52 protein-coding genes and 6 pseudogenes are annotated in these 56826 nt (G+C 43.0%); 27 read left to right on the top strand and 31 right to left on the bottom strand.

Going from position 1 to position 56826, the window contains the following annotated elements; all coding sequences use genetic code 11:
* The 3 genes and pseudogenes from AC2VE5_RS10150 to AC2VE5_RS10160 all read left to right on the top strand — a co-directional run.
* Positions 1–199 (top strand): annotated as a pseudogene (locus AC2VE5_RS10150) (hypothetical protein); the annotation flags it as partial.
* A 1-nt stretch (position 200) separates the two neighbouring features.
* A pseudogene (locus AC2VE5_RS10155) lies at positions 201–611 on the top strand (Uma2 family endonuclease); the annotation flags it as partial.
* Positions 612–631: 20 nt separating this feature from the next.
* On the top strand, positions 632–922 hold the full coding sequence (locus tag AC2VE5_RS10160; RefSeq protein ID WP_486887636.1) for a hypothetical protein: 291 nt from the start codon (positions 632–634) through the stop codon (positions 920–922).
* Here the strand turns inward: AC2VE5_RS10160 and AC2VE5_RS10165 are convergent.
* Entirely contained in the window at positions 914–1348 is a 435-nt protein-coding gene (locus tag AC2VE5_RS10165) for a DUF4079 domain-containing protein (protein ID WP_486887637.1), read from the bottom strand. The genes AC2VE5_RS10160 and AC2VE5_RS10165 overlap by 9 nt on opposite strands.
* Positions 1349–1519: 171 nt before the next feature.
* A complete protein-coding gene (locus AC2VE5_RS10170; RefSeq protein ID WP_486887638.1) occupies positions 1520–1882 on the bottom strand; it encodes a DUF1830 domain-containing protein in 363 nt (120 codons plus the stop codon).
* A 470-nt stretch (positions 1883–2352) separates the two neighbouring features.
* On the opposite strand from AC2VE5_RS10170, the gene AC2VE5_RS10175 reads away from it, so the two are divergent.
* From AC2VE5_RS10175 to AC2VE5_RS10190, 4 genes are read left to right on the top strand one after another with little or no spacing between them, the layout of a single operon-like run.
* Positions 2353–3924, top strand: a complete 1572-nt coding sequence (locus AC2VE5_RS10175) for a photosystem II high light acclimation radical SAM protein (protein WP_486887639.1) — start codon at positions 2353–2355, stop codon at positions 3922–3924.
* Between the two features lie 49 nt (positions 3925–3973).
* Positions 3974–5329, top strand: a complete 1356-nt coding sequence (locus AC2VE5_RS10180; RefSeq protein WP_486887640.1) for a DICT sensory domain-containing protein — start codon at positions 3974–3976, stop codon at positions 5327–5329.
* The gene (locus AC2VE5_RS10185) at positions 5319–5948 is read left to right on the top strand and encodes a pentapeptide repeat-containing protein (protein ID WP_486887641.1); all 630 of its coding nucleotides are present in this window, start codon (positions 5319–5321) and stop codon (positions 5946–5948) included. The genes AC2VE5_RS10180 and AC2VE5_RS10185 overlap by 11 nt, the downstream gene beginning before the upstream one ends.
* Before the next feature lie 11 nt (positions 5949–5959).
* Positions 5960–6325, top strand: a complete 366-nt coding sequence (locus AC2VE5_RS10190; RefSeq protein ID WP_486887642.1) for an element excision factor XisI family protein — start codon at positions 5960–5962, stop codon at positions 6323–6325.
* Between the two features lie 46 nt (positions 6326–6371).
* Here AC2VE5_RS10190 and AC2VE5_RS10195 read toward each other — a convergent pair whose 3' ends face one another.
* On the bottom strand, positions 6372–7175 hold the full coding sequence (locus AC2VE5_RS10195; RefSeq protein WP_486887643.1) for a CPBP family intramembrane glutamic endopeptidase: 804 nt from the start codon (positions 7173–7175) through the stop codon (positions 6372–6374).
* A 2-nt stretch (positions 7176–7177) separates the two neighbouring features.
* Complete coding sequence (gene clpS, locus AC2VE5_RS10200) at positions 7178–7459, bottom strand: ATP-dependent Clp protease adapter ClpS (RefSeq protein ID WP_486887644.1); 282 nt, start codon at positions 7457–7459, stop codon at positions 7178–7180.
* Positions 7460–7639: 180 nt separating this feature from the next.
* Between clpS and AC2VE5_RS10205 the strand changes: the two genes are divergently transcribed.
* The gene (locus tag AC2VE5_RS10205) at positions 7640–7984 is read left to right on the top strand and encodes a hypothetical protein (protein WP_486887645.1); all 345 of its coding nucleotides are present in this window, start codon (positions 7640–7642) and stop codon (positions 7982–7984) included.
* 1 nt (position 7985) lies between these two features.
* Here AC2VE5_RS10205 and AC2VE5_RS10210 read toward each other — a convergent pair whose 3' ends face one another.
* Positions 7986–9158 carry an LL-diaminopimelate aminotransferase gene (locus AC2VE5_RS10210; protein ID WP_486887646.1) on the bottom strand — a complete coding sequence of 391 codons (1173 nt, stop codon included), beginning with the start codon at positions 9156–9158 and terminating at the stop codon, positions 7986–7988.
* Positions 9159–10064: 906 nt separating this feature from the next.
* On the opposite strand from AC2VE5_RS10210, the gene AC2VE5_RS10215 reads away from it, so the two are divergent.
* The 4 genes from AC2VE5_RS10215 to AC2VE5_RS10230 all read left to right on the top strand — a co-directional run bounded on the left by AC2VE5_RS10215 (position 10065) and on the right by AC2VE5_RS10230 (position 16486).
* Positions 10065–10406, top strand: a complete 342-nt coding sequence (locus tag AC2VE5_RS10215; RefSeq protein ID WP_486887647.1) for an STAS domain-containing protein — start codon at positions 10065–10067, stop codon at positions 10404–10406.
* 62 nt (positions 10407–10468) lie between these two features.
* Positions 10469–13078 (top strand): TIGR03960 family B12-binding radical SAM protein, encoded by a 2610-nt coding sequence (locus AC2VE5_RS10220; protein ID WP_486887648.1) that lies wholly within the window; start codon positions 10469–10471, stop codon positions 13076–13078.
* Positions 13079–13618: 540 nt separating this feature from the next.
* Positions 13619–15784 carry a ribonuclease E gene (gene rne / locus AC2VE5_RS10225; protein ID WP_486887649.1) on the top strand — a complete coding sequence of 722 codons (2166 nt, stop codon included), beginning with the start codon at positions 13619–13621 and terminating at the stop codon, positions 15782–15784.
* A gap of 51 nt (positions 15785–15835) precedes the next feature.
* Positions 15836–16486 (top strand): ribonuclease HII, encoded by a 651-nt coding sequence (locus AC2VE5_RS10230; protein ID WP_486887650.1) that lies wholly within the window; start codon positions 15836–15838, stop codon positions 16484–16486.
* On the opposite strand, the gene AC2VE5_RS10235 is transcribed toward AC2VE5_RS10230, so the two are convergent.
* Positions 16444–17040 (bottom strand): DUF1997 domain-containing protein, encoded by a 597-nt coding sequence (locus AC2VE5_RS10235; RefSeq protein WP_486887651.1) that lies wholly within the window; start codon positions 17038–17040, stop codon positions 16444–16446. The two genes, AC2VE5_RS10230 and AC2VE5_RS10235, sit on opposite strands and share 43 nt — an antisense overlap.
* A gap of 190 nt (positions 17041–17230) precedes the next feature.
* Here AC2VE5_RS10235 and AC2VE5_RS10240 point away from each other — a divergent pair, with 190 nt between their 5' ends.
* The 4 genes and pseudogenes from AC2VE5_RS10240 to pheA all read left to right on the top strand — a co-directional run bounded on the left by AC2VE5_RS10240 (position 17231) and on the right by pheA (position 19998).
* The gene (locus AC2VE5_RS10240; RefSeq protein ID WP_486887652.1) at positions 17231–17566 is read left to right on the top strand and encodes a family 10 glycosylhydrolase; all 336 of its coding nucleotides are present in this window, start codon (positions 17231–17233) and stop codon (positions 17564–17566) included.
* Between the two features lie 5 nt (positions 17567–17571).
* Positions 17572–18477, top strand: a pseudogene (locus AC2VE5_RS10245) (glycoside hydrolase family 10-like protein).
* 23 nt (positions 18478–18500) lie between these two features.
* The gene (locus AC2VE5_RS10250; RefSeq protein ID WP_486887653.1) at positions 18501–19121 is read left to right on the top strand and encodes a hypothetical protein; all 621 of its coding nucleotides are present in this window, start codon (positions 18501–18503) and stop codon (positions 19119–19121) included.
* A gap of 34 nt (positions 19122–19155) precedes the next feature.
* Complete coding sequence (pheA, locus tag AC2VE5_RS10255; RefSeq protein ID WP_486887654.1) at positions 19156–19998, top strand: prephenate dehydratase; 843 nt, start codon at positions 19156–19158, stop codon at positions 19996–19998.
* Here the strand turns inward: pheA and AC2VE5_RS10260 are convergent.
* The 9 genes from AC2VE5_RS10260 to AC2VE5_RS10300 form a co-directional block, all read right to left on the bottom strand.
* Positions 19995–20636, bottom strand: a complete 642-nt coding sequence (locus AC2VE5_RS10260) for an LON peptidase substrate-binding domain-containing protein (protein ID WP_486887655.1) — start codon at positions 20634–20636, stop codon at positions 19995–19997. The genes pheA and AC2VE5_RS10260 overlap by 4 nt on opposite strands.
* Positions 20637–20739: 103 nt before the next feature.
* Entirely contained in the window at positions 20740–21057 is a 318-nt protein-coding gene (gene rpsJ, locus AC2VE5_RS10265) for a 30S ribosomal protein S10 (protein ID WP_486887656.1), read from the bottom strand.
* 106 nt (positions 21058–21163) lie between these two features.
* Complete coding sequence (tuf, locus tag AC2VE5_RS10270; protein WP_486887657.1) at positions 21164–22393, bottom strand: elongation factor Tu; 1230 nt, start codon at positions 22391–22393, stop codon at positions 21164–21166.
* 118 nt (positions 22394–22511) lie between these two features.
* Positions 22512–24587: an elongation factor G gene (gene fusA, locus AC2VE5_RS10275; RefSeq protein ID WP_486887658.1), complete on the bottom strand. Its 2076-nt coding sequence runs from the start codon at positions 24585–24587 to the stop codon at positions 22512–22514.
* 92 nt (positions 24588–24679) lie between these two features.
* Positions 24680–25150, bottom strand: coding sequence for a 30S ribosomal protein S7 (rpsG, locus tag AC2VE5_RS10280; protein ID WP_486887659.1), 471 nt, complete (start codon positions 25148–25150; stop codon positions 24680–24682).
* Between the two features lie 247 nt (positions 25151–25397).
* Positions 25398–25781: a 30S ribosomal protein S12 gene (gene rpsL / locus AC2VE5_RS10285; protein WP_486887660.1), complete on the bottom strand. Its 384-nt coding sequence runs from the start codon at positions 25779–25781 to the stop codon at positions 25398–25400.
* 98 nt (positions 25782–25879) lie between these two features.
* A complete protein-coding gene (locus AC2VE5_RS10290) occupies positions 25880–26215 on the bottom strand; it encodes a HesB/IscA family protein (RefSeq protein ID WP_486887661.1) in 336 nt (111 codons plus the stop codon).
* Positions 26216–26320: 105 nt separating this feature from the next.
* Positions 26321–26737 carry a cupin domain-containing protein gene (locus tag AC2VE5_RS10295; protein ID WP_486887662.1) on the bottom strand — a complete coding sequence of 139 codons (417 nt, stop codon included), beginning with the start codon at positions 26735–26737 and terminating at the stop codon, positions 26321–26323.
* Positions 26738–26941: 204 nt separating this feature from the next.
* Positions 26942–28789, bottom strand: coding sequence for a phosphodiester glycosidase family protein (locus AC2VE5_RS10300; RefSeq protein WP_486887663.1), 1848 nt, complete (start codon positions 28787–28789; stop codon positions 26942–26944).
* Positions 28790–29322: 533 nt separating this feature from the next.
* Between AC2VE5_RS10300 and gltB the strand changes: the two genes are divergently transcribed.
* Together gltB and AC2VE5_RS10310 are read left to right on the top strand one after the other, a co-directional pair.
* Positions 29323–34014, top strand: a complete 4692-nt coding sequence (gene gltB, locus AC2VE5_RS10305; RefSeq protein ID WP_486887664.1) for a glutamate synthase large subunit — start codon at positions 29323–29325, stop codon at positions 34012–34014.
* A 473-nt stretch (positions 34015–34487) separates the two neighbouring features.
* Positions 34488–34799, top strand: coding sequence for a WGxxGxxG family protein (locus AC2VE5_RS10310; RefSeq protein ID WP_486887665.1), 312 nt, complete (start codon positions 34488–34490; stop codon positions 34797–34799).
* A 542-nt stretch (positions 34800–35341) separates the two neighbouring features.
* Here AC2VE5_RS10310 and AC2VE5_RS10315 read toward each other — a convergent pair.
* Entirely contained in the window at positions 35342–35797 is a 456-nt protein-coding gene (locus tag AC2VE5_RS10315; protein ID WP_486887666.1) for a cupin domain-containing protein, read from the bottom strand.
* A gap of 392 nt (positions 35798–36189) precedes the next feature.
* On the opposite strand from AC2VE5_RS10315, the gene AC2VE5_RS10320 reads away from it, so the two are divergent.
* Entirely contained in the window at positions 36190–37281 is a 1092-nt protein-coding gene (locus AC2VE5_RS10320) for a tocopherol cyclase family protein (RefSeq protein WP_486887667.1), read from the top strand.
* A 410-nt stretch (positions 37282–37691) separates the two neighbouring features.
* Entirely contained in the window at positions 37692–38294 is a 603-nt protein-coding gene (locus AC2VE5_RS10325) for a YdcF family protein (RefSeq protein WP_486887668.1), read from the top strand.
* A gap of 6 nt (positions 38295–38300) precedes the next feature.
* Here AC2VE5_RS10325 and AC2VE5_RS10330 read toward each other — a convergent pair whose 3' ends face one another.
* The 6 genes from AC2VE5_RS10330 to plsX form a co-directional block, all read right to left on the bottom strand.
* Positions 38301–38588 (bottom strand): DUF2288 domain-containing protein, encoded by a 288-nt coding sequence (locus tag AC2VE5_RS10330; RefSeq protein WP_486887669.1) that lies wholly within the window; start codon positions 38586–38588, stop codon positions 38301–38303.
* 51 nt (positions 38589–38639) lie between these two features.
* Positions 38640–39677: an AI-2E family transporter gene (locus tag AC2VE5_RS10335; RefSeq protein WP_486887670.1), complete on the bottom strand. Its 1038-nt coding sequence runs from the start codon at positions 39675–39677 to the stop codon at positions 38640–38642.
* Between the two features lie 121 nt (positions 39678–39798).
* A complete protein-coding gene (locus AC2VE5_RS10340) occupies positions 39799–40437 on the bottom strand; it encodes a lysophospholipid acyltransferase family protein (protein ID WP_486887671.1) in 639 nt (212 codons plus the stop codon).
* A gap of 21 nt (positions 40438–40458) precedes the next feature.
* Entirely contained in the window at positions 40459–41346 is an 888-nt protein-coding gene (fabD, locus tag AC2VE5_RS10345; RefSeq protein ID WP_486887672.1) for an ACP S-malonyltransferase, read from the bottom strand.
* 35 nt (positions 41347–41381) lie between these two features.
* Positions 41382–42371, bottom strand: a complete 990-nt coding sequence (locus tag AC2VE5_RS10350) for a beta-ketoacyl-ACP synthase III (RefSeq protein ID WP_486887673.1) — start codon at positions 42369–42371, stop codon at positions 41382–41384.
* A gap of 59 nt (positions 42372–42430) precedes the next feature.
* Positions 42431–43480 carry a phosphate acyltransferase PlsX gene (gene plsX / locus AC2VE5_RS10355; RefSeq protein WP_486887674.1) on the bottom strand — a complete coding sequence of 350 codons (1050 nt, stop codon included), beginning with the start codon at positions 43478–43480 and terminating at the stop codon, positions 42431–42433.
* Between the two features lie 183 nt (positions 43481–43663).
* Between plsX and AC2VE5_RS10360 the strand changes: the two genes are divergently transcribed.
* Positions 43664–44971 (top strand): D-alanyl-D-alanine carboxypeptidase/D-alanyl-D-alanine-endopeptidase, encoded by a 1308-nt coding sequence (locus tag AC2VE5_RS10360; protein WP_486887675.1) that lies wholly within the window; start codon positions 43664–43666, stop codon positions 44969–44971.
* Here AC2VE5_RS10360 and lptC read toward each other — a convergent pair.
* The 3 genes from lptC to metG form a co-directional block, all read right to left on the bottom strand.
* Positions 44968–46116 carry an LPS export ABC transporter periplasmic protein LptC gene (gene lptC, locus AC2VE5_RS10365; RefSeq protein WP_486887676.1) on the bottom strand — a complete coding sequence of 383 codons (1149 nt, stop codon included), beginning with the start codon at positions 46114–46116 and terminating at the stop codon, positions 44968–44970. The genes AC2VE5_RS10360 and lptC overlap by 4 nt on opposite strands.
* Positions 46117–46149: 33 nt before the next feature.
* Complete coding sequence (locus AC2VE5_RS10370; RefSeq protein WP_486887677.1) at positions 46150–46785, bottom strand: LabA-like NYN domain-containing protein; 636 nt, start codon at positions 46783–46785, stop codon at positions 46150–46152.
* Positions 46786–46924: 139 nt separating this feature from the next.
* A complete protein-coding gene (gene metG / locus AC2VE5_RS10375; RefSeq protein ID WP_486887678.1) occupies positions 46925–48517 on the bottom strand; it encodes a methionine--tRNA ligase in 1593 nt (530 codons plus the stop codon).
* A gap of 317 nt (positions 48518–48834) precedes the next feature.
* Here metG and AC2VE5_RS10380 point away from each other — a divergent pair, with 317 nt between their 5' ends.
* A complete protein-coding gene (locus tag AC2VE5_RS10380; RefSeq protein ID WP_486887679.1) occupies positions 48835–49587 on the top strand; it encodes a lysophospholipid acyltransferase family protein in 753 nt (250 codons plus the stop codon).
* 103 nt (positions 49588–49690) lie between these two features.
* Positions 49691–50536, top strand: coding sequence for an alpha/beta fold hydrolase (locus AC2VE5_RS10385; protein ID WP_486887680.1), 846 nt, complete (start codon positions 49691–49693; stop codon positions 50534–50536).
* Positions 50537–50543: 7 nt separating this feature from the next.
* Here AC2VE5_RS10385 and AC2VE5_RS10390 read toward each other — a convergent pair whose 3' ends face one another.
* On the bottom strand, positions 50544–51830 hold the full coding sequence (locus tag AC2VE5_RS10390; RefSeq protein WP_486887681.1) for a Glu/Leu/Phe/Val family dehydrogenase: 1287 nt from the start codon (positions 51828–51830) through the stop codon (positions 50544–50546).
* A gap of 283 nt (positions 51831–52113) precedes the next feature.
* Between AC2VE5_RS10390 and AC2VE5_RS10395 the strand changes: the two are divergent.
* A pseudogene (locus tag AC2VE5_RS10395) lies at positions 52114–52287 on the top strand (EamA/RhaT family transporter); the annotation flags it as partial.
* An 8-nt stretch (positions 52288–52295) separates the two neighbouring features.
* Here AC2VE5_RS10395 and AC2VE5_RS10400 read toward each other — a convergent pair.
* The 3 genes and pseudogenes from AC2VE5_RS10400 to AC2VE5_RS10410 all read right to left on the bottom strand — a co-directional run bounded on the left by AC2VE5_RS10400 (position 52296) and on the right by AC2VE5_RS10410 (position 54897).
* Positions 52296–52699 (bottom strand): annotated as a pseudogene (locus tag AC2VE5_RS10400) (phage holin family protein).
* 65 nt (positions 52700–52764) lie between these two features.
* Positions 52765–53322, bottom strand: coding sequence for an HdeD family acid-resistance protein (locus AC2VE5_RS10405; protein ID WP_486887682.1), 558 nt, complete (start codon positions 53320–53322; stop codon positions 52765–52767).
* A 201-nt stretch (positions 53323–53523) separates the two neighbouring features.
* The gene (locus tag AC2VE5_RS10410) at positions 53524–54897 is read right to left on the bottom strand and encodes a glycoside hydrolase 100 family protein (RefSeq protein WP_486887683.1); all 1374 of its coding nucleotides are present in this window, start codon (positions 54895–54897) and stop codon (positions 53524–53526) included.
* Positions 54898–55293: 396 nt separating this feature from the next.
* On the opposite strand from AC2VE5_RS10410, the pseudogene AC2VE5_RS10415 reads away from it, so the two are divergent.
* The 3 genes and pseudogenes from AC2VE5_RS10415 to AC2VE5_RS10425 all read left to right on the top strand — a co-directional run.
* A pseudogene (locus AC2VE5_RS10415) lies at positions 55294–55440 on the top strand (serine protease); the annotation flags it as partial.
* Between the two features lie 61 nt (positions 55441–55501).
* Positions 55502–55627 carry a hypothetical protein gene (locus AC2VE5_RS10420; protein WP_486887684.1) on the top strand — a complete coding sequence of 42 codons (126 nt, stop codon included), beginning with the start codon at positions 55502–55504 and terminating at the stop codon, positions 55625–55627.
* A gap of 51 nt (positions 55628–55678) precedes the next feature.
* Entirely contained in the window at positions 55679–55912 is a 234-nt protein-coding gene (locus AC2VE5_RS10425; protein WP_486887685.1) for a hypothetical protein, read from the top strand.
* 76 nt (positions 55913–55988) lie between these two features.
* Here the strand turns inward: AC2VE5_RS10425 and AC2VE5_RS10430 are convergent, their stop codons facing one another.
* Together AC2VE5_RS10430 and AC2VE5_RS10435 are read right to left on the bottom strand one after the other, a co-directional pair.
* Positions 55989–56561 carry an IS630 family transposase gene (locus AC2VE5_RS10430; protein WP_486887687.1) on the bottom strand — a complete coding sequence of 191 codons (573 nt, stop codon included), beginning with the start codon at positions 56559–56561 and terminating at the stop codon, positions 55989–55991.
* The coding region (locus AC2VE5_RS10435; RefSeq protein WP_486887686.1) for a helix-turn-helix domain-containing protein at positions 56561–56826 on the bottom strand (266 nt) is incomplete at its 5' end. The genes AC2VE5_RS10435 and AC2VE5_RS10430, both read right to left, overlap by 1 nt.

Below are 56826 nucleotides of genomic sequence, written 5' to 3' on the forward strand. Positions count from 1 at the left end.
TAGTCCAGAGTTAATGCCCGTTGAGCATATCTGGGAAGATATTCGAGAAAACAACTTTTATAATCAAACATTTTCATCCCTTGAACAAGTAGAAGATGTACTTTGCCAAGGCTTACTTGAACTTTCTGCTAATAGTGAGCGCCTGCGCTCTATGACTTTCTTTCCTCACCTTCAATTACTACCTCTGATCGCAACTTAGTATGACAGCCCGCTTAGGCAATTGGACTGACGCGGATGGAACAGGAGTAGCTTTTGATTCTTCTACAGGCTACAAGCTCCCTAATGGCGCAAATCGCTCTCCCGATGCTTCCTGGATTAGTCGAGAGCGATTAACAGCTTTGAACCCCGATCCCGCCAGATTTATGCCGATGGCTCCCGATTTTGCTGTAGAGTTGCGCTCTGCAACAGATGGCTTACGAGCAACACAACAAAAAATGCAAGAATATCTTGATTGTGGCGTGCGTTTAGGTTGGCTGCTCGATCCCTAAAATCAGCAAGTAGAAATTTATCGCTTAGGGCAAAATGTAGAGGTATTAAAGTCGCCTTCTAGTTTGTCAGGTGAGGATGTATTACCGGGATTTGTACTAGATTTAACAGGAATTTTGGATTAAACCAATAATTACATTTAAACTTGTCAAGCAACGAACCACCCCAGCATTTACACCTCCTCTCAAGTTTTGAGATGGGGTGGAGTGACTTGAACTTGATTTACGAGATCGAACCTGGTGGCGAGACACCAGAAATTTATTTCCGCAAGCACTCTATAGAATTAATGCGATCGCCTAATTGGTTATTGTGGCTATTATGCAGTGACGCTTACGGTCCTTCGATAAGTAGAGCTATTGGTTTTTTCGCAACTTGGTTTGTCTATATACTAGGCTCAACTGCTTGCGTTTACTATGCTTTTCAGAGTTTATGGTAGATATTTTTGTACTACGCTCCAACCCGTCAGCGATACCCAAACTAACCCAGCAAGTAGAGTAATATTTGTGCCAATGTGAACGCTCCGCGCCCAGGGTTTGACATGAACTAGGGTTGCACTTGCGCCGGACAGTAGAACTAGCGCCACAACTACTAACCCCGCTACATAGTGGGACGAATGACCCAAAGAGCCAAAATGTCCTAAAGTACCGACAATTCCAATCGCAAGTAGCAGTAAAACTAAACCAACTAAACTAGCACCGAGTATGTAGTGCAAGAATTTTAGCCAACTCGGCGCAGCTATTGATTTGGTTCTATTCCCAAACATCCAAACCCCTGTCACCGCTAGTAGCAAATAAGCGAGGACAGAAAAACCCATTGACCAAGCGGCTATTTTCCACAACCAAATAAACGAAGGTAAATTCAACCCTAGTAACCCAATTAAAACTTAAGCGTGGTGTATTCTACTGCTACCTTACCGCGCTTTTCAGTTTTATAAATTATCGTTCCTTAAAAACCAGTTTTTAAATTTAACAGATGGGTCGCTAACTTTAGCAACCCGCAAACAATTGATTAAAGTTTCTTATTTTGGCAATTTTTAAGAAATGGCGGCAGTCAAATTTTCCTGCTTGGCATGAGCAAAAACCTCATTTGCTACTTCTGCGGCTTGTGCGTCTAATTGCCCCATAAAAGCACTGCTACTTTCTTCGTCCATTACCAAGCGATCGCACGGAATATTATCTGACAAAATTGAACTTGCCATCATGCCTGTATGAATCTCTAACACTGCTTGAGATGGGGCTTCAAATACCAGTCTTTGTCCGGGAAAAACTACCCGCTCAAAATACCAATTTCCTGTATTAGAGCTACGAGCTATTTGAATTTTACTCGTTGCATTTACATAGCAGCAGACAATACGATTGGATTCATTCGATGGTATGGGATCGATTATTTGAGCCATAACTGCTAATGAGCTTATACGCCGCTTCCTAAAACTACCCTTCAAAGCTAACACTAGCGATCCCCGCCTACTGTAACCTCTACTACCAACTGTCCATTATTCAACAAGCTATATCTTAGGGTAGAGAGACAGAATATAAATATTATATTAAGCTTCCGCCAACTTATCGATAGGTAATTGACGAACTATAAAATCGATGTTAAGTGGCAAAGAAAAAATTTATTTTTCCGTAAACTCTTAGAGAAATTTCCACCAAATCATCTCTCGGCTGAGTAAAGTAGGTGTTATCGTAAAGTTATATGAATAAGCTTCATAAAACCTGTAAGTAAGTGGCGCTCTTTCATTTTCTTACAGCAGCAAAACGATAAATTGAATCTGGAAACCAGCAAAGGCAAAGCAATCTGGTTAAAAAAGAGTGTATTGCTGGCTAAAAATGGAACCTAGGACTAGATAGAAGTTAAAAAACCACAATGGAAAATCGCATTCTCTACGTTCGCCTTCCGTGCAATCCTATTTTTCCGATTGGGGTTGTCTATCTAGCCGATGGCGTACACAAGCAATTTCCTGAAGTCCAGCAGCGTATTTTTGACTTGGGTGTTATACCGCCCTTAGATTTTAATCCGGCTCTAGATGAGTGTGTAGATGAGTTTCAGCCTACTTTATTAGTGTTTTCTTGGCGAGATATTCAAATCTACGCGCCAGTAGGGGGGCGAGGCGGCAACCCCTTACAAAATGCCTTTGAATTTTACTATGCCAGCAATCCCTGGATTAAATTACGGGGAGCCTTTGGCGGCATGAGATTAGCAGCTTCTTACTATACAGAATTGTGGCGCAATCAAGGATTAATCTCAAGAGGACTAAAACGCGCTCAAAAGTATCACAGTCAAGCTCGTGCGGTAGTTGGTGGCGGAGCAGTCAGCGTATTTTACGAGCAGTTGAGTAACAAACTACCCAAGGGAACGATTGTATCGGTAGGGGAAGGGGAAACATTGCTAGAAAAGCTCCTTAAAGGCAAAGACCTGCAAGGGGAAAGGTGCTATGTAGTAGGGCAAGAAAAACCGCGCGATCGCCTCATTCACGAACAACCAACCCCAATAGAGAAAACTGCCTGCAATTACGACTACATAGAAAGCATTTGGACAGAATTTCAATACTACCTGCAATCGTCGGACTTTTATATCGGCGTACAAACAAAGCGCGGCTGTCCCCACAATTGTTGTTATTGCGTCTACACGGTAGAAGAAGAAAAACAAGTCCGCACCACCCCCGCCGATGAAGTTGTAGCCGAAATGCGGCAGTTATACGATCGCGGTATTCGCAATTTTTGGTTCACAGACGCGCAATTTATTCCCGCTCGACGTTTTATAGACGATGCGGTGGAATTGCTGCAAAAAATTGTAGACTCTGGCATGAACGACATTCACTGGGCAGCTTATATTCGCGCTGACAACCTCACTCCCCAGTTGTGCGACTTGATGGTACAAACCGGGATGAACTACTTTGAAATCGGCATTACTAGCGGTTCTCAAGAGTTAGTTCGTAAAATGCGCATGGGCTACAATCTGCGTACAGTTTTAGAAAACTGCCGCGATCTCAAAGCCGCAGGTTTCAACGATGTAGTATCCGTCAACTACTCTTTCAACGTGATTGACGAACGAATAGAAACTATCCGCCAAACGATCTCCTACCACCGAGAATTAGAAAAAATCTTTGGTGCTGATAAAGTAGAGCCAGCAATATTCTTCATTGGGCTGCAACCCCACACCCATTTAGAAGACTACGCGCTCAAAAAAGGTGTTCTCAAGCCAGACTACGATCCGATGAGTTTAATGCCTTGGACAGCCAAAAAACTCCTCTGGAATCCCGAACCATTAGGCTCATTTTTTGGCGAGATTTGCTTGCAAGCGTGGAGACAAAACCCCAATGATTTCGGGCGTGAAGTTATGAATATACTAGAAGCTAAACTAGGCAAATCCGAGCTAGAAGAAGCTCTCAGCGCTCCAATAGCTAATAATGAGAAACAATTAGTCACAGCATCCTAGTTTTCTCCTTTTCGTGTGTTTTCGACGGTTCGTTTAATAAAATCCCAATATGTTACAAGGTTCAATTTTACAAAAGTTAGCAGCAGCCCACGCTGAAAAAAGACCCCTAAACTTTGGGGTTTACTACAAAAACACCCTAGTTGCCCTCTGCCACGCCTTAGAAGACTGCATTCTAAGCTGTAGCTCTCCTCCTTTGGTAATTGCCGCCTTTCAAAGAGGTAAATGGTATCTCCAAGAGGCAGATAGGTATAACGATTTAGCCAAGAAGTCAAAACAAGTAGCCATAATGGCGGCTCCCGATGGGGGATTTACCGAACATCCGACAAGCCAGCTACCGAATGTAGACATATTGGGACTAGAACCAACCGATCCCGTAGCGCAAGAATGGCACTTAATGATTTTGGGTTCTAGCTATACAGCAATGGTAGTATGTCAAGAATTATCCGAAGCTGACTATGGCACAGCCGGAATCCCATCTACAGATTTAGAACGGAAATTTTACGGGTTTTGGACCTTTGAACCAGCGTTAGTTCAAGAAACAATCGAAATTGCGATCGCACATATTCAACCTTACAACCCAGAACTTGCCCAAAAACTAACAAATCAAGTCAAAGACATAGTTGCCGCCGCGCCAAATACCGAACCCGACGACTTAGGCGCAATTGTCTCTCGCGTTGTTGATTATTTGCATACCAGCGAATTAGATGGCAATCCAGAAACGCATCTAAAAGCTCTAGATAACAACTTAGTTTCTAACGAACTTCAGGCATTTTTGCGATTAGCGCAACTAATAGATACAGCCGATACCACTAACCAAATGGCAGCCACCGAAGTAGCAGCTTTAGCCGAAACTATAGGGCAAATGCTCGATTTGCCAGCTTGGCAGCTAAAACGCTTGCGTCTTGCCGGATTACTCCACAGAGTAGCACCTTGTACGGTGACGGTTGAGTACGGAGAAGCGCCTAGTTGTCCTCTAATGCCCGCAGCGCAGATCTTGCGGACAATGCCACGGATGAGTGCGATCGCTCAAATTATCACCCACCAAAACGAACTGTGGAACGGCGAAGGACAACCAGGTGGCTATGCAGGCGAGGAAATTCCTTTAGAATCGAGAATTTTAGGTTTAGTTACAGCCTTTCAAAAGCGCGTAACTAGCTTGCAAGCATCGCACCATAGCGGCGATTCGGTATTAATGCAAGTGTTAGCAGAGTTTAGAGCGCAGCAAGGGGAACATTGGGAGCCAAAGCTTGTAGATACTCTAGAGTTGCTGGTAATGGGACTGCAACAAGGAATGAATTTACCCGTTGCTTTACCTAAAATCAGTGCAGGAATGTGGTTAATTGATGCTCAAGGTACGAATGTGCCAAATGTTAACGATAAGAGAGTGATAAGTAGTGGATATTGAAGCCATCCGTAAAGGGAAAATTGTTCATCTACCAGGAGCTAATTTAGAGGACGAAGATTTCTCTAATTTGGATCTGACGGGGATAAATCTAGCTGGGGCAAATTTAGTTGGGGTCAATTTTTCTGGCTCAAAACTAGAAAGAGCGCGTTTAGACGGAGCAAATTTACTTGGAAGTCAGCTTTTAGGTGCGGACTTGAGAGCAAATTTGTTAGGCGCAAATCTGATGCAAGCCGACTTAAGTGGAGCAGATTTGCGCGGTAGCAACTTAAGAGGCGCGAATCTTATGGGTGCGAAATTATCGCAAGCATCTTTTGCAGGGGCTTTTTTAAGTGGTGCTAATTTAATGAGCGTCAACTTGCAGGGTGTAGACTTGCGGGGTGCGGATTTGCGCGGAGTTAACCTCAGTGGAGCCAACTTACATGGAGCAAATCTAAGTTTTGCCGATTTGCAAGGAGCGCTACTCCAAGAAGCCAATTTAGAAGAAGCCGATTTACGCAATGCCAATTTATCTGGGGCAAATTTGACTGGAGCTAATTTATTGTGTGCGGAGTTGGAAGGAACTAATTTAGCTGGAGTCAATTTTACAGGGGCTTGTTTGGTGGGTACAGTAGCAAAGTAGACAATAGTTAGATGGATTCCCTAAATAATAACTATCAAAAAATCATTGAAAAAGTTATTAGTGACTATGCCGACTTTTTAGGAGATGACGACGGCGTACAGATAGAGCTAGTTTTCGATCGAACGCGCGATAGCGCAAGCGCGCACCCAGGGCTTCACTATCTCCTAGTTGAAACTTGCCGGGAAAATGGGCGCAGAATCTACGGGACACTGTTACACCTCGACATCATCAACGGCAAAATCTGGATTCAACTATTTGGCGGTACAGAAGAAGGAATCGCTAACGAACTTGTTGCGCTTGGCGTTCCTAAAGAGCGCATTGTTTTAGGATTCAAATCGTTGCAGCGTCGGCAAATCACAGAATTTGCAGCCTCATGAGCGAAGTCCTATTTGACACAAGAAGCTTGAGAAATTAATCTTTGCGTCACTTACTCATTACCCAAGCCATCACACTTAATATTCCTATCCCCACCAATCCAGCTAAGGGATTTTGATTAACGCCTGTAACCCAGTCGGGAACTTGCCCAGAATACTTAATCAATTGACCAACATTAATAATGTAATAGCCCCAAATTAAGCCGCCATGAATGCCAATCGATAAGCCTAGGCGGTTTTTACAACGGCGTTTTGCCCAAACTAGCGTTAATCCCAATAACAATAAACCGGGAAATTGCGGCGCTGTTCGGAGCATTTCTGACAGTGGCTTAATAAAGTGCAAAGCAGCAAATAGTAAAGCATTTACCCAAATTGCTACTTTTGCGTAATCGCGCTGCAATTCATCGAGTAACCAGCCACGAAATAATAATTCTTCCGCAAAACCCGTGGCGATCGCAACTACTAACCCCTCAACAACTATTTTTGCTTGTACCCCTTGCTGCCACTGTAGCCAACCTAACAATCCTTCTAAACTAAATAAGCCTAAGACCGTTACTAAGCCAATTCCTAGCCCAATTATTAGCTCTTTACCATTAGCTCTAGTACCTACTAACCCGTAGTAACACAGGATTTGGGGTTGGCGATAAACGTACTTTCCCCAAAACTTGAGTAGAAAAATAAATTCTACATACAATAGCACCATTGTCACGATGCTTACCAAATTGTGATCGCTCACATAAGCGTAGATAGGAGCCGCAAAAGGCAACCATAATAGGAGCAAACCTAGTACAAATATACCCAACCTTAGTGGGGCTGGGTAAGAAGCGATCGCAGAGAGGTTAATTTGCTTCAACCTTATTCGTCTGGCTCAATTGTGCTTTGTAAACCGTGATTGTTCATAGTTTCACTGTAAAACTCCGCGTGTTCTTGAGCGCAAGTAATTACCAAAGCAATGCCATTACTATGAGCCTCCATCATAATACTGACCGCTTGGGGTTGAGTGATGCTATTTACTGTCTGCATTAAGACTTGCACCACGAATTCCATGCTATTAAAGTCGTCGTTATGCAATAAAACGCGATACCGAGGTGCTATTTTACGAACAGTTGAACTCTTGGTAATTGTTTCAACAGACACAGGTCTCTACTCTTTTGTTACTTAATTACAACTAAATAGTTATTAAGCCTAGGCTTAACACTCATTCACTTATTTTATAGCGTATCGATGGGAAAGAGCGATCGCTTCTTCGGGCAAGTTAGGGTAGAAAAATTTAGAATAAAGCAGTGACAGGTGTGTCACTGTTAGGAAAATTTAAAGATGAACTCTAAAACTAATTTTCAACCGCTACAAATTGTTTGTTTAGAACATCTTGCTATTTGTTTGTATGCCGAAGTTATCCAAGTTGTAGAATCGCGTCAAGTTTGCTGGGTGCGTCCTTTGCTTTTGGTAGAATCTGCCACAGATAGCGTGCCATCAGTTTTAGACTTGCGCTCAACCGTCGATTTACTTTGGTCTTTGGATTCCTTTCGCCCTGCCCTAGACACAGAAATTCTACCCTTTTTAGCCACTATCTTTACCTCTGCATCACTACAATCAAGCGCTCATGCCCGCCAACAACTAAACGAGTTTGTACAGCAGCTTTGGCAGGCACAAAAGAACTGATTTAGGCGTAACGAATACCCGCATCTTCCATCCGCTTAATCGCTTCGTGCATCCGCTCGTCAGGTACGGTAAGCGCAATGCGAAAAAAGCCTTCTCCTGATTCGCCGTAGCCGTTACCAGGGGGGACAATAATTCCGCACTTGTCTAATAACAAGGTGACAAAATCCGTTGAAGTATAACTTTGAGGTACTTTTGCCCACACGTACAAGGTAGCTTTTGGCGCTTCAATATCCCAGCCCAAACTCTGCAATCCTTGGACAATAATATCTCGCCGCTTTTGGTAAACCGACATCACCTCTTGCAATTCGGCTTCTGTGGTAGAGTAAGCTGCGATCGCGGCTTTTTGAACTGCCTTAAATACCCCCGAATCTACGTTGGTTTTTACTTGTCCTAAACCTTTGATCCCGTGACTAGAACCCACTACAAACCCAACTCGCCAGCCTGTCATATTGTAGGATTTGGACAAGCTATGAAACTCAATTGCTATATCCTTCGCTCCAGGTACTTGTAAGACGCTAGGCGGCTTGTAGCCATCGTATGCCATCTCTGAGTAAGCATGATCATGGCATAGCAAGATGTCGTATTTTTTGCAATAAGCTACCAACTGCTCAAAAAATTCTAGCGTCGCCAATCCCCCGGTGGGGTTATTGGGGTAATTGATCCACAACAACTTAGCTTTATGGGCTATTTCTTCAGGAATTGCTGCTAAATTTGGCAAAAAATTAGTTTCTGGTAATAATGGCATCCGATGAAAATCGCCGCCAGCAAAAATTGTCGAAGTGCGATATACCGGATAGCCAGGATCGGGAATTAATGTATAGTCTCCAGGTTCTACAAAAGCCAAAAATGTGTTGTGTATGGCTTCTTTAGAACCAATAGAAGAAACAACTTCTGTAAGTGGGTTTAATCCCTCAACCCCAAACCGCCGTTCCATCCATTTTACTACCGCTTCTCGAAACTCTTTTGTTCCTTGGTAGGGAGGATAGTTGTGAGTGCTGGAGTCATCAATCGCCTCGTGCATTGCCTGAACAATAGGACGTGGTGTAGGTTTATCTGGATCTCCTACTCCCATATTGATAATATCGACTCCTTTGGCAACCATTTCGTCACGCTTGCGGTCAATTTCAGCAAATAGATAGGGAGGTATTTTTTCTAAGCGTTTGGCAAACTGCATGGCGAATTAGCAACAAATTACTATAAAAAACTACGAGCTTTTGGGTGCAAATAAGTGTCAACTCAAACTTATTGTGTCTCGCTAAAGGCTGACGGGTCATAGCTGATGGCTACTAACCAGTGGAAGCACCATACCACAATTTCTGCCTTGCTAGAAAATCTAATTGTGCGAAGTTTAGGGTCTGCTTTTTTTATTTGCTCAGTAGAGACCAAAAAAAATATTTATAGATCTATCCCTGGACAGACTTAAACTTTCTTGATATCTTGTATATTATGTCAATAGCTTAACAAAATTGTTTAGTGTCCTTAGTAAACCCAACAACAGAAGTGAGTAGTTAAGCTTGATTACATAATATAAGTGGGGATTGTTTTTGCTATTAGCTACCTTCAAATTTAACTATTAACATCGATGACAAAAACAAATCAAAGTCTCTATGAAATTAAGTTGAAAGGGTTAAAATCTAGCAAAAATAGTAGGTCAATAACAACTGAAACAATTGTCACCTAGTTTTGGAACTTTATTTGCGATACTAATAATCTCAATTGCTGATGAATGAGAGTTAGAAAAAACGAACAGATCGACATTTATGATTGATGTTTGTTTATTTAGGATGTATTGCTTGTAACCAAGCACTGAAGGCAAACTTACATCTCAAGATAGATTTCACCCAAGAGATTGAAACATCTAAGCCTGTTACAACTAAAGTTTAGAGAGATCTTACTCATCCTCAGACATATTCAAAGAGTTTTGTATAATCCTACACTTTTAAGTTTTGTAACTTTAGGTATAGTGTAGTAGTAAGCTGAGAACAAAAACTACTCAGCCGACTGGTCGATACGAACGCCGATCGCTTTTGTTGAAATAGAAATCATCTCATCAAGTAATAGTCCTTTAAAACAAAAAACAATGTCAACCACAATTGCTTATCCAGAAATTACAGTAATATGTCCTCAAGGAGCGGTTAATGCTTCAAATGCAGAAGATTTTCAGCAAGAAATGGTAGAAGCAGTAGCACAGAATAAAAAGTCTAATGTTTTAGTAAACCTAGAACAAGTAGAGTCATTGGATAGCGCAGGATTGATGGCATTGGTTTCAAGCTTGAGACTCGCTCAGTCTCTAGGTTCGCATTTTAGCTTGTGTAGTGTTTCGCCATCTATTCGGATTATTTTTGAACTGACCCAGCTAGACCGAGTATTTGAAATATTTGAAAGTCCTACCGCCTTTGAAAAAGTAGTCGCACTTCGATAAACTCAGTGACCACCTAAATTAACTAATGCTAAGGTAAAGCTAAATAGCTGAAATTAGCCAAAGTGGTTGCAGTTAAAGAATTATTAACCGATGGGATTCTTAAACCTGCTCGTTATTTAGGTAACGAGTTAGGGTCAGTTCACAAAGATTGGGATACAGCCGCAGTACGTTGGGTATTGACGTACCCAGAAGTGTACGAAGTTGGCGCATCCAACTTGGGTCACATTATCTTGTACAGCATCATAAATGCCCAACCGAGACAATTGTGCGATCGCGCTTATTTACCCGCTCCAGATCTATCCGCAAAGTTACGCGCAACTCACACACCTTTATTTGCGGTAGAGTCCAAGGCATTTTTAACAGAGTTTGATATTTTAGGCTTTAGTTTGAGCTACGAATTAGGAGCAACCAACATTTTAGAAATGTTGGATCTAGCAAACATTCCTCTAACGTCGCAAGAAAGGCAGCAAGGCACTTATCCGCTAATATTTGCTGGCGGACAAACAGCAACCTCGAACCCCGAACCTTACGCTGATTTTTTTGATTTTATCGCTTTGGGTGATGGGGAAGAATTATTACCAGAAATTGGATTGGTTTTAGAGCAAGGCAAATTAGCTAAGTTAAGTAGAGCCGAATTACTCCTAGAACTAGCACAAGTACCAGGCGTATACGTGCCTCAGTTTTATGAAATGGCAGAAGATGGCTCAGTGCATCCCCTGCGCCCAGACGTGCCAATAAGAATTTTACGGCGTGTAGCGACTCCCATGCCCGCTTATTCTATTGGTTTAGTACCTTATGTCGAGACAGTACACGATCGCCTAACAGTAGAAATTCGGCGTGGCTGTACTCGTGGTTGTCGTTTCTGCCAGCCTGGAATGCTCACTCGCCCCGCCCGCGATGTAGAACCGGAGCAAGTGGTAGAAGCCATTGAGGAAGGAATGCGGGCGACGGGATACAATGAATTTTCCTTGCTGTCGCTAAGTTGTTCTGATTATTTAGCTTTACCCGCCGTGGGGGTAGAGATTAAAAATCGCCTCAAAGACGAAAATATCTCCCTTTCTTTACCTAGTCAAAGAGTAGATAGGTTTGATGAAAATATTGCCCACATTTTAGGCGGTGCAAGAAAAGGCGGACTTACTTTTGCGCCGGAGGCTGGAACTCAAAGGCTGCGAGATGTTGTAAATAAAGGTTTAACTAACGAAGAATTGCTGCGGGGAGTAAAAACTGCTGTAGAGCAAGGTTGGGACAAAATTAAGCTATATTTTATGATCGGTTTGCCTGGAGAAACCGATGAGGATGTACTAGGCATTGCGGAGACAGTCAGGTGGTTGCAGCGCGAATGTCGGAATATTGAAAGAAAAGAAACCAATGACGATAAATCGTCGTCTCAGCGTCGCTCCGGTGGCGGCAGAAAGGCTTTAAGTATTAATCTCACAATCTCTAACTTTACTCCCAAGCCTCATACTCCGTTTCAATGGCATTGCGTTACGGATGCCGAATTTGAACGCAAAAAATGGTTATTAAGGCAAGAATTTCGCTCCATGAGAAATTTGAAGGCAAATTTTACGGATGTGCGGATATCGGCGATGGAGGATTTTGTCGGTAGAGGCGATCGCCGACTTGCGCCTGTTATTTGTCGCGCTTGGGAATTAGGCGCGGGAATGGATGCTTGGTTTGAGAGCGTAGACAAAGCTTTTGGAGCCTGGGAAAGTGCGATCGCTGAATCTGGACTAGGCTGGAAATACCGCCAAAAAGAAGAAGACGCATCTACCACCCAAACTAATCTAGATCGGCGCTTACCTTGGGAACATATCAATACGGGCATTGATAAAGAGTGGCTAAAAGCAGACTTGGCAAAAGCTTTATCTGCGGCTACCGTACCGGATTGCTCTTTTGATGAATGCTCTCATTGCGGCGTTTGTAGTGTAGATTTTGGTCACAATATAGTTACTGGCGCACTACCTATTCCCGAATTTGCGGGGGATTTTGTGCCGAATACTGATAGGTTGCAACGGGTGCGCCTATGGTTTGGCAAGTTGGGGGATATAGCTTTAATTAGCCACTTAGATTTGTTGCGCTTATTTGATCGCGTGTTGCGACGAGCGGCGTTACCAATCTCTTTTAGTGGTGGCTTTCACCCCAGCCCCCGGATGGCGATCGCGATGGCGTTACCTTTGGGAGTGACTAGCAGTGGCGAAATTATCGATTTTGAATTAACCCAAACTGTGGACTTGGAAGATTTTAAACAAAAAATCAGTCAGCAGTTGCCCGCCAATTTACCAATTTACAAAATAAGTGATGTCGATCTAAAAGCACCATCCGCCGCTAAGTTATTAGAAAAAGCCGAGTATTTGCTGACCGTTGCAACTACAAATAGTTCTATAAGTCAATGGCAGCAATGGATTGAAGCAATTAAAGCCACTGATACTATTTGGTGGGAGCATACAACCAAGTCTGGGAAAACTCAGACTATTAATTTACGGGAGCGCTTAGAGGATTTAGCTATAGTTTCCACAACGCCAGAAGTTGTTTTACGCTATACAGGGGTTTGTCAAAATGACGGGACTCAATTGCGACCAGAGCAAGTAATATTTATGCTGGAGCAAGTAACCGTTGATACAGAATTTGCTTTACTGCACATCCACCGCGATCGCTTAATCATGCAAGATTAGAGAAACTGTTTGTTCTAAAATAATCCCCTCGCTTAGTCTTTCTTAATTGATTTTTGGCAAGCTTAGGCTAAAATTGTATCAATAGCAATTTTTAGCGCTCAATTGTCTGCTGTAGCTCGTCCTAGTAATCGAGGCGGAAGCGAAAATAATTGCAGAACAGTTCCGACGGCTCTTTTGCATAGAAGTCAAGGCGAACTGAGAATTCTCTATTATTTGTTGCTCTTGAGTAGCTCGGCGACTGACATTAAGCGCGATTGACTTTTACAAATGTCTTGTTTGATTGTACTCCTGAATTTATCAGTCAGGATACTGCATAAAGATTAATTACAGATGCTCAATGCTTGTTGTTTACTATGGTAGGCAACTATTGTGCAATAAGCCCGGACTTCAAGGGTAATTAGCACTGATGTGCTAATTGCCTTTGAACTAACCCTCTAGTTAAGTTCCAATTGCAATTATCAGCAGCACCAATTCAGGCTTGTGAAAGCGAGAAAACAATCCTCAAAGCCTTGAAGTCACTGCTAAATTTGAGGAAATTGAATGCCAAAACAAATTATTATCGCCGAGCAGCATCATATAGCTGCGGTTTTTAGCGAAGATCAAATTCAAGAACTTGTAGTCGCTACTGGTCATCACCAAATTAGTGATGTTTACTTGGGCGTAGTAGAAAATGTGTTACCTGGGATAGATGCGGCTTTTGTTAATATTGGTGATTCGGAGCGGAATGGTTTTATTCACGTAACCGATTTAGGACCTTTGCGGCTTAAGCGCACGTCCGGAGCAATAACTGAGCTACTAGCTCCCCAGCAAAAAGTATTAGTCCAAGTAATGAAGGAGCCAACAGGTAATAAAGGACCTAGGCTTACGGGGAATATTACCCTCCCTGGTCGCTATGTCGTGTTAATGCCTTTCAATCGCGGTGTAAACCTTTCTCGGAGAATTAGAACAGAAAACGAACGCAATCGCTTGAGAGCTTTAGCAATTTTGATTAAACCATCGGGAATGGGAATGCTGGTGCGTACCGAAGCCGAAGGCAAGCCCGAAGAAGCGATTATCGAAGACTTGGAAATGCTGCAAAAGCAATGGGAAGCAATCCAACTTGAAGCGCAATCGACACGAGCGCCCGCCTTGCTCAAACGCGATGATGATTTTATTCAGCGCGTGTTGCGAGATATGTATGGCGCAGATGTCAACCGCATTGTAGTTGATTCCAACTTAGGGCTAAAAAGAGTCAAGCAGTCCTTAGTAAATTGGAGCGGCGGTCAAGTTCCCCAAGGAGTGCTAATCGACCATCACCGCGATCGCACATCGATTCTAGAGTACTTCCGCATCAATGCCGCAATTAGAGAAGCGTTAAAACCACGAGTAGACCTGCCTTCGGGGGGCTATGTCATTATCGAGCCAACGGAGGCGCTGACGGTTGTTGATGTCAATTCTGGCTCCTTTACGCGCTCGGCAACCGCTAGAGAAACCGTACTATGGACAAACTGCGAAGCGGCGACAGAAATCGCTAGACAACTGCGGATGCGGAATATAGCGGGGGTAATTATTGTTGATTTTATCGACATGGACTCCCAAAAAGACCAACTCCAAGTATTAGAACACTTCAATAAAGCCCTCAAAGCTGATAAAGCTAGACCGCAAATTGCCCAGCTATCAGAATTAGGTTTGGTCGAACTTACCCGCAAGCGCCAAGGACAAAACATTTACGAATTGTTTGGTAGCACTTGCCCAACTTGTGGCGGATTAGGACATATAGAACACTTGCCTGGAGACGGAGACAATCGGGAGCGGGAAATAGTCACAACCCCCACTAGAGAAAGAATAGCCTTAGCCGAAATCCCAGAGCGATCGCCCACGATTATTCCTACTAGAGAATTTCGCACGCCGACCCCCCGGCTTCCAGAACCGCGAGAAACATACACAGATACCGCCGAAGCGTTTAACTCCAATACCGACGATCGCAACTCAGTTGTCAGTATTAGCGATCGTTCTAACTACCAAGAACTAGACGATGACAACAACCGTCGGACTCACCGCCGCCGCAATAGTCGCATTGAAGTTGAAGAAGCCGACGAAGCGCAAGCTAAGGGCTTGAGCTTGGTTAATGAGTTAGAACCAGAAATAGACCAGCTTCAGGAAGAATTTGAGAGCGACCGAGAAGCAGTATCTAGTACAAGTAAAGTTAGTTGGATTGAAAGAGCCGAGCGAACTAAACCTGCAAAACCAGAGCCAATCAAGCCTATAGTCACGCCGCCAGAAATTGTGACGGTAGAAATGACCCCAGAGCAACAAGATGTGTATGCACTGATGGGAATATCGCCATTAGTGTTACTAAATCGCCAAGTCAAAAACCCCAAAAGTGCGATTGTCAACGTCACTTTGCCCGGACAAGCGACAAAATCTAGTATTGAAACTTCAGAAGTGACAGACACAGTAGAGCCATCACTTGATGGCGATCGCGTAGAGCAGTTAACGCTACTTGTGAATGACTTACCAGAAACGCCAGGCTTGGAACTGTTGCCACCTACAACCATTCCCCCAGAAATTGCCCCAACCATCACTACTGAAGATTCTATTGACCAGATTGCCAATGGAGACGGAAGTAGCATGGTAGAGGAAACTGTCAGCAACCTTTCTGCTCCAGAACCCGTAGCTGAGGAACCACCACGTCGCCGCCGTCGTCGTTCTTCAGCTACAGAATAGCTAAGCGCAAATAGCTGTTACCTAATCCCTAACAGCTATTGCCATAAATCTATGAAACGAGCATATATAGGTTTAGAATTTGACAGGGCGATCGGTAGTAGCTTAGTGGTTTCTGGCGTAGATGAAGTAGGTAGAGGTGCTTTGTTTGGTCCCGTAGTCGCCGCCGCCGTAATCTTGCCAAGCTCTGCTTTATCGGAACTTGTAGAGGCGAAAGTTAGAGACAGCAAACAGTTGTCTGCTTACCGTCGAGAAGAATTAGCCAAAAAAATTTGGGCGATCGCTTTGGCTTGGGAGGTTGGTTTTGCGTCTGTTGCCGAAATCGACCAAATTAATATTTTACAAGCATCGCTATTAGCTATGAAGCGCGCGGTACTCAAGCTCAAAATAAAGCCGCAACTGTGCTTGGTTGATGGCAATCAGCCTATTAAAGACCTAGGTTATCCTCAACAAACCTTAGTTAAAGGAGATGAAAAATCTATAATTATTGCCTCAGCTAGTATTGTGGCGAAAGTCTGGCGGGATGACTTGATAACTCGCCTCGCTCTCAAGTACCCCATGTACGATTTAGTGGCAAATAAGGGTTACGGTACTGCTCGCCACCTGCAAGCGCTCAAAGAATACGGAGCATCGTCTTTACATCGAATGTCTTTTCGTCCCTGTCAGGTAGAGGTAGCGGCATTTGGCGGCAAAAGCGGTGTTTGAGGCGTTGAACCATTTACTGATTCAGTTTGGGCATTTACCCAATTTCGATAATCAGCCAAAAGTTGATGTAACAAGCGCTGCTTAATTGTCAATAGCACACTCTTAAGTAAGCCATTACCCGTTGCTTCTAGTAATGACGCGGGCATCATTGATAAAGGCATAGGTAACTCCACCTCTACCTTTAAATCTGCCTTACCTTTTAACCGAGTTTCTCCGTTTGTTTGCTCCGGCGACAAGTACCCTTGCAAATCTAAGTCAAAACGCTGATTGATATACTCAACTCCTCTAATCTCGCAAGCTACAGACTTTACATGAATCGTTCCGTTTGCTGTTGCCCAAACTTTGAGGTCTACAGTAGGCTGAATACTTAGCATCATAAAAGAAAGCGGACGCATTTTGAGCCTATAGAGATCTTCTCCCAAGGCTTCAATCCGGCTAGGATCGACAAGAGTAGAGACTAAGCGTTGAGGCTGACGCAAATAATGATGAATTGCTACAGGCTGCTCTGGAACCACAATTTCTACAGACTGAGAGGAAGTGAACCGAGTAGTCATAAAGTATGTATACAGACTTGTTAACTTATTTTAGGATTTTTTAAGAAATTAATGCCGATTGCTGAAAATAATTATTTATTTATTAACAAGTGTAAAAAATTATTTTGATAATATTCATCTGTCGCAAGGTCTAGGCAGGAGTGGGGAAGGATAAAAATAATGGCTCAAGCTAGTTATTTGTAGAAATATTTTGGATCAAAGGATTTATAACTGGGTTATTTGCTTAATAGGTTTGGGAATTGCGATCGCAATTAATCTTGCCCAAGTTTCTCCCATCCAAGCACCCCCAAAAGTAACAGAATTACGCGGTGTATGGCTAACCAATGTGGCTAGTGCAGTTTTATACACTCCTTGGGGCATTGATCGCGCTTTGCATCAACTAGCACAACTAAAATTCAATACCGTTTATCCTGTAGTTTGGAATCGGGGTACTACTTTTTATCCAAGCAAAGTAGCTAAAAAAGTGACTGGGCGCGATCGCAATTTATCATTGCAAATTTTCTCAAGCTCAACCAAGATGTTTTAGCGCAAATAGTCAAAAAAGGACATCGCCAAGGCTTACGAGTTATACCTTGGTTTGAATATGGTTTTATGGCTCCGGCTAATTCCGAGATTGCTAAACGTCATCCTGATTGGCTGACGGTACGGCGTAACTCTAGCAAAATATCTGTAGAAGGCGTAAATCAACCAACGGTTACTAATCCGAAATTAGAGAAAGTGGTAGTAGATCCTACACTCACCAAAGGAGTGTAGCTTAACCCTTTCCATCCTGAAGTCCAGCAATTTATGCTGAATTTGATTGTAGAAGTTGTAACCAAATATGATGTAGATGGGATTCAATTTGACGATCATTTTGGTTTACCTAGTGATTTTGGGTACGATCACTATACAATCGCCCAGTACAAGAAAGAACACCAAGGTAAAAATCCCCCAAACGATCCGCTAGACGCGCAATGGCTGCGTTGGCGGGCAGACAAGCTCACAAGTTTCATGCAGCGAGTTTATCAAGCGGTGAAAGCGATTAAACCAAACTGCTTAGTAACTTTGTCTCCCAACCCCCAAGATTATGCTTATAGAGCGACTTTGCAAGACTGGCAAACTTGGGTGAATCGGGGCTTAGTAGAAGAATTGATTTGTCAAATCTACCGCAACGATCAAAAAACTTTTTTATCTGAACTGCAACAACCCGCCTTGCAAGCTGCTCGGCAAAAAATTCCTGTAGGTATCGGGATAATCACTGGCTCGGTAAGCAATCCGGTAGCGATTAAACAAATTCGGGAACAAGTTCAATTGGTACGCGATCGCGGTTATAGTGGAGTATCCTTTTTTTACTGGGAAAGTTTGTGGGGTTATATAACTCCCGAATCTCCCCAGGAACGCCGCAATGGGTTTACTTCTCTTTTTTCTGCTCCAAAACCTGAAGGGAAGAAGTTGTAAAAACGTCCTTACAACTGATAATTATGTTTGTTAAATATATTAAAACTGACTGCGGTTTTTGGTTGCAGTGGATATTAGTTACCTTGGCTGGTTTTTTGGTTAGTTTGTGCTTGATTGAAATTGATGTCAGACCTCATATTAAAGCTACAGAAGGGGCGATTGGAGGGGCGATAATCGGTTTAGCCCAAGGACTGATTTTAGAACAGCGCAGCAAAAACATTGCTCCTTGGTGGGCATTGATGAGTACGGTTAGTTGGTGTCTAATTGGCGCTAGCAATTTCGGTGCAATCGGTTGGATGGCTCCCCGGACTATACACTTGGAACCGAGAATAATTTTTGGATTATTGAATGGCTTACAAATCGGAGCATTGCTCGGAATTGGACAATGGCTAGTTCTGCGACAAAAATGCAAAAAAGCTGGTGTATGGATACCAATAGTTGCGACTTCCTGGGCAGTTGGTTTAGTTCTAGGCTGGGGTGTAGGTGGGGTTTTGCGCCAAGCTACACGACTATTTTTAAGTGAATTAGTGGGGTTAGCAGTGGCTTGGGTAGTAAGTTCGGCGATCGCTGGCTTTGGCTTAGTCTGGTTAGATAAGTTATATGGATTAGAACCAAAAACTCTACCAAACAAGGCAATATATTAGTTCAGAGTCAAAGAGTGTTAGCTCACTATATTTTATGTCTATATCTATTGGTCACTTGGGTCCTTCTGGCACTTATTCCGAACAAGCGGCGGTTGCCTATGCCAGTAATTTTTTGCCCCAAAATCAAGAAGAAGCTATTTTATGTCCTTATCCAAGTATTGCCAAAACTTTAAAAGCGATCGCCACAGGGCAAGTAGATTTAGCTGTTGTCCCAGTCGAAAACTCCATTGAGGGTAGCGTTGCTATTACTCTCGATATGTTGTGGCAGCTAGATAACTTAAGAATTAGCCTTGCTTTAGTCTTACCAATTACTCACGCCTTATTATCAAACGCTCCATCAATTAATAAGCTCGAAATTGTCTACTCCCATCCCCAAGCTTTAGCTCAATGTCAAGGATGGTTGGAGCAGCATTTACCTAATGTTAAAGCGATCGCGATTAATTCTACTACCGAAGCTCTAGAAAAACTTAACCAGGAACTAAATGCTGGCACAATTTCTTCTCCTCGTGCTGCCCAACTTTACAACGTGCCAATTCTAGCTAGTTCTATCAACGATTATCCCGATAACTGCACGCGCTTTTGGGTGCTAAGTTCCTCTGTACAACCCGTCACAGGCAGCCATACCAGCCTAGCGTTTAGCACCAAAGCAAATGTTCCGGGAGCGCTAATTAAGCCTTTACAAGTATTTGCTCAAAGAGATATCAACCTCAGCCGCGTCGAATCTCGCCCCAGTAAGCGATCGCTCGGCGACTATCTTTTCTTCATAGATTTTGAAGGCGATACTACTTCCCCCGCCGTGCAAGCGGCAATTTGCGAACTCACCGATTACACTGACACCTTCAAAATCTTTGGTAGTTACGATGTATTAACGCTCTAATTAAACGTGTCTTTCAACACGGTACGGGCAGCTAGATGGTTTCGGGTAGAAGTGAGTATTTCTACTTCCCGTTGTAAACGAACACCTGTATCTTGGGTTTCGAGTAAGGCTTGCTGCTCTGATGCCACACCATAAAGATTGCTTGCTACCCAGTAAGATAGCTCTGTAGGCAAGTCGGGGATATTTTCGGGCAACTCGATGTTTTGGTCAGTTAGTTTGGCTGAAAGCCTCACCACGTCTTGCAGGAGTTGTTCTACTTCTGTAGCCAAAGGTCGGAGGTCTTGTTCTGGTGGGTGATCTTCCATCCATTCAACTAAACCGACTTTGTAAGGCTTCTCGCGCACGTATTCCAAGACGCGAAACCGTTGCTGCCCTAAAGTAAACATTTTCATCCGATCGTCTGGCAAGCGCTCGTACTGCACGATTTCCGCACAGCAGCCTATATTAGACACTTGTCCGCGTACCGGATCGAATAGCAAAACTCCAAAACGGCGATCGCTTTCCAAGATCGTATTCATCATGATCCGGTAGCGAAACTCGAATATGTGTAGGGGTAAGGGTCTACCAGGAAAAAGCACTACTTCTGGTAGAGGAAATAAGGGAAGTTCGCGCACCGCAATTTTTGAAGGGGATGTCATCGGATATCGATAAAAACCGTAATGCTTCTACTGTAACGAATTTCTTTATAGACGTTCCAAATAAATTTGCCTTTTAGAACTACTAAAAGGCAAATTTTAAATTCTATAGCTTCACTTCAATATCAACACCTGATGGTAAATCTAGTTTCATCAGGGCATCAATGGTTTTAGCAGAGGGTTGATAGATGTCGATAATTCGGCGGTGGGTACGGGTTTCAAAGTGTTCCCGCGAATCTTTATCTACGTGGGGCGATCGCAGTAAGCAATAAATCCGGCGCTTTGTCGGCAAAGGTATTGGTCCGACGGCGGTGGCGTTGGTGCGATTTGCCGTGTCAACAATTTTTTCACAGGAAGTATCGAGCAAGCGACGGTCAAAAGCTTTTAAACGGATGCGAATTTTTTGCTGCTGAATGGTTGCCATTTTTTTAGTTTTCTAGGTTCAATTTTTATGAGTCAGTTAAAAAAGCAGAAAAGCTTTGTACTCTACAAGTACTGCTTTCCTGCTGCAAATAATTAGTAACTTATGGTTACTTCAAGATTTTCGATACGACACCAGCGCCGATGGTTCGACCGCCTTCGCGGATTGCAAAGCGCATTCCTTGCTCAATGGCGATCGCGTTGATGAGTTCTACAGTCATTTTGATGCGATCTCCAGGCATGACCATTTCTGCCTCGCTACCATCATCGGAAGTAAAGGCGCGGATTGTGCCAGTTACATCAGTTGTCCGCACGTAAAACTGCGGGCGGTAGCCGGGGAAAAATGGAGTCTTGCGACCGCCTTCTTTTTCCTTGAGAACGTATACTTCACCTTCAAACTGAGTATGAGGTGTAATCGAGCCGGGTTTGGCAATTACCATCCCGCGCTCAATATCTTCTTTCTCAAGCCCGCGTAATAGTACGCCAGCGTTGTCTCCAGCCATTCCTTCATCGAGGCTCTTTTTGAACATCTCGATTCCGGTAACGGTGGTTGTCCGGGTGTTTCTAATCCCGACAAGTTCCACAGAGTCGCCAACTTTAACTTTTCCGCGCTCGATTCTGCCTGTCGCCACCGTACCGCGACCTTTGATCGAGAATACGTCTTCTACAGCCATCAAGAAAGGCTTATCAATATCTCTTTCTGGAGTAGGAATGTAGGCATCTACCGCTTCCATAAGTTCGTAGATTTTGTCTACCCACTTATCTTCTCCCCGTGGCATTTTGGGGTTTTCGGTCATTTTTTCTAGCGCTAATAATCCCGATCCTTTGACAATGGGGATATCGTCACCAGGGAAATCGTAGTCACTGAGAAGTTCTCTAACTTCTAGTTCTACAAGTTCCATTAATTCGTCGTCGTCCACCATGTCTTCTTTGTTCAAGAACACAACTAGGTTAGGAACGCCTACCTGCTTTGCTAACAAAATATGTTCGCGGGTTTGGGGCATAGGACCATCGGCAGCAGATACTACCAAAATGCCACCATCCATCTGCGCCGCACCAGTGATCATGTTTTTTACATAGTCAGCGTGTCCGGGACAATCTACGTGAGCGTAGTGCCGACCTTCAGTTTCATATTCAACGTGAGCGGTGTTAATCGTGATGCCACGCGCTTTTTCTTCAGGAGCGGCATCGATATCCGCATATTTGCGACCTTGAGCTTGTCCTAGGGCAGCCAATGTCATTGTAATTGCGGCTGTTAAGGTAGTTTTGCCGTGGTCTACGTGACCGATCGTACCGATATTAACGTGGGGTTTATTCCTTTCAAATTTTGCGCGTGCCATTGAATTTAGTTTTGAGTGTTGAACTTTGAGTTTAGAACAGTTTTGAGAATGGATTAAGTTTTACGTTTTAACAATTTAATTCTAATTTAAAACGTAAAACTTAAAATCCCTAACTTTTTTAAGCGTTTCCTTTGCTCTTAGCAATAATTGCTTCGGCTACGTTACGAGGTACTTCTTCGTAGTGGCTAAACTCCATTGAGAAGATCCCTCGACCTTGGGTTTTGGAGCGGATATCGGTAGCATAACCGAACATATCAACCAAAGGAACTTTCGCAGTTACTTTCGCTAGATTTTGTTCCGATCCCATGCCTTCGATTTGACCGCGACGGGAGTTGAGATCGCCCATTACATCCCCTAGGAAGTTTTCTGGCGCTTCTACTTCAACTTTCATCATTGGTTCTAGCAGTATAGGCGAAGCTTTCATTACCGCTTCTTTAATTGCCATCGAGCCAGCAATTTTGAACGCCATTTCCGAGGAGTCTACATCGTGATAGGAACCATCTATCAAGGTGGCGCGTATATCTACCACGGGATAGCCTGCAAGTATTCCCGATTCGCAAGTTTCCTTCATTCCTTGTTCCGCAGGTCCGATGTACTCTTTGGGTACAACACCACCAACGATTTTGGATACAAATTCAAACCCTGTTCCTGGTTCTCCGGGGGTAACTTCAATCACGACGTGACCGTACTGTCCTTTACCGCCACTTTGACGAATAAACTTACCCTCAGCCTTTACGGGCTTGCGGATAGTTTCTCGGTAAGCTACTTGAGGCGCACCAACGTTTGCTTCTACCTTAAATTCTCGTAGCATCCGATCTACGAGAATTTCCAAGTGTAATTCGCCCATTCCGGCGATTACGGTTTGGTTGGTTTCGTGGTCAACGCTGACTCTAAACGTTGGGTCTTCTTCCGAGAGCGATTGCAGCGCCTTCGATAGCTTATCCATATCCTGCTTTGTCTTTGGTTCTACAGCTACCGAGATTACAGGTTCAGGAATAAATAGCGATTCAAGAATTACAGGGTCGCTTTCGGTACAAATTGTGTCGCCCGTAAAGGTGTCTTGTAGACCGAGCGTTGCTCCCAAGTCACCAGCACGTAATTCATCTACGTCTATGCGATCGTCGGCTTTCATCAGCACCAGACGGGATACTCTTTCCTTTTTATCTTTAGTTGCGTTGTAAACGTAACTACCTTTTTTCAGTACGCCAGAGTAGACGCGGATAAACGTCAAACGACCGTAACGGTCTGACATGATTTTGAATGCCAAAGCTGACAATGGTTCGTTGTCGTCGGCGTGGCGTTCGACAGTTTGACCATTGGGAAGTAACCCTTGAATTGGCGGTACTTCTAGAGGTGAAGGTAAGTAATCTACAACTCCATCTAGCAGTAGTTGTACGCCTTTATTTTTAAATGCCGAACCACAGAGGACGGGGACAATTGTTCCGGCAATTGTGCCTTTACGCAAGGCTACACGAATTTCTGCTTCTGTTAGGTCAATGCCTTCAAAGTATTTTTCGACTAATACTTCATCGGTTTCGGCGGCGGCTTCAACTAGCTTGGCGCGAAACTCTTGGGCTTGCTCTTGCATATCAGCAGGAATTTCTGTTTCCTCAATGTCCGTACCTTGGTCGTTGTTGTAGATGTAGGCTTTCATCTTCACCAGGTCAATAATGCCGCGCAATTCGCTTTCATTACCAATGGGCAATTGAATAGCTACAGCATTTGCTCTCAAGCGATCGCGAATCTGTTCGTAAACTTTATAAAAGTTTGCGCCCATCCGATCCATCTTGTTGATAAAAGCAATCCTCGGTACTTTGTAGCGGTCTGCCTGTCTCCATACGGTTTCAGACTGAGGCTGTACGCCGCCCACGGAACAAAATACGGCGATTACCCCATCCAACACGCGCATGGAACGTTCTACTTCAATTGTGAAGTCTACGTGACCGGGTGTATCGATAATATTGACTGCGTAATCCTTCCAACTGGTAGAAATAGCCGCCGCAGTAATGGTAATTCCTCTTTCCCGCTCTTGCTCCATCCAGTCGGTTGTTGCTGTTCCTTCATGTACTTCACCAATTTTGTGAACGATACCTGAATAAAACAAAATGCGCTCGGTTGTAGTTGTCTTGCCCGCATCAATGTGAGCCGCAATCCCGATATTGCGTACTTTTTCCAGTGGGACTGTACGTGCCACAGTTAGCTGCCTCCTTAAATTTTTAGCCGCATTTATCTATATGCTACTGTCTGTTAAGATTCTATACTTTTACGGAAAACCGTCCGCAAAGCTTAGTATCGATAATGAGCAAATGCTTTATTCGCATCTGCCATCCGGTGGGTTTCTTCTCTTTTACGAATTGCGTTCCCCGTTTCGTTCGCCGCATCCATAAGTTCGTTGGCTAGACGGCTTGCCATAGTCCGTCCTGGGCGCTGTCTGGAAAACTGGATCAGCCAGCGCATGGCTAGAGTTATTCCTCTTTCTGTCCGCACTTCCATGGGTACTTGGTAGGTTGCGCCACCAACACGGCGGGCTTTGACTTCGACAAGAGGTGTGGCATTCCGCACGGCTCTTTCAAAGGTTTCTAATGGATCGCTTCCGGTACGTTCTTCGATGGTTTTCATGGCATCATAGACAATTCCGGCAGCAATGGATTTTTTGCCACTCCGCATTCCCCGCCGCATCATCATGCTGATCAGACGGCTGTTGTACACAGAGTCGGGAGGAACGGGACGTTTTTGAATTACTGTACGACGAGACATAACTTAGCCTGTAAAGGTTTTTCTATTGACTGAAGGAGATACAAGGGCGATCGCATTTTTTACCGATAAACGGTCAGCACATCAACCACAATCTTTGTGTAGAGCGCTGTTTAAAACGACTTTAATTGTTACTTATAAAGCTTTTTACTGACTGCGCCTCAATTTAGTTTTTGAGATGCAACTTTAAAAACGGTAGTAAGGCTGAGACTGAACTCGTTGCCTTACTTACTGCATTTAATTTCAAAGTTTAAGAAGCAGCTGGTTTTGGACGCTTTGTACCATACTTGGAGCGACCTTGACGACGGTCTTTGACTCCGGCAGTGTCTAAGGTCCCGCGAATAATATGGTATCTTACTCCTGGTAAGTCTTTGACCCGACCACCGCGAATCATCACGACTGAGTGTTCTTGCAAGTTGTGACCGATACCGGGAATATAAGCTGTAACTTCAAAGCCGGAAGTTAGACGTACTCTAGCTACTTTCCGTAGCGCTGAATTGGGCTTTTTCGGTGTAGTTGTGTAGACTCTGGTGCAAACACCTCGACGCTGGGGGCATTGCTTCAAAGCTGGTGACTTTGTTTTCTTTACGGCTACTTGGCGTTCTGTACGAATTAATTGCTGTATAGTTGGCATGAGTTACAGCACAGTTTTGATTTTGCTGTTCTAAGTTTTTACAAATTCTGATTATATCGATTTTGCTAGACTCATGTCAATGCAAGTATAAAGAATCTCTAGGCTTGGGTGGCGTTGGTAGAGAAGGAATTCCCGCAGCCGCAGAAAGTCAGTGCATTTGGGTTGTAGAAGCGAAAAGCTCCGCCCATTAGGTCTTCGGAGTAATCGAGGGTTAAACCATTAAGGTACTCAACACTGCGAGGGTCTACGATTATATTGATGCCATTGGATTCGTAAAGGCGATCGCTTTGAGTTGGCAGATCAAATTCTAACTTGTAAATCCAACCTGAACATCCCCCCGGTTGCACTGCTAAGCGAAACGAAAGTTCTGGGTTAGCAGATTTTGATTTGAGCCGAGTAATTTCTTTAATGGCTGCGGGGCTAATATTAATCATTAGACTACTAAAGATAAACAAAATCCCACGTAGACCTATTTACTTGGCAACGGGGATAGATTAAATATATTAAACAAATCTCACTGATAAGTCGTTGAGTAACCTTTATTTATTACGGGCGTAGTCATCTTGAAAGCGAATGATATCATCTTCGCCCAAATATTCGCCGTTTTGGACTTCAATTAGAACTAAAGGAATCACTCCAGGATTTTCCAAGCGATGGTTTGTACACTGGGGAACGTAGGTAGATTGATTATTACTTAACATTACTTCTTCGTCACCACAAGTAACTCTAGCTGTACCGGATACTACAATCCAGTGTTCGCTGCGGTGGTGGTGCATTTGGAGGCTCAAGCGATGACCGGGTTTAACCTCAATGCGCTTAATTTTATAGCCCCGTCCTTCTTCTAAAACTGTAAAAGATCCCCAGGGACGTAATTCTGTGGCAGCAACTCCTTTATGAGCTACACCTGAAGGCAGGCTTAGTGCTGGTTCTGGGGATGCTTTGACTTGTTGAACCATTGTTTCTCCTTAAATTGCTAAACGCTTCAGTGTGAGGGCAAAAACTCAATTAATTGGAGTTGACATTAGCGCCTTGCGCGCTTGTCCTAGCCAAAGATAACAAAATATATTTGAATGGGGAAGGGTATTGCTCGAAAGTTAAGCATTCTACATCAAGTCTTCATAATTAGATGTTGATTTGATTGCCCGTAAACAATATTTAACTTAAGGAACTGGCAGGAAAATCCCTAATCCATTATGGACGCGGGCAGCAGTAAGTGGCGAACGATTAAGTAATTGTCCTCCCAAATAAAGGCTTGTAGAACTACCACCATCAAAGTTAAGTGCTTCTGTGCAATCTAGTTGCTGCATTATTTGAGCAACTTCTGCCAAAGTAGAGCCAGCACCACCAACGCGGTTGTGGACGGCGGCTATCAACATATTTCCCGATGGGGTAGTGCAGATTGCGCTACGAATTGCTTTTTCGCGAATAAAAGCATCGCTAAACCCTTCAGCTTTGGCATTGAGAACAATCTGCCGATTTTGAATTAAAACAGGTCCCGCCGCCAAAATTTGAGGATAGGCAGCAAAATCCGAGGGCATAGTAGCGCTCTGGGGGCGGAGAATTGAGCCTACAGGGAGGGAATTAGCATTAATGCGATCACCACGTACAACCAGCAAGTAGCCGTTAGCAGGAATGGGAAAAATTGCTTTCCCTGCTGCACCGCCAGGAAGTTGCGCCGTAACTGCGTTGTTTTGAACCAGGACAATAGTTTCGTTATCGGTAAGAGGGCTGTAGTTAGCGCCCCAAGCAGGAGAATAACGAGCCACACCAGTTTGGACGTAGCCGCTATTAAAAGACGCAATTGGTATTTGCCCAGTATTTGTAATTACAGATTCTTGAATACTCAGACGACCAATTTTTATTTTGCCTCCATTATTCCAAGCGATCGCCCCACGATTGAGAATTGGGCTAGAAATCCAGTTACCATCTCGACGAATTGCGCCTAAAGGTAGCTGATTTTTGCGATTGAAAAAACCACTATTAATTGCTGCAACTGCACTATAGCGCTCGGCAGTTTTAATTAAGGGAGCAGTTCCCACTAAGGTTGTAGCTTCGCTCCAAATTGGCAGCATTTTAATGTTTTTAGCAGGGTTAACTTCTAACCACACTACCGAAAAACGATCCTCGCCCAAGCTTAAATACTGCTGTCGCCAGCGCAAACCGTCCACCCAAAGAATATTGCGCGTTGCCACCCCATCAGGGCGAATATCAATTACTAAGCGATTGGGGTTAGTTAAAGTGTTAATGCGCGGAGATAGCCCTACCGGAAGGCTAAGGAGAATCTTGGTGAGCTTTGGTGTGGTTTCGAGTTTGACAATTTTAGACTGCTGAGAATTGAAAGACTCTGCGACTACGGGGTTAGTACCATCAATTGTTATTAGCCAAACTTGTTTAGCTATTTGAGCCTTAACAATCCCGACTAACTCGTTAACTACGGTTTTTGGCTTAGGTGGAGGGCTTTGTTGACTAACTTGCCAAGCTGTAGGACGATCCAAATCTACAACAATGCGATCGCCAAAAGGTTGTTTGCCCAGGCGAATGTTTTGCACTTTAGCAATGGGGGAGGTAATTACTAAAGCGTTATTTTTAACCGCAAATTGCCAACCAGGGGGAGAAAAATTAGTGATGTCTAAGTAACGATAGCCGCCATTAAGCTTAGTTGCGAGGACAATGGGGTTAGTTTTTGGCTCGTTAAACCATTGAATTGGTTGCCCAGTAGGATCGTTAGTGTCGAGTAAATCTACACCGAGAAGTCGGACAAGTCCCGTATCGCTAATGCCTATATGGGTTTTACCCGCTTGTTCCCACTGGCTCCAAGCAATAGATAGAGGGCGATTATTGAGTAAAATTTCTTTGTTATTACGCAGCCTAGTAGCGGGATTTTGGGTAACGATAGGGTTAGTTTGCGATCGCCCTTGCCCAGTAGGTAGCAACCATAAAGCAGTTGTTAGCAGGAGTAAACAGATTTTTGTGCTGTTTTTCAATCTAGAAATTGAACCTTTGACCATGAGTTAGACGGGTTGAGGGAAATTTGGTGATAAATATCAAAACTTAATGACTTATGTTCAAAGCGTTAACGTCATAATATAGATTAGATTGATGCCTCAATTGGCACTCATCGACGTTTTTATCTCTTGCCCAGTAATTAAGAGATTAAATAGGGTTGGCTCAAATGAACAGTAATACCAAAACGGTAGGTCAACCAAACTAGAATCTTATGCTCAAAATTGCGGATTTGATAGCTCAAATCCTCATCCTGTCACCCTGCCAATTACTGGGGCTAAGAAATTGTAAAATAGAGGTGTTGGTGTGGCAAATACTGGTGGGTTCGTGAATTTTTTTTGATTGCATTAAAAATGTATTGACTCAAAAATAAGTGCGAGTTAGTGAAAATTACTTAAAAACCCTACTCTCAGTTAAACGGTAGTAATAGGGATTAGGCGCTCTGGTCACATTGCTAGTATTTTTTAGCAAACTTAACTGCAACACCTACAATAACTTTCACCTATCCTTAATTAAATAAATAAGCTAGGACTAGCCTATGGATCGCCAGCAAAATATACTTGCAGATAATCAAAACGTAAATAATACTGAGTCTTTGACATATATGGAACCCCGATGGTTGGTAGAGGAAAGGGATGCTTGTGGTGTTGGTTTAGTTGCTAATTGGGAAAACAAGGCAAATCACGAAATTATAGAAAAAGCCTTAAATGCTCTGACTTGCTTGGAACATCGGGGTGGTTGTAGTGCGGATCAAGATTCTGGCGATGGTGCAGGACTTATGACCGCAATTCCCTGGGAATTGTTGCAACAGTGGTTTGCCTTGCAAAATATCTCCATGCCATCAAAAGATAATTTGGCTGTAGGGATGATGTTTCTACCCCAAAATCTAGAGGTAGCCAACCAAGTTAAGCAAGTTGCCGAACAGATTTTACAACAAGAAGATATAAAACTACTGGGCTGGCGAGTAGTCCCAGTACAGCCGCAAACTTTGGGAATTCAAGCTAAAGAAAATCAGCCCCAAATTGAGCAACTAATCGTCGAATCTAAGTTTATCGGCGATGAACTTGAGCGTCAATTGTATATAAGTCGCCGTAGAATTATTAAAGCTTTAGCAAGTTTTAATTTGCAAGAGGGAGATGCTTGTTACTTTTGCTCATTTTCCAGCCGTACCATAGTATACAAAGGCATGGTGCGATCGGCAGTATTGGGGGATTTTTATCCAGACTTAAAAAATCCCATCTATCAAAGTGCTTTTGCTATTTATCATCGGCGTTTTAGTACTAATACAATGCCCAAGTGGCCATTGGCGCAGCCAATGCGCTTGTTGGGACACAACGGTGAAATTAATACACTGCTAGGCAACATTAACTGGATGATGGCAAAAGAGGCAGATTTAGATCATCCAGTTTGGAAAAACCGTTTAGATGAATTAAAGCCCACGGTTCATATTCATAACAGCGACTCAGCTACCTTAGACAACGTACTTGAATTGCTGGTAATGTCGGAGCGCAGCCCTCTGGAAGCTTTAATGATTATGGTTCCAGAAGCTTATAAAAATCAGCCAGACCTAGATAAATACCCAGAAATTACAGATTTTTACGAATACTATAGCGGCATTCAAGAACCTTGGGATGGTCCGGCGCTGTTGGTATTTAGTGATGGTAAAAAAGTAGGTGCGACCTTAGATCGCAACGGTTTAAGACCTGCACGTTACACAATAATCAAAGATGGCTACATTGTTGTTGCTTCCGAAGCTGGAGTTGTAGACTTTCCTGAAGCCGATATTGTCGAAAAAGGGAGACTAGGACCAGGACAAACGATCGCCATAGACTTAGAAACTCACGAAGTTTTAAAAAATTGGGAAATCAAACAGCGCGTTGCCGCCCAGCATCCTTACGGTGAATGGCTAAAGCAACACCGGGTGGAACTTGCACTTAAACCCATAAAAGCTGACAATGGTTCCCCTAGCCTGCAACCGTTAGATACTACCCCCTTACCCGAACCTAGCACCGCCGATAGGCAAACTTTGCTCCGTCATCAAATCGCCTTTGGCTACACCACTGAAGATGTAGAAATGGTAATTCAACCGATGGCAAATGATGGCAAAGAGCCGACTTTTTGCATGGGGGACGATATACCCTTAGCCGTGCTATCTGAGAAGCCGCATTTGCTATACGACTACTTCAAACAGCGCTTTGCTCAAGTAACTAACCCCGCCATTGACCCCTTGCGCGAAAGCTTGGTGATGTCGCTGAATATAGAACTAGGGGAAAGAGGGAATCTATTAGAAGCCAAGGCAGAGTATGCTAGGAGGCTAAAATTAGACACACCCGTACTGCTAGAAAGCGAACTAGAGGAAATAAAAAATTCGCAATTCAAAACAACTCAATTGTCAACGCTGTTTGCAATTTCCGCAGGTCCTAACGGTTTAGAAGCGGCGGTAAAAGCTCTGTGTCAGCAAGCGGCGGAAGCTGTTAAGGCTGGGGCAAAAATTCTCGTACTCAGCGACAAAGCTACTTTAAATACCGAAGATACCTACATCCCACCATTACTTGCAGTTGGAGCCGTACACCATCATCTTATCCGTGAAGGACTGCGGATGAAAGCATCTTTAGTAGTCAATACGGCTCAATGTTGGAGTACCCACCATTTTGCTTGTTTGATTGGTTATGGTGCTAGTGCAGTTTGCCCCTACTTAGCTTTAGATAGCGTCAGAAGTTGGTGGTCTGACCCCAAAACTCAGCAATTTATGGAGCGGGGTAAAATAGCTGCAATCAGTCTAGATACGGCGCTGGCTAACTATCGCAAAGCTGTGGAAGGCGGAATACTCAAAATCTTGTCTAAGATGGGAATTTCGTTACTGACAAGCTACCAAGGGGCGCAGATATTTGAGGCGATTGGAATTGGTAAGGATTTGCTGAAATTGGGCTTTTATGGCACAACTTCTCGGTTGGGTGGTTTGAGTATTTGCGAACTTGCTCAAGAAGTTCTATCTTTCCATCAAAAAGCTTTCCCAGAATTAACAGTTAAAAAGCTAGAAAACCTTGGTTTTGTTCAGTATCGTCAAGGCGGCGAGTATCATGCCAATAGTCCAGAATTGACTAAGGCATTGCATAAAGCGGTCAAATCTCAGCAGTACGACCACTACGAAACTTACCAAAAACATCTAGAAGGCAAACCAATTACGGCGTTGCGCGACTTATTGGACTTGAATAGCGATCGCGATTCCATTCCTTTAGCAGAAGTAGAGCCTGTAACTGAAATCTTTAAGCGGTTTTGTACGGGTGGAATGTCTTTGGGGGCGCTATCGCGGGAAGCTCACGAAACTCTCGCGATCGCGATGAACCGAATTGGTGGTAAATCTAATTCGGGTGAAGGTGGAGAAGATCCGGTACGTTACAAGATTTTGGACGATATAACGGCAGAGGGTACGTCAGAATTATTACCCCACTTAAAAGGCTTGAAAAATGGTGATACAGCTTCAAGCTCAATTAAGCAAGTAGCGGCGGGACGCTTTGGAGTAACGCCCGAGTACCTAATGAATGCTAGGCAAATTGAAATCAAAATTTCCCAAGGTGCAAAGCCAGGGGAAGGCGGACAATTGCCTGGTAAAAAGGTTAGCCCATACATTGCTATGTTGCGCCGCACTAAGCCCGGTGTAACCCTCATTTCACCCCCACCCCATCACGATATTTATTCAATTGAGGATTTGGCGCAGTTAATTTTTGACTTGCATCAAATTAACCCCCAAGCCCAAGTATCGGTGAAATTAGTGGCAGAAATTGGCATTGGGACAGTAGCGGCGGGAGTTGCTAAAGCTAACGCCGATATTATCCAAGTTTCCGGTCACGATGGCGGTACGGGCGCATCGCCGCTAAGTTCGATTAAACACGCTGGTAGTCCTTGGGAACTAGGGTTAACTGAAGTGCATCGCGTATTGATGGAAAATAAATTGCGCGATCGCGTCACCCTGCGCGTTGATGGTGGCTTCAAAAGCGGCTGGGACGTGATTATGGGCGCGTTAATGGGCGGTGAGGAGTTTGGGTTTGGCTCCATCGCTATGATTGCAGAAGGCTGCATTATGGCGCGGATATGCCATACAAATAACTGCCCAGTGGGAGTAACAAGTCAACGGGAAGATTTGCGCTTGCGTTTCCCTGGAATGGCGGAACACGTAGTTAATTTCTTCTACTTTGTCGCCGAAGAAGTCCGCAGTTTGCTGGCTAAGCTAGGCTATCCCTCTTTGACCGACGTAATTGGACGAGCGGATTTACTTAAAGTTAAAGATGGCGCAAAGCTAACCAAAACTGATGACTTTAATCTCGATTGTTTAACTGTGTTACCCGATACAAAGAGCGATCGCACTTGGTTAAATCACGAACCAGTCCACAGCAACGGTGTGGTGCTAGATGACCAAATTTTAAACGACCCGGAAGTTCAAGCAGCTATTAGCAATTCTAGTAGCGTTGCTAAGAACTACGAAATTGTCAATACAGACCGCACCGTTGGCGCGAGAATAGCTGGAAAAATCGCTTCCCAGTACGGTAACAGTGGATTTAGCGGACAAATCGAGCTTAACTTTACGGGTAGTGTAGGTCAAAGTTTTGGCGCATTCAACCTGCCGAACATGACTTTAAAGTTGCAAGGCGAAGCCAACGATTATGTCGGTAAAGGGATGCACGGAGGCGAAATTATTATTGCGCCGCCAATAGATGCAACCTACGCGCCAGAGCAAAACGTAATTGTGGGTAATACTTGTCTTTATGGCGCAACAGGTGGCTTCTTATTTGCCAGTGGTTTAGCTGGAGAACGTTTTGCCGTCCGCAACTCCAAAGGTACAGCCGTAATTGAAGGAGCGGGGGATCACTGTTGCGAGTATATGACAGGCGGTGTAATTGTCGTACTCGGAAAAGTTGGGCGGAATGTCGGCGCTGGGATGACTGGTGGCTTGGCATACTTCTTAGATGAAGATGGTAATTTCCCTCAATTAGTCAACCCAGAGATTGTCAAGCTGCAACGAGTAAATTCTGCAACGGCGGGTGAAGGACAATTACAGCAACTAATTCAAGCTCATGTAGAACGTACCGGATCGCCAAAAGCCAAGCAAATTTTGGCTAATTGGTCAGAATATCTGCCTAAGTTTTGGCAAGTAGTACCGCCATCGGAAGCTGATATGCCTGAAGCGAATCCGAATGCTGTATCAGATAAAGAACTGCTTTCCGTGCAGTAAATCCGTGCGATCGCCCTGCTTTATTTAAGGTGGGGCGATCGCTAATAACTTTTTTTGCTTATAGGGGGAGCTTTTGCGCCTCCTATTTTTATTTTCTAAAACTTAAACCTCAGTCTAAAAAACTTTTTTCTTTAGTTGGCTGAAGCCGACTTTAGCCATTAGCCTGGGGTTTTAACCCTAGGCGGGCTAGGATGATTTTTTTATAAATTAATAAACATTTCCAGCTTTTGCAAGAGGTTTGGTATATTTCTGCTTTCAAAAATATTAAACTGTTGCTGGGAAATCGTTTCAAAACTGTTCTACTTCTATAGGAAGACTTGAAGATAAATAAAGTTTATTCTAAAGGTTGATTCTATTTGCTTGAAACCTAGATAAATTTGTCTTTGAAAGTTGTTTGCTAATTCGAGTGTAATTTTTGTAGAAAATAATTAACTTACAAACAGCAAAAGTATTAAGCATAAAGAGGAAATATCATGAAAAATTCTAAATTGTCTGCGATCGCTGGTGCTGGTGTTCTAGCTGCAAGTTTAGCTGTAATGCCCTTATCTCTGCCTGTTTCGGCTCAAACTGATTCTACCGCTCCTACTACAACTCAAACTAGCCCCGAATCTAACGCGCCTACTGTTGACACTACCCCTTTTCAAGAAACCAGAAACGACAATAACAACTGGGGTTGGTTAGGACTACTAGGTTTAATTGGTCTAGCAAATTTATTCCGCAAGCCAAAAACCGTTGAGTATGAAGATCCAAGTACAGTAAATCGGACCACAACCACCAGATACTAATTAGTAGTTTAGTTAATACTTTCACCTAGGCAAGGGCAGAAACGTGGGTTTCTGCTTTTTTGTTATGTTACATTTAGTAATTTATTTTTCCTTATCTGATTTATTTCATTAAGTTTCTTATTTTTCATTAGTGTCTCAACTCTATTTATATCGTCTTCCAAATTAAATGCGCTGAGTAGTAGCTAGTCAAAAAGCACTTGTATTGGGTACAGGAAGTACCATTCATAGGCTCTATTAATTTTCATATAATTATTAAGATGCACCCTAGTTAAACTGTCATCTTCAAAAGTTGTACTAAAGTAAATAACGGTAAGTTCCAAGTCCTATAAAGATAGCTGAGCAAAAATATAGTAAAGATGGCTATAGAGGCAATTCGAGAATCAAATATAGACAAAATTATAGTTATTACTACAAAGAGCGTACTAGCGATCGATAAGACTTTTAGCGATTTATAATAAGTATTTTTAACGAGTTCAGGAAATTCTTATTTAGACATATTAAATTCTTTTATTTTGATATTTATAAAAAATACCTTTCACAACTCAAGCTGGAATTAATTGAGCATTGCGACATAATACAGCTAGATCTTCCTCATCTAAATCTACAGGTATGCCACTACGGATAAGTTCGGTAAAATCTTCATTGGGAACCATAATACACAAAGCATATAAGCGAGTATTTCCAGTATTTTCTATTACATGAGTCCCTGTAGGCGGTACTAGAAGGCTGTCTCCAGCTTTAATTGCAACGGTTTTACCATCACAAGTTGCTTTACCTTCACCGTGCAAAATAAAAAACATTTCTACAGCAGTTTGATGGTGATTTGACGGAGTTTTACCACCTACATCAAAGATTTCTACACAAACCGTTAAAGAAACATTAGCTGTATCACTATCAAAGACAATTGCTAACTTATTAGTATCGCCTGGACTAATCCGAAAAGCTTGGTAGTCTTGGGTAGACTTAGCAACCAAAATCATGCAGCGCGTTGCATCCATAAAGGGATAGTTAGATTACTACTAAAGTAATGACTCATTAATAGCCAAAAAATCGCCAATAGAAATATAACGTATTGTATAAAAGACTAGCGATCTCAAGGTTGCTACTCTAGTAAATGCGCCAATTGTTAGCAAGCTAATGTATAAAAAAGTTAGTAGACTGACAAAATTGGCGAAGACATCACCGATTTACAGGTAAAAATTGGAGTATTAGCGGAGAAAGTTGAAGGAATAACTAAACGACTTGATACCAAAGAATTTATCAACACAGGTGTAATTATTGGGTTAATTTTGGCGGTGTTAGGTGGATTTGCTAAAGTTTTTGGCTTAACTAATTGAGATCAGACCCATAGCGATCGCTCATACTAAAAAGAGCAGCTAATTAAGTTTTCATGTTTAGTATTCCCAACAAATTGCTCCAACAAACTCCTCATAGTGGCTATCAATGGGATGGAAGCCCCCGCCGTTTCTTTGAAGGCTGGTACTATCGCGTTACTTTGCCAGAAATTAACCAAACTTTTGCGTTCATGTACTCTATCGAAGACCCCAAAGGTGGTAAACCTCATAGTGGCGGCGCGGCGCAGGTTTTAGGAATTGATGATGAGTATATATGGCGGACTTTCCCCGATGTTACACGCTTTTTTGCTCATCGCGATCGCCTAGAATTGGGTCACTGGGGCAAAACTAATTTATCAACTCAACCAATGTGGTTGTTACCCGCAGAATTTGACTATTACGTTCAAGAAGGCTATCAAGCTTCAGCTACTTGGAATCAAGGCACAATCAAAGATCCAGGCAGTAATAATACTTGTCGTTGGCAGTATAAAATTGAGCCTATTTATGGCTGGGGAGACGCTAACGCGCCGCAACAATCAACGGCAGGGTTAATCTCATTTTTGCCAATTTTTGAACCAGGATGGCAAATTTTGATGGCTCACGGCTTGGCAACAGGCTCGATTGAGTGGAATGGCAAACGCTACGAATTTACTAATGCTCCAGCTTATAGTGAAAAAAATTGGGGGGGTGCTTTTCCGCAAAAGTGGTTTTGGCTCAATTGCAATAGTTTCGATGGCGAAACCGACTTAGCTTTAACGGCTGGCGGTGGTAGGCGCGGCGTGTTGTGGTGGATGGAATCAGTAGCCATGATTGGAGTGCATTACCAAGGTAAGTTTTATGAGTTTGTCCCTTGGAATGCCAAAGTCACCTGGAGTATTCAGCCTTGGGGTAGGTGGGAGATGCAAGCAACAAATTTAGAGTACGAAATTACTTTAGTGGGGACAACCGATTTGCCTGGTACTCCCTTACGTGCGCCGACAGAAAATGGGTTGATGTTTGTTTGTAAAGACACGATGCGGGGACAATTAAGCCTAAAATTGTCAACGCGAAATAAAGGAAAATCTAGCTTAATTTTGGAAGCGCAAAGCTCCCTATGTGGATTAGAAACAGGTGGCGGCGGTTGGGAAGGCGCTTGGATATCTAGTTAAAACTTAAATTGTTAACTTAGTGATGCTAGGATAATAACTGTTTGATAATTGGGGCTGTAGCTCAGTTGGATAGAGCGAGCGCCTCCTGAAAAATCGGGCATCTTAGAGGAAACTCTAGGAATGAATGCGATCAAAGTCGGTGAACCCTAAAAAGTGAGTAAGCAATGTTTGCACTTCATGGGAATACCGAGCCAAGCCTAGAGTTAATTTTGTCAAACAAAGTACAGAATTTAGTTTAGGAAGGTGTAGAGACTAAACGGTTGCCACCTAAAGGTTTTAACCTATGGTGAAGATATAGTCCAGAGAGTAAGGAAACTTGCACAAATCTGAAGCGCTAGGTCGCGCGTTCGAGACGCGCCAGTCCCGTCCATTGCCTGCTAATCTAGATCGTCGTGCTAGAGCGCGAGGTTATGTTAAAAAGCAGGCACAATCACAAGTTAGTTAAAAAAAGACAGTTTAAGAGCAAGTTTGTAAAGTTTTTATTCACGCTTGCTCTACCAGTTTTACTATGGATAGGCTATAAGCAAGTTAGAAGCTTAGAAACTCCTCAAGCTGTCTTGGTTTTGGGTGGCTCATCTTCTAACTTAGAGCGCGAAAGAGTGGCGGCTAAACTGGCACTTCAGCATCCAGATTTACCTATTTGGGTTTCCTCTGGTAGCACTAATGAAAACTACGTGACGCGAGTATTTGCCAAAGCTGGGATTAATCCCCAACGCCTGCACTTAGATTATCAAGCGGAAGATACGGTAACTAATTTCACAACGCTTGTAGATGACTTTCAAGCGCGCGGAATTAAGAGACTGTATTTAGTTACTGCTGACTACCATATGCGCCGCGCTCAGCTTGTGGGCGAAATTGTTTTAGGTAGCCGGGGTATTGATTTGCAACCAGTAGTAGTACCAACCCAAAAAGCCCATGAAACCCGCAAAAAAGCCCTGCGTGACGGGGTGAGGGCGGTATTGTGGGTAATTACGGGTCATACCGGATCGACCTTAGCTAAAGGCTCAAAATAGCGGCGGTTATAGTTCTTGGATGAGAACATAGGGTTGGACGATGAGAGTATTAAAACGCTTTTGGAGACTGCTATTCCAATTACTTAACTGAGTTTCGGAGGGTTTTTGAATTAATTGTTCGCTAATCCAGTGTTGTACAGATGTTAGGTCATCACTAGCGATCGCTATTCCCGCCTCTACTAAATTTAGTTCTTTTGCTACTACGAGTACACTGTCGCGCTTGACGTGAGGAATTAGCCATTCCCATTCTGCTTGGTCTAGGTTTTCTGCTAATTCTGCTCTCAGTTCTGCCATATCTCGATCTTTAAGTTCACTCGACTTATATATATTAAATTATTTGAGTGCTTAGGCTTCTGCTTTCATTTCATCAATTTCAAACAAAGTTACGAGGACTCCGGCAATTGGGATAGAAATAAATACTCCTAGCAATCCAGCTATTTTTGCTCCCACTAATAAGGCAAAAAATACAACTACCGGGTTGAGATTTAACGAATCCTGCATAACTCTAGGTGAAATTAAATTATCTTGAATTTGTTGTAAGACAATACAAGCAATCAAAACTTTTGCAGCTAGAAAGACATTTTGAGATAAGACAATTAACGTAATTACACTAACTCCCAAAGTTGCCCCAATTCCGGGAATTGCATCAAAAATAGCAACTATTAGGGCTAATACTAAAGGAAAAGGTACTCTTAGTAATAAAAATACTAAAAAGCTAGAGGTAGTTAAAAATAGCATTAACAGCACTTGTCCTTTAAAAAAGCCTAAGAACTTGCGCTTAACAACGGTTGTAAAACGATTGCGTAGTTGTCTAGGAACAGCTTTTAGAGCCAAGTTCCACAATCTTTCTCCATCTAGCAACATAAATAAAGCAACTACAGCAATTAAAAGCAAAGTTACCAAGTTAGCAAAGAATACTTGTAAAGTAGCCAAGCTAGAACCAATTAATCCTAATGCTTGATTGCGCAATTGCTCCTCAATTCCAGTTAAATTTACTTGCAAATTGCGATCGCGTAAAAAAGCTTCTGCTTGTCCAACTAAAGGTGCTAAAGAATTTATAAAGGCAGTTACACTATCAACTAACTGCTGTCCTTGATATAAAATAGCTAACCCTACAGTAGCAGTAAGACCAACAAGCAGCAAAATACTAGATATAAAAACTACACTAACCGCCAAACCGTGAGGCAAAAAACGCCGTAACCAGCGTACAGGATAGCTTAGTAAAAACGCTAAAATTGCCGCCGATGTAAAAATAACAATTACTGTTTCAAAGTAAGCTAAAAGAGTTACTAAAGCCCAACCAGAAAGAAAAAATAATAAAAAACGAACTAAAAATAAATTATTTAATTTTTCCCAAAAATCTTTAGTAGATACTTCATTCATGTTTGCACCCAATTTAAAACTCTTTCTCTCAGCTTTGTGGCGGATCAAATTCAAAATAAAGACTACAAATAAGTCAGTGCAAAGTCTACTCTCATTCGGTATATCTTTTAACTCAACCTAACTAGCGTCCCATTTCATGAAGTGCTTTAATTGCGTCCGCGCATTCCTGGGTAGTAGCTTGCAATTGTTGGCGATTTGTAGAAGTGGGGGGCGCAATCACTTTACCAATTCTGATCGTAATCGGAACCGGGCGAGGCATTGCCGAACCTGCGATCAAAACTCCTTGAGTTCCCCACAAACTAACGGGTAATATAGGGGCTTGGGCTTTGGCTGCAATTAAAGCTGCACCAATTTTGGGCTCGTTAATTTTGCCATCAGGGGTGCGAGTACCTTCTAAAAAAACTCCTGTAGCCCAGCCATTTTCCAAAGATTGTAGCGCCGAACGAATAGCACTGCGATCGCTTGCTCCCCGACTTACAGGGTAAGCGCCGTATAATTTTATGGCTTTGCCCAAAACTGGAATATCAAATAGTTCTTCTTTTGCCATGTAAGCCACGGGGCGACCTACAGCGCAAGAAAGTAAGGGAGGGTCAAAGTAGCTGGCATGATTGCTGACAACTACCAAGGAACCGCGCTTAGGCACGTTTTCTGAGCCATATACTCGCCCTCGCAAATAAAGGTGCAGTGTGGGGCTGACAATTGACCACTTAAACAGGTGATAAAGTAACAGACTAATTGATGGTTCGCGGCTTCTACCCATTTCTAAAGACGAGAGAGATTACTACTGGGCATTGAGTACCATCTCGGCACTGCTAATATTTTCCAACTTTAAGGTCGGGCAGGTACGTTTGATTAGACCAGTTAAGACTGTACCAGGTCCAATTTCTACAACTTTCTCTATCCCTTCACTAAGCAATTGCTCAGAAATTTCTCGCCAGCGTACAGAACCCGTCATTTGCCGAATTAAGCGCTCTTTTAAAATCTCCGCCTCCGTAGAAGGTGTGGGGTCTACATTAGACATTACGGGGATTGTGGCGCTGTTAAATTGTATGGGTGCTAGTATTTCTTGAAATTGACTAGCTGCCTCTGCCATCAATGGGGAGTGGAATGCTCCAGATACATTTAGGGGAACGGCGCGTTTGACTTTAATGTGAGATAGCACCGCCTCCACCGCTTCAGGAGTCCCAGAAATCACTACCTGAGCCGAGCTATTATCATTGGCTAAAACTACATCCGCAGTTTGAGCTATTTGCTGAAGCAACTGTTCGCGGTCAAAGCCAATTATTGCCACCATTTTGCCACCAGCCGAGCTATCCATTAGTTCGGATCTAGCCTTGACTAGACGTAGTCCCGTCGCCCAATCAAAGACCCCCGCAGCATAAAGGGCTGTATATTCGCCCAAGCTATGACCTGCTACTAAAGCCGGGGTCAAGTCGCGCAATTTTAAAGCGTCCGCTAAAATGCTTTCTATGACATACAAACTAGGCTGGGTATACAACGTGCGCGATATTTTGTCTTCTGGATGCTGACAAATTTCTGGTACAGACCAACCCAAAATCTCCTCTGCTTGGGCAAATGCCGATGCAGCAGTAGAAGACGTTAATAAATCGCTGCCCATTCCTATAGCTTGCGAACCTTGCCCCGAAAATACCCACGCCGTTTTAGTCATTTGAAAAATTGTAAGTTTTATAAAAAATACTTAAGTCAACCCCACTTAAAAATCGCCGCGCCCCAAGTTAAACCAGCGCCAAAACCAGAAGTCACAATAGTATCCCCAGTTTTAATTTGCCCAGCCCGCACGGCTTCATCTAAAGCTATGGGAATAGACGCAGCAGAAGTATTGCCGTAATTAGCAAGATTGCTGATGACTTTGTGGCTGGGAATATTTAACCTTTGAGCAACAGCGTCAAGAATACGTTGATTTGCTTGATGCAATATCAACCAATCTACTTGGTCGGTAGTGATATTAGCTCGAAATAAAGCTTTATCAATCACCTCTGGAACGCGCTGGACGGCGAAGCGATACACTTCTTTGCCATTCATCGTAATTGGCTTAAAGTTGCCCTTGCCGACCTCAAAACCAGACGTTAAAGCTTGAGATTCGGGGCTGTAGGACAAATTTAGACAGTTATTTTGCGTACCGTCGCTTTTGATTTCAAACCCCAGCAAGAAGTCGCTTTCCTTTGCCTGCATAACTACCGCCCCCGCACCATCGCCAAATAAAACGCAAGTGCTGCGGTCTTGCCAATTGATCCAGCGCGACAAAATATCTCCGCCAATTAAGACGACGTTTTGATAAACTCCCGTCCTAATGTACTGAGCCGCCGTAACTAGCCCAAAAACAAAACCAGAGCAAGCCGCCGTCAAGTCAAAAGCTACTGCATTGGTTGCGCCAATTTGAGTTTGAATTTGACAGGCGCTGCCAAATAAGTCGTCCGCCGTGGAAGTTGCCAAAATAATTAAATCGACATCTAGGGGAAAAATTCCCGCCATAGCGATCGCGCGCGTTGCCGCAGTAGAAGCAATTTCACTAACCGATTGGGAAGAAGTCGCAAGTCTCCTTTGGCGAATTCCCGTGCGCGAGGCTATCCATTCATCAGAGGTGTCAACTAACTTGCTGAGAGCTTCGTTATCCAAGCAGCTTGCAGGCATTGCCGAGCCGCTCCCTGTAATTGCTACGCCTAAATTTTGCAAAATTATTCTCCAATGGTGAGATGCGAACTGTATCTAAGAGGATAAATTTGGTTTATGCCTTACTCATCACTATTCGCTTCACTACTGCTAATTGCTGATTGCTTTTTGCTACCATTTTGGGACGAAATATGTTCTAAAACTTGGTGATCGATCGCTTCTTTTGCTAGGCGAATGGCATTAAAAACCGACGGCGCTTGCGAACTACCGTGGCTGATAATACAAATTCCCGCAACTCCAAGCAACAGCCCACCCCCGTGTTCGGCATGGTCTACGCGCTGTTTGATCCGCAATAAATTGGGTTTTAAAACGGCTGTCCCGATTTGCCCGCGCAACCCTTGGGGTAGTTCTTCGCGCAAAATTTGCAGCATTACTTCACCTACAGCTTCAGCAAATTTTAGTAGCACGTTGCCTGTAAATCCGTCGCAAACAATGACATCAAAACGCCCGGAGAGTACGTCACGTCCTTCTGCATTGCCAATAAAGGAAAGACGCGAGTTTTTTTCTAGCAATTCGTAGGTACGCAGTGCTAAGTCATTACCCTTACAAGATTCTTCCCCGATATTTAATAGCCCGACTTGGGGATCGTCAACGCCCAGTACATACTGGCTATAAACCGAACCCATCAGTGCAAACTGCTCCAAAAATTTCGGGCGACAGTCTACATTTGCCCCTACATCCAAAATGATTACTGGCTTACTGGCAATTGTTGGAAGCACCGCGCCAATAGCTGGGCGGTCAATACCTTTCAATCGTCCTAAGCGCAGCAATCCGGCTGCCATAGCTGCCCCAGAGTGTCCGGCGGAAACCACCGCGTCGGCTCGTTGCTGCTTGACCAAATCCATTGCGACGTTGATTGAAGCCTTGGGTTTGCGTTTGATTCCGCTTAAAGGCTCCTCATGCATTTCGATTGTTCCTTCCGCCGGAACAATCTCTAATTGCCCAAAATTAGTTTGCTGCGGGAGGTGAGCTTTAATTTGCTGGGGGTCGCCCACCAACAAAATTTCTACATCCAATTCTTCCCTTGCTCGCAGCGCCCCTGTAATAATTGCGGCGGGGGCATGATCCCCACCCATGGCATCAATTGCGATCCGTGCGCGAGTAGCTCCCATTGATTAAATTTCTAGAAACCTTCAAAATTTTAACAGATGCTTTCCACTTAACTTGCAATCTTACTGTTATTTAATGAGACAGTGGAAAACTATTTGGCAAATAAACTGAGCTAAACGGTACATTAATCCATATTAAGGACGCTCCTTCACAACTTACGAAAGTATAAATAGGCAAATATTTTAATGCTGCAATTATTTGGATCGGGATTATTTTCTTTATGGCTAGATCGGGCTGGGGTAAAAGTTGCTACCGTCGATCCATTAGAAGTTTTGGCACAACAAAGCAGCCCTAGTTTGGTTTTAGCGCCTGATCCTTCCCCGGTTACCGCCGCGACGGTAGAGCAGTACGTGAAGTCGCTTCAGACCCTTGGCACGACCGCCGAACAGGGCGTATGGGTTCAATCAGGACCCGTACTACTTGCCAATCATCAAGGGACAGTGCCTTTACCTGCGGCTTCTTTAACCAAAGTTGCTACTTCTTTAGCTGCTTTAAGCACTTGGGGGGCAAACTATCAATTCGATACTACTGTTAGTACCACTGGGACGATTTCTAATGGCGTATTACAAGGGGATTTAATTGTTCAAGGTAATGGAGATCCATTATTTGTGTGGGAAGAAGCGATCGCCCTTGGCAATACTCTCCAGTCAATGGGGATCGATCGCGTCCAGGGAAACTTGATAATTGCGGGTACTTTTGCCATGAATTACAACTTCAATCCTGTAGCGTCTGGTCAGTTGTTGAAGCAAGCCTTCAATGCAGGTACTTGGTCAAATACAGTCGAAAATCAATACTTAACGCTACCAGGCGGAACTCCTCGCCCTCAAATTACTATTTCGGGGACGGTGCAGGTAGGAAAAGTAATTAACCCCAAGCAAATATTGCTAGTACGCCATCGATCTTTGCCGCTCTCACAAATTCTCAAAGAGATGAACGTGTATAGCAATAATGAAATGGCAGAAATGTTGGCTTATTTGCTGGGAGGAGCGCAAGTCGTCCAACAAAAAGCAGCAAGGGTAGCTAACGTACCATTAGCGGAAATTCAGTTAGTTAATGGTTCGGGCTTGGGAGTACAAAATCGCATTTCACCTAGAGCAGCGTGTGCGATGTTGATGACAATTCAAAAGCAGTTGTCGCCTTACCAGCTAACAGTAGCAGACTTGTTTCCAGTATCGGGACGCGATCGCCGGGGTACTTTGCTAACTCGGCAAATTCCCTTAAATACGGTAATTAAAACGGGTACACTCAACGAGGTCAGTGCTTTAGCAGGAGTAATGCCAACTCGCGATCGCGGTTTGGTTTGGTTTGCAATTATTAACCGTGGCTCGGCAATCGAACGTTTCCGCAACGAACAAGATCGGCTATTGCAAAGTTTGTTGCAGCAATTGCAAGTTGCCCCAATTCTCCCGGCGGCTCTTACCCCCCGCCTCCAAGAGCGCAATTCGCAGCCGTTAGGCGCAGTTAGGCGTAACGAAATTATGTATAAAGGCTAAGAAATAAATTTAGTAACTACTCTACCGCCACTAACTGTAATATTTTGCTCTTGCAACTTGCCTACAGCTTTTTGTCCGGTAAAACTGACGGGAGGCTCGGCTTGACGATAAACAACGCTTCCTTCTGCTTCTACTAACTGCGTGGGCAAATACCAAGTTAGTTTTTGAGCATTGAGCGATTGACGACGCTGCCCTATAGCGGACACATTGCCCGTCAAGTAAGCAATTTTATTGCCTAAATTCATTCGCCCTTGGTTAGCCGTTGCAGTTACTTGCTGTTGGCGATGAACTATTTTTACTGGCTGATTGGCGGTAACAACTTCGGCGTTTAGGTTCCAAGTTAAAGAGTTGCTGGCTATTTGTACGGGTGGTTCTGTGGCTACTATTTGAGCGTTAGGTTGGAGTGTGAGGATTTTAGTTTTTAAATTGACATTCGCGCCGTTTGCTGTAGCGCGATCGCTAATTACTTTACCTTTATAGCGATCGATTTCAATGGGGCGATCGCCGATTAATGTTTGTTTTTTAACTTCCCAAATTAAATGGCTAGTCCGCATCTGCAAGGCGGGATCGGTAGCTTGAGCTACTACTTTACCCTGCAAATCAACTCGCGCCGAACGGCTATTTACTCTCGCTTCCTCTGCTACAGCTTGGACTTGCTGATAAGTTCCTCTAATTTGCTTGCGGACAATTAGCAAATCTTCTTTAGGTCGCCATTCCAACTCATTTCCGCGCAATACTACGCCATTCACCGTATCAGTGGCAACAATTTGACCTTTCAAAAACAACTGTTTGCCATTTTGTTCTATTTGGGCTTGTTGAGCGCTAATTTTGTATACTACTTTGCCCTCAATAAACAGTTCGCCTGATGGCTTTTGAACTTGAGCAACTTTTTGCTCCCGACTATAACTTGCTTGTTTTCCTTGGACTTTCCAAACTGGTCGTCCTTGTTCGTCTGCTTGCTCTAAAGTGACATCATTAAACGTGAGTTCGTTTTGAGTTGCGGGGGATGGAGAGATGTTTGGCGATGCCTCTATTACTGGATTTTGCCCCATGCAGCCAAATACCCCTAACAGCAATCCTACGCCAATTACAGACGTAGCTAAGATTCGCCATTTAACTGATGGAAAATGATAGTTAAAGTTCATACTTCCATCTTTACATTTGTCTGCTCTGAAGCTCTAGTCTTCGGACGATTTGATCGCATCTAAAGTGCCATCTTCTGGCTGTTCCATTAATCCCAAACTGGCTAAGGGACGATAGGTATAAGTAGAACGGGATGTCTTTTGGATGTCTTCTTTAATTTGTTCTAGGTCAATGTAGCGATCGCTAACGTTAATTAAGCTATCACTGGTCATTGCTCTGAGACTAACTACTTCTACACGCACGCCATGATAGCTCACCGCATTGACTGCATAAGCCAAGTCTCCATCACCACTAACCAATACAGCGGTATCGTAAGAATCTACCAGCGCCATCATATCTACAGCAATTTCGACATCTAAGTTGGCTTTTTTTGAACCATCTGGTAGCTGTACCAAATCTTTAGCGATTACTCGATAACCATTGCGACGCATCCATAACAAAAATCCTTGTTGTTTTTCGTTAGTTCTATCTACACCCGTATAAAAAAACGAACGCAGCAGCCTCGAACCGCCCGTTAGCCGACACAATAGTTTTGTATAGTCAATCTCTATTCCTAATTGCAATGCGGCGTAAAACAGATTCGATCCATCAATAAAAATAGCTACCCGTCCTCTATTTTCTAAAACTTGTTCTGGTGTAAAAATTGGACTTTTATCAAAGTTATTTAACATTATTTTATGCCTCAGTTTTATCAAAAAAGTTTTGTATTTATACTATTATTTTATTTGTCTAATTTGACAGATTAAATGCCTACAAAGGTACATTACAGAAAATAAATTAAATTGAAAAGTATGCTGGATACCAAGCTACTTAATTTACTTCTAAGCTTTGAAACACAGGGTGGGGATCGCCCAATTGTTGCTTGCTACTTATTATTCCCCAATTAGCATGGATAGAAAATGGTGCCGTATCAAAAATGTCATTTTTAGAGTTAAAATTTGTAGCAAAGCCTAGTTGCTGATAAATATCGTTAGCAATATTAGGAATAACTGGCGATAGTAAATAAGCAGCTAATCTTACTGACTCTAAAACAGAATATAGCACCTGTTCTAATTTCTGGTATTTGCCTTCTTTGTACAAAGTCCAGGGCTTTTGGTCATCGATAAACTTGTTACCAGTTCTAGCTAAGTTTAATATTAGTTCGCAAGCTTGACTAAAAGCCAAATTTTCAAAAGCTGTGGCAACTTCTGCTCCTAAAGCCACACCAGCGATTTTTAAAGGATTATCATCAGCAATATCTTCAACAGTAAGATTCGGCACATTAATATAACCGTACTTCAGTGCCATTTTTAAAGTACGATTTAGCAAATTTCCTAAATTACCAGCTAGGTCTGCATTCAGCGTATCAACAAACCGAGTTTGACTAAAGTCTCCATCTCTACCGAATTCAATTGCTTTGATAAAGTAGTAACGAACAGCATCGGAGCCATACTGCTGTACCAAAGCAACAGGATCTAGAGTATTTCCTAGACTTTTGCCCATTTTTTGGTTGTCTTTGGTCAAAAACCCATGCCCAAATACCAATTTAGGTAGCTCTAATTCTGCGGACATCAGCATTGCTGGCCAATATATGGCATGAAAGCGCAATATATCCTTACCAATTAAATGTAAGTTTATGGGCCACCACTTAGCCAAAGCATTTTCTAGAGTTGGTTCCTCGCCAGGTTCAAGTAAAGCTGTAATGTATCCGAGCAAAGCATCGAACCAAACATACAATGTATGACTAGAATCGATTGGGACGGGAAAACCCCAATCTAAATTCACCCGCGAAATTGAAAAATCTTGCAATCCTTGAGCGGCAAAGTTTAAAACTTCATTGCGGCGGCTTTGAGGCGCAATGAAGTGGGGGTGTGCTTGATAAAATGCTTCAAGTTGGCTTTGGTAGCTCGACAACCGAAAAAAGTAATTTTCTTCGTCTCTCCACTCAGCTTGCTTGTTAGTATGAATGCTGCAAAAAAAGTCGCTTAGAAGCTCGCGTTCTTCCTTAAATTCTTCGCAAGCAACGCAATACCAACCTTTTTGCTGACTTTTATAAATATCACCTTTTTTCCACACCCGCCCAAAAAATTCATTAACAATTGCTTCGTGATTGGGCGCAGTCGTCCGACTAAAGCGATCGTACTGGATATTTAGCTGCTGCCATAGCGCCACAAAGGTACTAGAAATTTCATCGGAGTATACTTGCGGTGACTTGTGTTTGCTCTCGGCTGCACGTTGAATTTTTTGTCCGTGTTCATCAGTACCTGTAACAAACAGTACGGACTTTCCGCGCATTCTTTCAAACCGCGCCAATATATCGGCGGCGATCGTTGGGTACGCGCTGCCTACATGGGGCAAGTCGTTTACATAATAAAGTGGTGTTGTGACCGCAAAGGTTTCTTGCCTTTGACTAGAAAAATCCATGTAATTTTAATATTTTTTTAAAAACTTGTACATATCATATATCAGAATATGTGTATATGTATTTCTCTTGCCTTTTGTAAAGATTATTTATGAAATTATATAATCAAATCGATTGACAACTTCTACAATAGCGGCAACGGAGCCTTTTGTACCTTAAGACACTTTTATTGATAATATTAAAAAATATGAAATTTATAATTCTTGATTAAAAATGTGTATATCAACAAAATTTTAAGCACTTAGCATCTGCTACTGGTTGGATGTTTAAGCTAGATAAGTGACTGCATAAATAATTTTATAATAAATATCTGCAACGCATGAACAATGCACGTAATAGACCTCAACAGATTTCTGATAGTTTTTTAACGGCTACAGGTACAAAAATATTTCGTTACTACGAAGATCGCATTCCTCAAAGTAGCCCAGTGTTAGTAGTAAGCAATCATCGCAGCTTCATGGATGCACCAGTTTTAATAGCAGCAATAGAAAGACCAATTCGCTTTGCTTGTCATCATTACATGGGACAAGTACCAGTAATGCGAGAAATTGTTACTGGACTCGGATGTTTTCCCTTAGAAGCGGCTCCCTCCAGCCAGCAGGGATTTTTTCAACAAGCTTTGCAGCTATTGCAGGCAAATCAAGCTGTGGGGGTATTTCCTGAAGGGACAAAACCAATGGTACATTTTACTGAGCCAAATGGTATTACTGACTTTCAACGCGGATTTGCTCATTTGGCATTACGTGCCGATCTAGGAAGCGATACAGTTAAACCAGTAAAAGATCTAATTATTTTACCTGTGGCGATTTCTTCGATAGACGAAACAAGAACTTCTGCCGTTCCCCTACGACTACTGAGCTTATTTGACCCTTCGGAGCCATTATTCAATCAAAATGGTTGGCATCCACTGGTTATATATCGTCGTGTGGCAGTTTTAGTTGGTCGTCCTTATCGAATTACTAAGTCGATGCGGCAACAATACCAAGGCAAGAAAGCAAAAACTGTAGTAGCAGATATAACTAATAGTTGTCAAGCAGAAATTGTCGAACTTTTACGTCAAGGCTCTTACTGATATAGTCAAAGCTTAGTTCCCATATTTAACAAATCAAAAATACTTTTTAAACGTCCATCGCTTGGAAATGTTAAATCAATTAAAATCTTAATAATTTAAGTCAATGCCAGAACTTACAAGCCAGCCTTGTTTTCTAACTCCCAGACGGCTACAGCCAAAATACCCGCTATTTGTGTTTTTGCCGGGGATGGATGGAACAGGACAACTCCTAAGAACGCAAACTGTTGGCTTGGAAGTTGCTTTTGATGTGCGCTGTTTGATGATTCCACCCAACGATTTGAGTAGCTGGGATGTTTTGAGCGACCAAGTTGTAAATTTGATTGAAGGCGAACTTCAAATCAATCCTCATAGGTTGGTATATTTATGCGGCGAATCTTTTGGCGGCGCGTTGGCAATAAAAGTTGCCCTCAAAGCACCCCAATTGTTCAACAGAATTATTTTAGTTAACCCAGCTTCGGCCTTTCATCGTCGCCCTTGGCTAAATTGGGCATCCCAGTTCATTTACTTAGTACCGCCCTGTTTTTTTAACTTTAGTGCCATAGGATTGGTACCATTTTTAGCTTCTTTGGGGCGAGTCGAACGCAATATCCGCCACGACTTGCTCAAAACCATGCGCCTAGTACCGCCGGAGACTGTTCTTTGGCGGGTGGCGCTAATTAGAGAGTTTGATGTTTATGAAGGTCAGTTGCGTCGCCTTACTCAGCCAGTATTGCTAATTGCTAGTGCCTTAGATCGATTATTGCCATCGGTAATGGAAGCTAGATATTTAGTCAAAAATTTGCTGGATGCCAAAATGGTAGTTTTGCCTTATAGCGGTCATGCTTGCTTGCTGGAAGAACAGGTCAATCTCTACCAAATTATGCAAGAGGAAGACTTTTTAGATTTTAGTACCAAAATAATGGAGAAATTAGAACCAGAACGCGAACTAAGTCCCAATCCTAACGATTAGATTGTCCTTAGCCATTGAGATAATAATCTCTCGTGCCTTTACTATCGATAGCTTCCCCTAGCCGATGTAAGCCATGCACGTAAGCGGCGGTACGCATAGAGATTGACTGCTGTTGAGCTATCTGCCAAATATGCTCTGTTTCCTCCACCATTTTTTGCTTTAAACGTTGGTTAATTTCTGCTAGCGTCCAATAAAGCCCGCTCCGATTTTGTACCCATTCAAAATAGCTGACTGTCACGCCTCCAGCATTAACTAAAATATCAGGAACTACATAAATTCCTTTGGCATCTAGTATTTTGTCTGCGGCGGAATTAATTGGACCATTGGCAACTTCAAAAATAAATTTTGCTTTGATATCATCAGCATTTGCTTCAGTAATTTGATTTTCTAAGGCGGCGGGGATCAATATATCTACATCTAAAATCAAAAGTTCTTGATTGCTCAAAACTTCATGGTCAATAATGTTGCAGACTGTGCCTCTACAGTAAACTGCTTTCATGCCTCGATGGGCTTCTTTGTATTGTCTAATACTAGGAATATCTAACCCATTTTTAGTATAAATTGCCCCCTGAGAATCGCTGACAGCAACTACTTTATAACCAGCTTTAAACAATAATTCCGCAATGTGCGCTCCGGCATTGCCAAAGCCTTGAACGGCAACAGTAGTATCTTGAGGAGCAGAGGGAAACAGTTCCTTGATGGTGTCAATCACAAAATAGGCTCCGGTAGCAGTGGCGGTATCTCTACCCAAACTGCCGCCCATGGTGACTGGTTTGCCTGTCACCACTGCTGGGGTAATTTGCCGCCGAATAATGCTGTATTGATCCATCATCCAGCCCATAATCATTGGGTTCGTATAAACGTCTGGAGCGGGAATATCGACATCTGGACCAATAAAATCGGCAATCGCATCTATATACCCTCTACTTAAACGTTCTAATTCCATTTTTGATAGTTCTTTGGGATTGAGAGCGATCCCGCCTTTTGCACCGCCAAAGGGTAAGTTGAGGACGGCGCATTTGAAAGTCATCCAAAATGCCAAGGATTGCACTTCTTCTAAGGTTACGTCGGGATGAAACCGAATACCTCCTTTTGTTGGTCCGCGAGTGTCGTCGTAGCGCACGCGGTAGCCTTGAAAAATTCGCAATGAGCCATTATCCATCCTGACCGGAATTGATACTGTTAAGCTGGCTTTGGGAAACTTTAAGTGTTCAATTGCATCTTCAGAAATTGAAATATATTTTAAAGCTTGTGATAGTCGTTGTTTGGCATCAGAAAATAATGATTCTGACATTGTTTTGGTAATTAAATAACCATTCAAACTTATCAGAATCTCATCAAATAATTGATATATAAATTTTTAGGCGGACTTATTATTTAGAGGTCAGGTACAGCCGTAGACGAGCAAAGAAACCGCCAGCTAGAGGCATTTTATGGCGGTACTGAAGTATCGTTTTTGGTATTGCATTAAAAATAGTAGCAATTACAAGTGGCGGGGTTGTTCTTTCTTACCTACTTTACTTGCAGCCTTGGGAATTGGTTTTATTTCCTCCGGATTAACTTAGGTCTGCTTTGTTCAAGCCTTACGCCAATTAGGTGCAGCCCAAACGGAAGCCTATTTCGCGCGATCGCCGTTTATCGGGGCAGCAATTTCCGTTCTCTTGCTAGGAGAACAAATTACCCAAGTATTAGTAATTTCGGCAATTTTAATGGCAGTAGGTGTAGGAATATGTTTGCAAGAATCCCAGTAACTTAGCTCTTAAGGGAGGACAGCCCTTTGCAACGCACGCGCTCTGCATGACTTGATAGCAACCAAGCCTGTCTGACGTAGAATGAAAAACAGAATTGAGTTGACAATGCTAAGAGCGATCGCGCCCAAAATTGCGCTCCTAATTCCCCATCTCAAGCGAAATCCCTCAACTAACCAAGCTGCTAGACCAAAAACAATTATGCTGCCAATTAGGGGAATCAACCCCAGACTAAAAACGGCATTTATTGTTCTGAGCCAGTTAGGAAACAAACTCCAGAAGCCATTGAACGCACCAATAATTGCCCCAGCAATCAGCGCAATCCACGGATTATCAACCTCAACCCTATGGGTAGCTTTGAGATGATTAATAGACTAATCGCAATTACAACGACAGAAATCAAAAAGCCAATCATTGACGCACTCCGTGAATACAACTATTGAACATTCATGAAAATCTTTACCTGCAATCAGACTCTATTCAGGGCTGGGGCAAACGTGGCAATGAAGATAAGGTAATCATCCAAATACCATCAAATAACAGGTTAATGCCCACCCAAAGCCCAATCAGCCAATCAGCGTTGAAGGGCCATTCAGACCAAATGAAAATACCTAAAATAATACCTAAAATTGCACTGACTAACACCCAAGCCCAATTGCGATCGGGACGGATCGCAAAGGCAAGAATTACTTGAATTGCGCCTTGAACAAAGATGGTAATTCCTAGTATTAAAGTAAGTGCGATCGCTCCTGAGAGGACGTTGGATAGAACAACAATGCCAGCACCAAGATAGAGGACACCCAACAGCAATTTCCATATAACCTGACCTGCTCCCCGCGAACTAAAAGCGTAGACTATTTGAGCAATTCCGGCAAAAATGAACAGCCAGCCAAATACTAAAGTAGACGCGATCGTTGCGTAAACAGGTCGAGCAATAGCGATTAGTCCTAAAATCACTAATAAGACACCGACTACAATACCCGTTCCCGACCCACCAGTTCGTTCTCTATCTCTAACTTCAGGATCTGTAACTTTCATTTGACTCTCCTTCTATTTAAGATAAATCCCTCTGAGCAGCCTTTCTAAATCATCTTCCTCGCCTTCAAGTTAAAACACCTCTAGATTTTTAGGCGTAGCGTGGGTGTTGATGCAGCACCGATCGCTTTAAATTAGACGAGTGAGTTGTTCATTTACTTATTTTATATATTGCCATTTGAGTAGCTCTTCTTCCCCTCTCCACTACGCACAACCTGGACTTTCAATTTCCTCTTCAAAACTAAGTAACTTTAGATGTTTTGGGTTATTCATTATTTCTTTTGCAGCTAATAATCCACAGATCGTCCAAGTTTGATAATTTCTGGCTTCTTTGCCAATCAAGCGCCCCTGCTTGCCGTCATAATATTCAGGAAATTTATCCTCAATTAAACGAGTTTCGGCAAGAGCGATTACTTTTTGAGCCAATTCTTGCCGCCCGGTTTTTTGCGCGGCGGCAGCAAATAGCCAAAGTAAAACGGGCCAGTTGCCACCATTATGATAAGACCAAGGAAAGTTTTTGGGATCGGAGCCAGTCACGATCCGCCACTCCAAACCTTCTACAGCAGGAAAGCAGATTTTTAAGGGCATATATCCAATCAAATCTTTGGTGCGCTCTTCAAATAGATTCATAATGCTTTGAGATTCCTCAAGGCTTGCTGGAGAAACTAAAATCGCCATTAAGTTTCCCAAGGCAAAAAAGCGAAAATCCATGTGTCCTGGTCCCAAATTTCCTGCTAAGTAGCCACCATTATCGGGCAACCACTCGGTTAGCCAAGCGGGTATTGATTCAGGATAGATATTGAATTTATTAGCAACTTCTTTACCAAACTCGTCATTTTTAAAGCGATAAATTTCATTGACTCGCTGCAAATCTATCCAATAATACTCACGGATGTGGTATCTCAAAGCGCCCAATCTTTGGGTAACAGATTGAAGAATGCGATCGCCTCCATTTTGGGGTAATAACAATTCTTTTACAGCCCGCAAAGCAGCATAGAATAGCACTTGAATTTCTAACGGATGCCCACCAACCCCCATGCGACGGTCAATCATAAACGCCCCATCGAGGACTGGGAGGGTAGGATACGTAGAAAACCGATGCACTAGACACAAATCTAAAATCAGTTTTATCCCCGTTTGGAAATCCGCTTGATGGGCAAGGGCAATATCTCCTATAGCTTTGACATAAGCTCGTAATAGCAAAATCCACCACAGACAGGAATCAACCGGAGGAACGCGAGCGATCGCGCTTTCGCCAAAATCAGCTTCTATAAATTCCTGCGTACCGTTATGTTCTACTTTAAAACTAGCAGGCATCAAACCTGGTCCTGGTGCAAAGCAATCCATTCCCTTGTCGTGACTTTGCATCGCCAGTGTTTCAATTAAAAAGTTTCGCACGATTTCCGTTCTGCCATGCATGAGAAACACCAAAGCTGAAGGAACAAAATCGCGGATAAAACACTGGTCGTAGTTGAGTGCTTTTACCTCCGGATCTTGGGCAGCAACCGTACCAATCGGTCGCCCTTGATAGTAAATGATGGACTTTTCCAGTAGTTCCCAGGCTTGTTCTTCCCACATAGCTATTTACGAGATATTATGCCTAAATGATATTAGCGCAAACATTATGTTCGCTAAGATTGGGTGTAGTGAATAACTAATACTTAATCACCATTTCAACCACGCAACCGATAAATAACTTTTGAGCCAACCTCCAAAAATTTCGCGTTCAAATAGTGTTTGAGTAAATTCCTTGCCGTTGGCTAGGGCTAACGTTTCGCGCCCTTAGCGTTGCCGATCGTTTGGTCGATAAAATCGCAGGTGGCAGCAAGCGCCTTCAAATTGCCATCGCGTGTAAGAACATATTTTTTTGCTACATCTTTCTAAAGATTAACTTCAATTAATTGACTACTTAATACTTAGAGAGGATGGGGTAGTTTAACATTTTTCTAAATTTAGGCAGTAGCGCGTGCTGGTTTACGTCCTGGAGATGTTATTACCCAAGTAAAAGGAGTTCAAATCCTCAATGCCGACCAAGTTCAAGATCAATTAGAAGCAACGCCTTCAGGAAATACTTTGCAATTTGAAGTTAACCGCAATGGTTTACCTCAAGTTATCAAGTAGGTGGCTACAATAAAATGTAAGATAAAAGAGATTGATTTTCTCTAGTGAGAAAACTTTCCTCATGCCTGCTCCTATTCGGATAGTTTTAACAGAGGAACAAGAGCGCACGTTATCAGAATTGCGGGTAGCTACTTGTGTACCGTATCGGACAAGAGATCGCGCTCATATGCTGCGATTGAACGCATAAGGGTGGAATTGCCGGGCAATTGCAGAAATTTTTGAGTGCCATGAGCATACAGTGAGAGGGACAATTTGGCGCTGGCAAGCAGAGAGGTTAGGCGGACTGTGGGAATCCCCAGGGCGAGGAGCAAAGCGTAAATGGTCAGAAGCCGATTTGCAATATCTAGAACAGTGTTTAGTGCAAGAAGAACGCACCTATAACAGCATTCAACTAGCCCAAAAGTTAGCATCAGAGCGTTGTGTAAAATTAAGCCCCGATCGTTTGCGACATTTGTGGCAAAAAAGGGCTTAAAGTGGAAGCGCACGCGGCACAGCCATCAAGCAAAACAAGACACTCAGTACAAACAACTTAAACAAGCTTAGTTATACTAAGTTGCGGTCAGAGGTAGTATTTGAAGATGAGGGAAGAAAGTCATTGAACGCAGGCGCTCACTATTAGAAGAAAGTTCAAGTAAGCCTTGGCAAAGTACATCTTCTACCTGTTCAAGGGATGAAAATGTTTGATTATAAAAGTTGTTTTCTCGAATATCTTCCCAGATATGCTCAACGGGCATTAACTCTGGACTATAGGCGGGCTGAAAAATTAACCGGATATTTTCTGGAACCGTTAAGCAATTAGAGCGATGCCAAGAAGCTCGATCTAATTGTAAGATTACAAAATAATCAGCAAATTCCCTAGAAACTTGCGCCAAAAATAAATTCATCATTTTAGTATTGGCGTAGGGTAAAACTAAGCAGGTCATTAGACCTAATTGGGGTGCGACGGCGGCATAAGCATAAATATATTGTCGGACTTGCTGCTGGGGTACAATGGGGCGTATACCGCTTGGACACCAACAAGCCTTGACTTCTCCTATGCGACCAAACCGACCTTCATCCCCTGCCATTAAGACCACAGGTCTAGTATCGGAGGGGTTTCTAGTTTGATTTAGTTGCGCTATTAGCTGCGGAAAGTTTTTTTAAACGAATCTATAGCCCTAGGCTCTTTTTTGGGATGAGAAGCTCTAGGAACAATCTTGCGCCATTGATGCCGTTCTAGAAGCCGATAAATTGTCGTCTTATGGACAGTTAAGCCACACTTTTGTTCATAGGCAAGTTTGATTTGGATTGCTGTTGCTATCTGACCACGACGGGCTTTTTCTTTAAAGGAATCTATCAGTTGCTTTTCCGAGTCCCAACTTAAATAGCAGTTCCGCCTACCCCCTT

This window comes from Aliterella sp. E5.1 (genome assembly GCF_057473825.1).

What these genes read in the sequence shown, in the direction of transcription:
- AC2VE5_RS10170 (WP_486887638.1), bottom strand. Translation starts at nt 1,882, where the DNA reads ATGGCTCAAATAATCGATCCCATACCATCGAATGAATCCAATCGTATT.
- AC2VE5_RS10175 (WP_486887639.1), top strand. Translation starts at nt 2,353, where the DNA reads ATGGAAAATCGCATTCTCTACGTTCGCCTTCCGTGCAATCCTATTTTT.
- AC2VE5_RS10180 (WP_486887640.1), top strand. Translation starts at nt 3,974, where the DNA reads ATGTTACAAGGTTCAATTTTACAAAAGTTAGCAGCAGCCCACGCTGAA.
- AC2VE5_RS10190 (WP_486887642.1), top strand. Translation starts at nt 5,960, where the DNA reads ATGGATTCCCTAAATAATAACTATCAAAAAATCATTGAAAAAGTTATT.
- AC2VE5_RS10205 (WP_486887645.1), top strand. Translation starts at nt 7,640, where the DNA reads ATGAACTCTAAAACTAATTTTCAACCGCTACAAATTGTTTGTTTAGAA.
- AC2VE5_RS10210 (WP_486887646.1), bottom strand. Translation starts at nt 9,158, where the DNA reads ATGCAGTTTGCCAAACGCTTAGAAAAAATACCTCCCTATCTATTTGCT.
- AC2VE5_RS10215 (WP_486887647.1), top strand. Translation starts at nt 10,065, where the DNA reads ATGTCAACCACAATTGCTTATCCAGAAATTACAGTAATATGTCCTCAA.
- rne (WP_486887649.1), top strand. Translation starts at nt 13,619, where the DNA reads ATGCCAAAACAAATTATTATCGCCGAGCAGCATCATATAGCTGCGGTT.
- AC2VE5_RS10230 (WP_486887650.1), top strand. Translation starts at nt 15,836, where the DNA reads ATGAAACGAGCATATATAGGTTTAGAATTTGACAGGGCGATCGGTAGT.
- AC2VE5_RS10235 (WP_486887651.1), bottom strand. Translation starts at nt 17,040, where the DNA reads ATGACTACTCGGTTCACTTCCTCTCAGTCTGTAGAAATTGTGGTTCCA.
- AC2VE5_RS10250 (WP_486887653.1), top strand. Translation starts at nt 18,501, where the DNA reads ATGTTTGTTAAATATATTAAAACTGACTGCGGTTTTTGGTTGCAGTGG.
- pheA (WP_486887654.1), top strand. Translation starts at nt 19,156, where the DNA reads ATGTCTATATCTATTGGTCACTTGGGTCCTTCTGGCACTTATTCCGAA.
- AC2VE5_RS10260 (WP_486887655.1), bottom strand. Translation starts at nt 20,636, where the DNA reads ATGACATCCCCTTCAAAAATTGCGGTGCGCGAACTTCCCTTATTTCCT.
- rpsJ (WP_486887656.1), bottom strand. Translation starts at nt 21,057, where the DNA reads ATGGCAACCATTCAGCAGCAAAAAATTCGCATCCGTTTAAAAGCTTTT.
- tuf (WP_486887657.1), bottom strand. Translation starts at nt 22,393, where the DNA reads ATGGCACGCGCAAAATTTGAAAGGAATAAACCCCACGTTAATATCGGT.
- rpsG (WP_486887659.1), bottom strand. Translation starts at nt 25,150, where the DNA reads ATGTCTCGTCGTACAGTAATTCAAAAACGTCCCGTTCCTCCCGACTCT.
- rpsL (WP_486887660.1), bottom strand. Translation starts at nt 25,781, where the DNA reads ATGCCAACTATACAGCAATTAATTCGTACAGAACGCCAAGTAGCCGTA.
- AC2VE5_RS10290 (WP_486887661.1), bottom strand. Translation starts at nt 26,215, where the DNA reads ATGATTAATATTAGCCCCGCAGCCATTAAAGAAATTACTCGGCTCAAA.
- AC2VE5_RS10295 (WP_486887662.1), bottom strand. Translation starts at nt 26,737, where the DNA reads ATGGTTCAACAAGTCAAAGCATCCCCAGAACCAGCACTAAGCCTGCCT.
- AC2VE5_RS10300 (WP_486887663.1), bottom strand. Translation starts at nt 28,789, where the DNA reads ATGGTCAAAGGTTCAATTTCTAGATTGAAAAACAGCACAAAAATCTGT.
- gltB (WP_486887664.1), top strand. Translation starts at nt 29,323, where the DNA reads ATGGATCGCCAGCAAAATATACTTGCAGATAATCAAAACGTAAATAAT.
- AC2VE5_RS10310 (WP_486887665.1), top strand. Translation starts at nt 34,488, where the DNA reads ATGAAAAATTCTAAATTGTCTGCGATCGCTGGTGCTGGTGTTCTAGCT.
- AC2VE5_RS10315 (WP_486887666.1), bottom strand. Translation starts at nt 35,797, where the DNA reads ATGGATGCAACGCGCTGCATGATTTTGGTTGCTAAGTCTACCCAAGAC.
- AC2VE5_RS10320 (WP_486887667.1), top strand. Translation starts at nt 36,190, where the DNA reads ATGTTTAGTATTCCCAACAAATTGCTCCAACAAACTCCTCATAGTGGC.
- AC2VE5_RS10325 (WP_486887668.1), top strand. Translation starts at nt 37,692, where the DNA reads ATGTTAAAAAGCAGGCACAATCACAAGTTAGTTAAAAAAAGACAGTTT.
- AC2VE5_RS10330 (WP_486887669.1), bottom strand. Translation starts at nt 38,588, where the DNA reads ATGGCAGAACTGAGAGCAGAATTAGCAGAAAACCTAGACCAAGCAGAA.
- AC2VE5_RS10335 (WP_486887670.1), bottom strand. Translation starts at nt 39,677, where the DNA reads ATGAATGAAGTATCTACTAAAGATTTTTGGGAAAAATTAAATAATTTA.
- AC2VE5_RS10340 (WP_486887671.1), bottom strand. Translation starts at nt 40,437, where the DNA reads ATGGGTAGAAGCCGCGAACCATCAATTAGTCTGTTACTTTATCACCTG.
- fabD (WP_486887672.1), bottom strand. Translation starts at nt 41,346, where the DNA reads ATGACTAAAACGGCGTGGGTATTTTCGGGGCAAGGTTCGCAAGCTATA.
- plsX (WP_486887674.1), bottom strand. Translation starts at nt 43,480, where the DNA reads ATGGGAGCTACTCGCGCACGGATCGCAATTGATGCCATGGGTGGGGAT.
- AC2VE5_RS10360 (WP_486887675.1), top strand. Translation starts at nt 43,664, where the DNA reads ATGCTGCAATTATTTGGATCGGGATTATTTTCTTTATGGCTAGATCGG.
- lptC (WP_486887676.1), bottom strand. Translation starts at nt 46,116, where the DNA reads ATGAACTTTAACTATCATTTTCCATCAGTTAAATGGCGAATCTTAGCT.
- AC2VE5_RS10370 (WP_486887677.1), bottom strand. Translation starts at nt 46,785, where the DNA reads ATGTTAAATAACTTTGATAAAAGTCCAATTTTTACACCAGAACAAGTT.
- metG (WP_486887678.1), bottom strand. Translation starts at nt 48,517, where the DNA reads ATGGATTTTTCTAGTCAAAGGCAAGAAACCTTTGCGGTCACAACACCA.
- AC2VE5_RS10380 (WP_486887679.1), top strand. Translation starts at nt 48,835, where the DNA reads ATGAACAATGCACGTAATAGACCTCAACAGATTTCTGATAGTTTTTTA.
- AC2VE5_RS10385 (WP_486887680.1), top strand. Translation starts at nt 49,691, where the DNA reads ATGCCAGAACTTACAAGCCAGCCTTGTTTTCTAACTCCCAGACGGCTA.
- AC2VE5_RS10390 (WP_486887681.1), bottom strand. Translation starts at nt 51,830, where the DNA reads ATGTCAGAATCATTATTTTCTGATGCCAAACAACGACTATCACAAGCT.
- AC2VE5_RS10405 (WP_486887682.1), bottom strand. Translation starts at nt 53,322, where the DNA reads ATGAAAGTTACAGATCCTGAAGTTAGAGATAGAGAACGAACTGGTGGG.
- AC2VE5_RS10410 (WP_486887683.1), bottom strand. Translation starts at nt 54,897, where the DNA reads ATGTGGGAAGAACAAGCCTGGGAACTACTGGAAAAGTCCATCATTTAC.
- AC2VE5_RS10420 (WP_486887684.1), top strand. Translation starts at nt 55,502, where the DNA reads ATGCCTGCTCCTATTCGGATAGTTTTAACAGAGGAACAAGAGCGCACG.